The sequence below is a fragment of the Dongia sp. genome (genome assembly GCF_041918875.1).
GTDB lineage: Bacteria > Pseudomonadota > Alphaproteobacteria > Dongiales > Dongiaceae > Dongia.
Genome location: NZ_JAYRUV010000019.1, coordinates 1 through 57,671 on the forward strand (window position 1 = coordinate 1; position 57,671 = coordinate 57,671).

45 protein-coding genes and 1 tRNA gene (1 of these 46 running past the window's edge) are annotated in these 57,671 nt (G+C 63.8%); 26 read left to right on the top strand and 20 right to left on the bottom strand.

All coding sequences use genetic code 11. The features are described from left to right. Nucleotides 1–207: 207 nt before the first annotated feature. The 3 genes from ACE3TY_RS17895 to ACE3TY_RS17905 form a co-directional block, all read right to left on the bottom strand. The gene (locus tag ACE3TY_RS17895) at nt 208–1,629 is read right to left on the bottom strand and encodes an FAD-binding oxidoreductase (protein WP_374655485.1); all 1,422 of its coding nucleotides are present in this window, start codon (nt 1,627–1,629) and stop codon (nt 208–210) included. A 198-nt stretch (nt 1,630–1,827) separates the two neighbouring features. After that, complete coding sequence (locus ACE3TY_RS17900; RefSeq protein WP_374655487.1) at nt 1,828–5,439, bottom strand: hydantoinase B/oxoprolinase family protein; 3,612 nt, start codon at nt 5,437–5,439, stop codon at nt 1,828–1,830. Between the two features lie 61 nt (nt 5,440–5,500). Beyond that, entirely contained in the window at nt 5,501–6,652 is a 1,152-nt protein-coding gene (locus tag ACE3TY_RS17905) for a M24 family metallopeptidase (protein WP_374655489.1), read from the bottom strand. Between the two features lie 103 nt (nt 6,653–6,755). Between ACE3TY_RS17905 and ACE3TY_RS17910 the strand changes: the two genes are divergently transcribed. Continuing rightward, nucleotides 6,756–7,514 (top strand): IclR family transcriptional regulator, encoded by a 759-nt coding sequence (locus tag ACE3TY_RS17910; protein WP_374655491.1) that lies wholly within the window; start codon nt 6,756–6,758, stop codon nt 7,512–7,514. A gap of 90 nt (nt 7,515–7,604) precedes the next feature. Here ACE3TY_RS17910 and ACE3TY_RS17915 read toward each other — a convergent pair whose 3' ends face one another. The 3 genes from ACE3TY_RS17915 to ACE3TY_RS17925 form a co-directional block, all read right to left on the bottom strand. Beyond that, the gene (locus tag ACE3TY_RS17915) at nt 7,605–8,513 is read right to left on the bottom strand and encodes an NAD(P)-dependent oxidoreductase (RefSeq protein WP_374655493.1); all 909 of its coding nucleotides are present in this window, start codon (nt 8,511–8,513) and stop codon (nt 7,605–7,607) included. Nucleotides 8,514–8,653: 140 nt separating this feature from the next. Then, nucleotides 8,654–9,847 carry a mandelate racemase/muconate lactonizing enzyme family protein gene (locus ACE3TY_RS17920; RefSeq protein WP_374655495.1) on the bottom strand — a complete coding sequence of 398 codons (1,194 nt, stop codon included), beginning with the start codon at nt 9,845–9,847 and terminating at the stop codon, nt 8,654–8,656. A gap of 75 nt (nt 9,848–9,922) precedes the next feature. Beyond that, on the bottom strand, nt 9,923–11,506 hold the full coding sequence (locus tag ACE3TY_RS17925) for an ABC transporter substrate-binding protein (protein ID WP_374655497.1): 1,584 nt from the start codon (nt 11,504–11,506) through the stop codon (nt 9,923–9,925). A 176-nt stretch (nt 11,507–11,682) separates the two neighbouring features. Between ACE3TY_RS17925 and ACE3TY_RS17930 the strand changes: the two genes are divergently transcribed. The 11 genes from ACE3TY_RS17930 to ACE3TY_RS17980 all read left to right on the top strand — a co-directional run bounded on the left by ACE3TY_RS17930 (nt 11,683) and on the right by ACE3TY_RS17980 (nt 24,634). Then, nucleotides 11,683–12,648: a LysR substrate-binding domain-containing protein gene (locus ACE3TY_RS17930; RefSeq protein ID WP_374655499.1), complete on the top strand. Its 966-nt coding sequence runs from the start codon at nt 11,683–11,685 to the stop codon at nt 12,646–12,648. Next, nucleotides 12,638–14,263, top strand: a complete 1,626-nt coding sequence (locus tag ACE3TY_RS17935; protein ID WP_374655501.1) for a GMC family oxidoreductase — start codon at nt 12,638–12,640, stop codon at nt 14,261–14,263. Before ACE3TY_RS17930 ends, ACE3TY_RS17935 begins: the two co-directional genes overlap by 11 nt. A gap of 126 nt (nt 14,264–14,389) precedes the next feature. Beyond that, nucleotides 14,390–15,136 carry a TerB family tellurite resistance protein gene (locus ACE3TY_RS17940; RefSeq protein ID WP_374655503.1) on the top strand — a complete coding sequence of 249 codons (747 nt, stop codon included), beginning with the start codon at nt 14,390–14,392 and terminating at the stop codon, nt 15,134–15,136. 41 nt (nt 15,137–15,177) lie between these two features. Continuing rightward, nucleotides 15,178–16,992, top strand: coding sequence for an ABC-F family ATP-binding cassette domain-containing protein (locus ACE3TY_RS17945; RefSeq protein ID WP_374655505.1), 1,815 nt, complete (start codon nt 15,178–15,180; stop codon nt 16,990–16,992). A gap of 3 nt (nt 16,993–16,995) precedes the next feature. Next, a complete protein-coding gene (locus ACE3TY_RS17950) occupies nt 16,996–18,282 on the top strand; it encodes an NAD(P)/FAD-dependent oxidoreductase (protein WP_374655507.1) in 1,287 nt (428 codons plus the stop codon). A gap of 131 nt (nt 18,283–18,413) precedes the next feature. Next, on the top strand, nt 18,414–18,932 hold the full coding sequence (locus ACE3TY_RS17955; RefSeq protein WP_374655509.1) for an RNA polymerase sigma factor: 519 nt from the start codon (nt 18,414–18,416) through the stop codon (nt 18,930–18,932). A 109-nt stretch (nt 18,933–19,041) separates the two neighbouring features. Then, nucleotides 19,042–20,001, top strand: coding sequence for a FecR domain-containing protein (locus tag ACE3TY_RS17960; protein WP_374655511.1), 960 nt, complete (start codon nt 19,042–19,044; stop codon nt 19,999–20,001). A gap of 124 nt (nt 20,002–20,125) precedes the next feature. Continuing rightward, complete coding sequence (locus ACE3TY_RS17965; protein ID WP_374655513.1) at nt 20,126–22,585, top strand: TonB-dependent siderophore receptor; 2,460 nt, start codon at nt 20,126–20,128, stop codon at nt 22,583–22,585. Next, the gene (locus ACE3TY_RS17970; protein ID WP_374655515.1) at nt 22,582–22,845 is read left to right on the top strand and encodes a DUF3649 domain-containing protein; all 264 of its coding nucleotides are present in this window, start codon (nt 22,582–22,584) and stop codon (nt 22,843–22,845) included. The genes ACE3TY_RS17965 and ACE3TY_RS17970 overlap by 4 nt, the downstream gene beginning before the upstream one ends. Beyond that, nucleotides 22,842–24,347 (top strand): PepSY-associated TM helix domain-containing protein, encoded by a 1,506-nt coding sequence (locus tag ACE3TY_RS17975; protein WP_374655517.1) that lies wholly within the window; start codon nt 22,842–22,844, stop codon nt 24,345–24,347. The genes ACE3TY_RS17970 and ACE3TY_RS17975 overlap by 4 nt, the downstream gene beginning before the upstream one ends. Then, complete coding sequence (locus tag ACE3TY_RS17980) at nt 24,344–24,634, top strand: DUF3325 domain-containing protein (protein WP_374655616.1); 291 nt, start codon at nt 24,344–24,346, stop codon at nt 24,632–24,634. The genes ACE3TY_RS17975 and ACE3TY_RS17980 overlap by 4 nt, the downstream gene beginning before the upstream one ends. 37 nt (nt 24,635–24,671) lie before the next feature. On the opposite strand, the gene ACE3TY_RS17985 is transcribed toward ACE3TY_RS17980, so the two are convergent. Beyond that, entirely contained in the window at nt 24,672–25,022 is a 351-nt protein-coding gene (locus tag ACE3TY_RS17985; RefSeq protein ID WP_374655519.1) for a RidA family protein, read from the bottom strand. 204 nt (nt 25,023–25,226) lie between these two features. Between ACE3TY_RS17985 and ACE3TY_RS17990 the strand changes: the two genes are divergently transcribed. Next, nucleotides 25,227–25,302 (top strand) — tRNA-Glu (locus ACE3TY_RS17990). Nucleotides 25,303–25,374: 72 nt separating this feature from the next. Here the strand turns inward: ACE3TY_RS17990 and ACE3TY_RS17995 are convergent. The 4 genes from ACE3TY_RS17995 to ACE3TY_RS18010 are packed head-to-tail and all read right to left on the bottom strand — an operon-like array spanning nt 25,375 to nt 29,875. Then, a complete protein-coding gene (locus tag ACE3TY_RS17995; protein ID WP_374655521.1) occupies nt 25,375–25,773 on the bottom strand; it encodes a TadE/TadG family type IV pilus assembly protein in 399 nt (132 codons plus the stop codon). After that, on the bottom strand, nt 25,770–26,249 hold the full coding sequence (locus ACE3TY_RS18000; RefSeq protein ID WP_374655523.1) for a TadE/TadG family type IV pilus assembly protein: 480 nt from the start codon (nt 26,247–26,249) through the stop codon (nt 25,770–25,772). Before ACE3TY_RS18000 ends, ACE3TY_RS17995 begins: the two co-directional genes overlap by 4 nt. A 3-nt stretch (nt 26,250–26,252) precedes the next feature. Next, nucleotides 26,253–27,605: a pilus assembly protein TadG-related protein gene (locus tag ACE3TY_RS18005; protein WP_374655525.1), complete on the bottom strand. Its 1,353-nt coding sequence runs from the start codon at nt 27,603–27,605 to the stop codon at nt 26,253–26,255. Nucleotides 27,606–27,658: 53 nt separating this feature from the next. Next, nucleotides 27,659–29,875: a CHASE2 domain-containing protein gene (locus tag ACE3TY_RS18010; RefSeq protein WP_374655527.1), complete on the bottom strand. Its 2,217-nt coding sequence runs from the start codon at nt 29,873–29,875 to the stop codon at nt 27,659–27,661. A gap of 207 nt (nt 29,876–30,082) precedes the next feature. On the opposite strand from ACE3TY_RS18010, the gene ACE3TY_RS18015 reads away from it, so the two are divergent. Further along, on the top strand, nt 30,083–31,006 hold the full coding sequence (locus ACE3TY_RS18015) for a FecR domain-containing protein (protein WP_374655529.1): 924 nt from the start codon (nt 30,083–30,085) through the stop codon (nt 31,004–31,006). A 147-nt stretch (nt 31,007–31,153) separates the two neighbouring features. Then, nucleotides 31,154–31,933, top strand: a complete 780-nt coding sequence (locus ACE3TY_RS18020) for a hypothetical protein (protein ID WP_374655531.1) — start codon at nt 31,154–31,156, stop codon at nt 31,931–31,933. An 80-nt stretch (nt 31,934–32,013) separates the two neighbouring features. Here ACE3TY_RS18020 and ACE3TY_RS18025 read toward each other — a convergent pair whose 3' ends face one another. From ACE3TY_RS18025 to ACE3TY_RS18035, 3 genes are read right to left on the bottom strand one after another with little or no spacing between them, the layout of a single operon-like run. Further along, complete coding sequence (locus ACE3TY_RS18025) at nt 32,014–33,456, bottom strand: S8 family serine peptidase (protein ID WP_374655533.1); 1,443 nt, start codon at nt 33,454–33,456, stop codon at nt 32,014–32,016. A gap of 35 nt (nt 33,457–33,491) precedes the next feature. Beyond that, entirely contained in the window at nt 33,492–34,172 is a 681-nt protein-coding gene (locus tag ACE3TY_RS18030; protein ID WP_374655535.1) for a hypothetical protein, read from the bottom strand. Nucleotides 34,173–34,200: 28 nt separating this feature from the next. After that, nucleotides 34,201–34,710, bottom strand: coding sequence for an RNA polymerase sigma factor (locus ACE3TY_RS18035; RefSeq protein ID WP_374655537.1), 510 nt, complete (start codon nt 34,708–34,710; stop codon nt 34,201–34,203). Nucleotides 34,711–35,046: 336 nt separating this feature from the next. Between ACE3TY_RS18035 and ACE3TY_RS18040 the strand changes: the two genes are divergently transcribed. Both ACE3TY_RS18040 and ACE3TY_RS18045 read left to right on the top strand, forming a co-directional pair. After that, a complete protein-coding gene (locus tag ACE3TY_RS18040; protein ID WP_374655539.1) occupies nt 35,047–41,592 on the top strand; it encodes an Ig-like domain-containing protein in 6,546 nt (2,181 codons plus the stop codon). Between the two features lie 240 nt (nt 41,593–41,832). Beyond that, nucleotides 41,833–42,336: a hypothetical protein gene (locus tag ACE3TY_RS18045; RefSeq protein ID WP_374655541.1), complete on the top strand. Its 504-nt coding sequence runs from the start codon at nt 41,833–41,835 to the stop codon at nt 42,334–42,336. A 27-nt stretch (nt 42,337–42,363) separates the two neighbouring features. On the opposite strand, the gene ACE3TY_RS18050 is transcribed toward ACE3TY_RS18045, so the two are convergent. Both ACE3TY_RS18050 and ACE3TY_RS18055 read right to left on the bottom strand, forming a co-directional pair. Next, nucleotides 42,364–44,229 (bottom strand): ferrous iron transporter B, encoded by a 1,866-nt coding sequence (locus ACE3TY_RS18050; RefSeq protein ID WP_374655543.1) that lies wholly within the window; start codon nt 44,227–44,229, stop codon nt 42,364–42,366. Between the two features lie 4 nt (nt 44,230–44,233). After that, the gene (locus ACE3TY_RS18055; protein WP_374655545.1) at nt 44,234–44,530 is read right to left on the bottom strand and encodes a ferrous iron transport protein A; all 297 of its coding nucleotides are present in this window, start codon (nt 44,528–44,530) and stop codon (nt 44,234–44,236) included. Nucleotides 44,531–44,927: 397 nt separating this feature from the next. Here ACE3TY_RS18055 and ACE3TY_RS18060 point away from each other — a divergent pair, with 397 nt between their 5' ends. From ACE3TY_RS18060 to ACE3TY_RS18100, 9 genes are read left to right on the top strand one after another with little or no spacing between them, the layout of a single operon-like run. Further along, nucleotides 44,928–46,337 carry a nucleotide sugar dehydrogenase gene (locus ACE3TY_RS18060; RefSeq protein ID WP_374655547.1) on the top strand — a complete coding sequence of 470 codons (1,410 nt, stop codon included), beginning with the start codon at nt 44,928–44,930 and terminating at the stop codon, nt 46,335–46,337. Between the two features lie 29 nt (nt 46,338–46,366). Further along, entirely contained in the window at nt 46,367–46,993 is a 627-nt protein-coding gene (locus ACE3TY_RS18065) for an SCP2 domain-containing protein (RefSeq protein WP_374655549.1), read from the top strand. Beyond that, nucleotides 46,990–47,982, top strand: coding sequence for a peptidase U32 family protein (locus ACE3TY_RS18070; protein WP_374655551.1), 993 nt, complete (start codon nt 46,990–46,992; stop codon nt 47,980–47,982). The genes ACE3TY_RS18065 and ACE3TY_RS18070 overlap by 4 nt, the downstream gene beginning before the upstream one ends. An 8-nt stretch (nt 47,983–47,990) precedes the next feature. Continuing rightward, nucleotides 47,991–48,911, top strand: coding sequence for a U32 family peptidase (locus ACE3TY_RS18075; RefSeq protein ID WP_374655553.1), 921 nt, complete (start codon nt 47,991–47,993; stop codon nt 48,909–48,911). A gap of 1 nt (nt 48,912) precedes the next feature. Next, nucleotides 48,913–49,944, top strand: coding sequence for an N-acetylneuraminate synthase family protein (locus ACE3TY_RS18080; RefSeq protein WP_374655555.1), 1,032 nt, complete (start codon nt 48,913–48,915; stop codon nt 49,942–49,944). Nucleotides 49,945–49,947: 3 nt separating this feature from the next. Further along, on the top strand, nt 49,948–51,102 hold the full coding sequence (neuC, locus tag ACE3TY_RS18085; RefSeq protein WP_374655557.1) for a UDP-N-acetylglucosamine 2-epimerase: 1,155 nt from the start codon (nt 49,948–49,950) through the stop codon (nt 51,100–51,102). 16 nt (nt 51,103–51,118) lie between these two features. Further along, nucleotides 51,119–52,465, top strand: a complete 1,347-nt coding sequence (locus ACE3TY_RS18090; RefSeq protein WP_374655559.1) for a surface carbohydrate biosynthesis protein — start codon at nt 51,119–51,121, stop codon at nt 52,463–52,465. Further along, nucleotides 52,462–53,844 (top strand): surface carbohydrate biosynthesis protein, encoded by a 1,383-nt coding sequence (locus ACE3TY_RS18095; protein ID WP_374655561.1) that lies wholly within the window; start codon nt 52,462–52,464, stop codon nt 53,842–53,844. Before ACE3TY_RS18090 ends, ACE3TY_RS18095 begins: the two co-directional genes overlap by 4 nt. Next, nucleotides 53,841–54,551, top strand: a complete 711-nt coding sequence (locus ACE3TY_RS18100) for a cytidylyltransferase domain-containing protein (RefSeq protein ID WP_374655563.1) — start codon at nt 53,841–53,843, stop codon at nt 54,549–54,551. Before ACE3TY_RS18095 ends, ACE3TY_RS18100 begins: the two co-directional genes overlap by 4 nt. Before the next feature lie 44 nt (nt 54,552–54,595). On the opposite strand, the gene ACE3TY_RS18105 is transcribed toward ACE3TY_RS18100, so the two are convergent. The 4 genes from ACE3TY_RS18105 to tcuB form a co-directional block, all read right to left on the bottom strand. Continuing rightward, nucleotides 54,596–55,846: an ELM1/GtrOC1 family putative glycosyltransferase gene (locus ACE3TY_RS18105; protein WP_374655565.1), complete on the bottom strand. Its 1,251-nt coding sequence runs from the start codon at nt 55,844–55,846 to the stop codon at nt 54,596–54,598. Between the two features lie 104 nt (nt 55,847–55,950). Further along, complete coding sequence (gene mog, locus ACE3TY_RS18110) at nt 55,951–56,478, bottom strand: molybdopterin adenylyltransferase (protein ID WP_374655567.1); 528 nt, start codon at nt 56,476–56,478, stop codon at nt 55,951–55,953. Between the two features lie 23 nt (nt 56,479–56,501). Beyond that, nucleotides 56,502–56,894 (bottom strand): putative zinc-binding protein, encoded by a 393-nt coding sequence (locus ACE3TY_RS18115; RefSeq protein ID WP_374655569.1) that lies wholly within the window; start codon nt 56,892–56,894, stop codon nt 56,502–56,504. 19 nt (nt 56,895–56,913) lie between these two features. Further along, a protein-coding gene (gene tcuB, locus ACE3TY_RS18120; RefSeq protein WP_374655571.1) for a tricarballylate utilization 4Fe-4S protein TcuB crosses the window boundary here: on the bottom strand, nt 56,914–57,671 show its 3' portion. It continues 331 nt past the right edge of the window; 758 of the gene's 1,089 nt are visible here — the last part of the coding sequence; its start codon lies beyond the right edge, outside the window — the gene reads right to left on this strand; it ends in the stop codon at nt 56,914–56,916.

A 57,671-nucleotide genomic window follows, 5' to 3' on the forward strand; every position in this document is an offset into this window, starting at 1 on the left:
AAACTCTCCTAGGCTCAGTTCCATCACCTTCTCCCATAGCCGAAGCACCGCTATAGAGAGTCAGCTTCCGAGCCAATCCGCAAGTCCCACGAGATGTGTGAACATCGTAGCCCGCGAGGGGAGAGGGAGATGAGATCGCCTTGGCGCAGCCTTCTCGATACTTCCAAATGAAACACATCCCCTGCCCTCAAGAGGGAGGTGAAGTCGTCACGCCCGGAAAATCTTCCCCGGATTCATCCGGTTGTCGGGATCGAGCGTCGCCTTGAGCTGCCGCATCACCGCGACCGCCGAACCATGCTCGGCCTCCAGGAACCCGATCTTGCCGAAGCCGATGCCGTGCTCGCCCGTGCAGGTGCCGCCCATCGCAATCGCGCGATGGGCGAGGCGGTCGGTCAAGGCCTGCGCGCGCGCGGCTTCTTCGGCGTCATCCGGGTTGAGAATGATGCAGAGGTGGAAATTACCGTCGCCGACATGCCCGACCAAGGGCGTGAGCAGGCCGGAGGCCGCCACATCCGCCTTGGTCTCCAGGATGCAATCGGCGAGCTTTGAGATCGGCACGCAGACATCGGTCGGCCAGCCCTTGGCGCCGGGGCGAAGGGCGAGGCCCGCATAGAAGGCGTCATGCCGCGCCTGCCACATCTTCGTGCGGTCTTCCGGCTTCGCGGTCCAGGAAAAATCGCTCATGCCGAATTCGGCGCCGATCTCACCCACCAGCGCCGATTGCTCGGCCACACCCGTCTCCGTCCCATGGAACTCGAAAAACAAGGTCGGCCGCACGGCGAAGTCGAGCTTGGAATATTTGTTGATGGCGTCGATCTGCACTTCATCCAGGAGTTCGATGCGCGCTACCGGGACACCCGCCTGGATGGTGCGGATGACCGTGTTCACCGCTGACCCGATATCGGGAAAGTTCGCCACCGCCGCCGCCATCGCTTCCGGGACACCGTAGAGGCGCAGGCGGATTTCGGTGATGATGCCGAGCGTCCCTTCCGACCCGACGAAGAGCCGCGTGAGGTCATAGCCCGCCGCCGATTTCCGCGACCGCCCGCCGGTCTTGATGATGCGCCCGTCCGCCAGCACCACGGTCAAGCCCAGCACATTCTCGCGCATGGTGCCATAGCGCACGGCATTGGTGCCGGAGGCCCGCGTCGCCGTCATGCCGCCGATCGTGGCATCTGCACCGGGATCGATCGGGAAGAACAATCCCTGGTCCCTGATATAGGCGTTGAGCGCCTTCCGCGTCACACCGGCCTCGACCTTCACGTCGAGATCGTCGGCATTCACCTCCAGAACCTTGTTCATGCGGCCCATGTCGATGCTGATGCCGCCATCGAGCGCCGCCACATGACCCTCGAGCGACGTGCCGACACCGAACGGGATGATCGGCGATCCAAACTGCGCCGCCACCTTGGCGATGGCCGACACTTCCTCGGTCGTCTCCGGAAACACCACGACATCGGGCGCGTGGGATTCATGGTAGGATTCGTCATGTCCGTGCCGGTCGCGGATGCCGGCATTGGTGCTGACCTGGTCAGGTTTCAGAATATTCTGCAGGGCCTCGACGAGGCCGGGGACGTTCAGATTGCGTTGTGGGCGGCCAGTTGAACCTTGGGCGGGTAGGGCGGTCATGAGAGTCGTCCTTGTCGAAATTCGGTCTTGCTGAGAAGACCCCCACCCTAACCCTCCCCCTGAAGGGAGAGGGAATTGGAGCCAGCTTCGCACCAGCGGCGCAGCGCACTCGGTGAAGTCCCCTCTCCCTTCAGGGGGAGGGTTAGGGTGGGGGTGCGCGAAGCGACGAACAAGGACCGAAAGATTCCGTGACCGCCGCTAACCCCTACCATACCCCCCGCCGCCCGGCGTCTCCACCAGGAACACATCGCCGGGCTGCATTTCCGCGCCATCCGTGCCGCCCAGAATCTCCACGCTTCCGTCGCGGCGAATGACGGAGTTCTTGCCCAATTGTCCAGGCCCGCCGCCGTCCAGCCCATAGGGCGCCACGCGCCGATGGCCGGAGAGTATGCCGGCGGTCATCCGTTCCAGGAAGCGCACGCGCCGCACGACGCCGTCGCCACCCTTATGCTTGCCCGTGCCACCGCTCCCTCGGCGGATATGGAAATCCTCCAGCAGCACGGGAAAGCGGAACTCCAATACTTCCGGGTCGGTGAGGCGCGAATTGGTCATATGGGTCTGCACGGCATCGGTGCCGTCGAAATCCGGCCCGGCACCCGAGCCGCCGGCAATGGTCTCGTAATATTGATGGCGCGTATTGCCGAAGGTGAAATTGTTCATCGTCCCCTGCGCCGCCGCCATGACACCCATGGCGCCGTAAAGCGCGTCGGTGATGCATTGCGAGGTCTCGACATTCCCCGCCACCACTGCCGCCGGATATGTCGGCCGCAGCATGGAGCCTTCGGGGATGACGATGTCGAGCGGATCGAGGCAACCCTGGTTCATCGGGATGTCGTCATCGATCAACGTCCGGAAGACATAGAGCACGGCGGCCTTGGCCACCGCCGCCGGCGCGTTGAAATTGGTCCCGAGCTGCGCCGAGGTGCCGGTGAAATCGACCTTGGCGCGGCGCGCCGCATGATCGACCGTGACCGCGACCCTGATGACGGCGCCATCGTCCATCTCATAGGCGAAGCTGCCATCCTTCAGCCGGTCGAGCACGCGCCTGACCTGCTCGGCGGCATTGGCCTTCACATGATTCATATAGGCTTCGACCACGGGCAGGGTGAACTGCCCCACCATGCGGTGAAGCTCCTGGACGCCTTTCTCATTGGCGGCTACTTGCGCTCCCAGATCGGCGATGTTCTGGTCCGGGTTGCGCGCCGGATATCTGCCGCCGCTCAGCAGTTTGCGCATCTCCGCTTCCAGCATGACGCCGCGATCGACCAGCTTCACATTGTCGATGAGGATTCCTTCCTCCTCGACAGTCTTGCTGTAGGGCGGCATGGAGCCTGGCGTCAGCCCACCGATATCGGCATGATGTCCTCGGCTGGCGACATAGAAGAGGATACTCTTGCCGCTCGCGTCGAACACCGGCGTCACCACCGTGATGTCGGGGAGATGCGTGCCGCCATTGTAGGGCGCGTTCAGCACATAGACATCGCCCGGCCGCATATCGGTGCCGCCGGCCTCGGTCCGATGCTGGCGGATGACGCTCTCGACACTCTCCCCCATCGAGCCCAGATGCACCGGCATATGCGGCGCGTTGGCGATGAGATGACCGTGGGAATCAAAAAGGGCGCAGGAAAAATCCAGCCGCTCCTTGATGTTCACCGAATGGCTGGTCTTCTCCAGGGTCGAGCCCATCTGTTCGGCGATGGACATGAAGAGATTGTTGAAAATCTCCAGCATCACCGGATCGACATCTGTCCCCACCGCATGGCGGCGCACCGCTGCGATGTAGCGGTCCATCACCAGATGGCCGCGATCGTTCAGGGTAGCCCGCCAGCCCGGCTCCACCACATTGGTCGAAATCGGCTCCAGGACAATGGCCGGCCCGTCGATGCGCTGGCCGGGACGCAGATCGGTGCGGGTGTAGACCGGCGCCTGCAGCATCTCGCCATGCGCCCAGAACGGCACCTGCGCCAATGGCACGGCATCCTGCGCACGCGCCGGCAGCAGCGGGTCGGCCACCTCGTCCGTCCTGCCGATGGCCTCGACCGAAATCGAATCGACGATCAGCGCCTTATGCGGCACGGTGAAGCCGTAACGCTGGCGGTGCGCTTCCTCGAAGCCCGCCTGGATCTCATGGGCGCTGCCGAAATCGGTGACGAGCGGCGCGTCGGTCCCGGCATATTTGACATGCACCTGGCGGCGGATGTCGATCCGGTCCGCGTCGATGCCTTGGGTCGCGATCTCGGCGCGCGCCGCTTCCGCCATCTTATCGAGCTCGATGGCAAGGCCGGACGCCAGATGCTGGTCGAGCGCCGCTTCCACCGTCTTGTGGCGGATGGCGCGCATGTCGGCGAGACCCATGCCATAGGCCGAGAGCACGCCAGCCAGCGGATGCAGGAAGATCCGGGTCATGCCTAGCGCGTCGGCGACACGGGCAGCATGCTGGCCGCCGGCACCCCCGAAACAGGCCAGCGTATACTTGCTCACGTCATAGCCGCGCTGGATCGAGATTTCCTTGATCGCATTGGCCATGTTGGCGACCGCGATATTGAGGAACCCTTCCGCCACATTCTCAGGCTTCGCCTCTTTGCCCGTGGCCTTGGCGATCTCCCGCGCCAGCGCCGTGAATTTCTTCACCACCACATCACGGTCGAGCGGCTGGTCGCCATTGGGGCCGAAGACCATGGGGAAGAAATCGGGGTTGAGCCGCCCCATCATCACATTGCAATCGGTGACGGTGAGCGGCCCGCCCCGCCGATAGCTTGCCGGGCCCGGATTGGCGCCGGCGGAATCCGGCCCGACGCGGAAGCGGGACCCATCGAAATGCAGGATCGAGCCGCCGCCCGCCGCTACCGTGTGAATCAGCATCATGGGTGCCCGCATGCGCACACCGGCCACCTGCGCCTCATAGGTGCGTTCGAATTCGCCGTCGAAATGCGACACATCGGTCGAGGTGCCGCCCATGTCGAAGCCGATGATCTCCTTGAAGCCGGCCTGTTTCGCCGTCTCCACCGCGCCGACAATGCCGCCGGCGGGGCCGGAAAGGATGCTGTCCTTGCCCTGGAACTTCGCCGCGTCCGTCAAGCCGCCATTCGACTGCATGAACATGAGCCGCGTCGTCTTGTTGCCGATCTCGCTAGCGACCTGATCGACATAGCGGCGCAGGATGGGCGAAAGATAGGCATCGACCACCGTCGTGTCGCCCCGGCTCACCAGCTTCATCAGCGGCGAGACTTCATGGCTCACTGAAATCTGCGTGAAGCCGATTTCCTCGGCGATGATCTTCAGCGCCGCCTCATGGGCGTGATAGCGGAAGCCGTGCATCAGCAGGATGGCGATGGCGCGGTAGCCCTTCGCGTAGGCCGCCTTGAATTCCGCCCGCGCCTTGGCAAGATCCAATCCCTTCAGGACATTGCCATTTGCATCGACTCGCTCCTCGATCTCGATCACGTCCCGGTGCAGCAGCTCGGGGAGCTCGATCTTGCGCGCGAAAATCTTCGGCCGGTTCTGATAGGCGATGCGCAGCGCGTCCTTGAACCCCTTCGTCACCGCCAGCACCACCGCTTCGCCCTTGCGCTCCAGCAACGCATTGGTCGCAACAGTGGTGCCCATCTTGATGGCGCCAACGTTCGCGGGCAGCGGCGCATCCGCATCGAGCTGCAGGATCGACCGGATGCCCGCCATCGCCGCATCGCGATAGCGCTCCGGATTCTCGGAGAGCAGCTTATGCGTGACGAGCTTGCCGTCCGGCGCCTTCGCCACGATATCGGTAAAGGTCCCGCCGCGATCGATCCAGAACTGCCAGGTGTTTGTCACGCGCTGTATCCATCCTATCCTATAATGTCATCCCCCGCCTTCGCGGGCCATGACAAGAAAACTATCGTGTTACAAGGTCGGTCGATCGCTTCGACAGCACGCGGCAGCCGGTTTCCGTCACCAGCACCGTCTGCCCCGAGGTCATGGCGAGATTCCGCTCGCTGTCGAAAATAATGAGATGGATGAAGAACACCTGGTTGGGTGCCGCCAGTTCCGCGTTGCCGTGATAGAACATCGGATAATCCATCCAGTTCGGCGCGAAAGTGGTGCCGAGGCTGTAGCCCGTGGCATTCATGCGATAGGCCTGATAGCCGGCGGCATCCAGCACGCGCGAATGGGCATCGAACACCTCGCCGATCGGCCGGCCCGGAATGAGGGCCGCCTTGCACGCCTCCAGCGCATCGACCGCGACCTTGTGCATCTCGACCTGCCGCGCTGGCACCTTGCCCACCGGAATCGTGCGCATCAGGGCCGCGTGGTAATGCCGGAAAACGCCAGCGAATTCGAGGGTCAGCTGATCATCCTTGTCGAGCACGCGGCGCCCGGAATGATAGCGGCAGAGCAGCGCTTCCGGCCCCGAGCCGATGATGAATTCATTGGCCGGATCGTCACCGTCGTTGCGGATGATGATGCTCTGCATCGCCGCCAGAATCTCGGCTTCCGAAACGCCCGGGCCGGTGAGCCGGTGCGCTTCATCCAAGGCGAGGTCCGCGAGATGCGCCGCTTTCTCGACATAGGCGATCTCGCTTGCCGACTTCACCAGGCGCTGTTTGGAAACGATGTCGCTCGCATCTACCAATGTCGCAAAGCCGTCGAAGGCTGCCTGCAGCCGCATGCCGTTCCGGGCGGTGAGGCCATAGGCATCCCATTCGATTCCGAGCTTCCTGCCCGACAAACCCCATGATTTCAGCATGTTCTTGAGTTCGAGTGCCGGATTGGCCTCGGGCCCGTCGACCCAGATGCGGATATCGGCGATGTCGGAGGTGAGCTGCGCCTGCCGGAGATCCGGCGCCCGGGTCAGCAGGAACTGGCGGCCGTCGGCGCCTAAATAGTAGCACTGAAAGAAGACATAGCCGAACGTGTCGTAGCCGGAGAGGTAGTACATGCTCTCCTGCCGGAACATGAGCAGGCCGTCGAGGCCGCGTGTGGTCAGGACCTTGAGGGTCGCCTGGCGGCGGGCGGCGAATTCTTCCCGGGTAAAATGGAGGGGCATGGATCGTCTCCGGTCAAAAGGTGAGGTGGCCGGAGCAGAGCATGGCCCCCTGCCGCCGCCAAAGGCGAAGTGACATTTGTTCTACATTGTAGAATATGAGGGGATGAAAAAGGTCAAGATACAGTCCCTGGAGCGTGCCGATTCGATCCTGGAAGTGCTCTTCAGGGGGCCGATCGAGGGGTGGCGCCTGCAGGACGTGGTCGAGCGGACCGGGTTGAAGCCGGTGACCGCCCTCAGCCTGCTCCAGAGCCTCGTCGCCCTGCGCCTGGCCGAACAGGTCGGCCCCCGCGGCCGCTACCGCCTCGGCCCCCGCTTGCTGCAACTGGGCCGCAAGGTCGAAGCCCGGCTCGACATCATCACGCTCGCCCGGCCGGCGCTGGTGCGCCTCTGCCAGCAATCGGGCGAGATGGTCAACCTGCTGGTCCCCTCGCTCACCTCGATGGTCGTGGTGGAGAGCCTGGAGGGCAAGGTGTTCCTCAAAACGACGCCGCTCAAAGGCCGCGACCTGCCCATGCATGGGACGGCGTCAGGCAAATGCTTCCTTGCATATTCGAGCTACGACGTGCGCGCCGCGATCCTGGAGACGCTGACCTTCACCAGGATGACGCAGAAGACGATCGGCGATGTGAAGCGGCTGCAGCGGCAATTGGCGCGCATCAGAAAACTGGGCTATGCGACGGAGGAGGATGAATATGCCGCCGACACGGTGGCGATCGCCGTCCCCATCATCGACCAGGGGAGCCATATCCGCGCCACGCTGAGCCTGCATGGTCCGACCGCGCGCTTCGGTCAGGCGCGGCGATCTCAGCTATTGGAGATGCTGCAAACGGAAGCGCAGCGGATCGGCCGGCTGCTGTTGTGATGCGAGAGCCGTCACTTGGCGGCCCCCCTCCCGACCTCCCCCCTGAAGGTGGGAGGGCTTTGGATCGAGGGGGGCTGGAAGCGGGGAATGCTAGAGTAATTTCGCCGGAAACCCCGGCGCGCGCAGCTCGGTCTTCAGCGCGTCTTCGAGCAGCTTCACGATCATCGGCGATTCCGCCTTGCCGCCATAGACGGCCTTGGCTTCGACATAGGTCTGGTTGGTGATCGAGGCCAGCTCCAGCGGCACGCCGAATTCGCGGCCGAAGCCCAGGGCGAAACCGAGATCCTTCAGGGCAAGATCCATGGAAAAGCCGATATCGTAGGAGCCGTTCAAGATGAGCTGGCCTTCCGTCTCGTGAACGAAGCTGTTGCCGGAACTGGCGGCGATCGCCCGATAGGCTTGCGCCAAATCGAGGCCGCCGCGCTTGGCCAGCATCAGGGCTTCGCCCACGGCCTTCAAATGAATGAAGGCCAGCATGTTGGTGATGACCTTGATCACAGCGGCCGACCCCAGCGGTCCCATGTGGAAGATCTGGCTGCCCATGGTCTTCAAGGCCGGGAGATGCATGTCGAACATGTCCTTGTCGCCGCCGGCCAGCACCGTGATATCGCCCTGGGCCGCGAGATGCACGCCACCCGTCACGGGCGATTCCATGGTGCGGACGCCATGCTGCCTGGCCATGTCGGCAAAGCGCAGAATCTCGTCGCGGCCCAGCGTGCCCATTTCGATCCAATGACCGCCTTCCTCGAGACCGGCGAGGACGCCGTCCTTGTCGGCCAGCACTTCCTGCGTGGCGCCGGGCGAGGGCAGGCAGGTGATGACGGTATCGACCTGCTCGGCGAGGCTGCGGGGGCATTCGGCCCATGTTGCGCCGAGGTCGAGCAGCGGCTGCGCGGCTTCCTTGCGCAAATCGTGGACGATGAGGGGATAGCCCTTGCGTTGCAGGCTGGATGCGAGATAGCGGCCGATATGGCCGAGACCGATGAACCCGTAACGCATGGTGGTTCTCCTCCCCTTATCCTCTCCCTTGTCATCCCCCGCGAAGGCGGGGGATCCACGAGTTACTTTTCTTCAGTCGCCTTGAAACTCGTGGATGGCCCGCCTTCGCGGGCCATGACAACTAAATTCGGCATTCTTCGCTACGTAATCACCCGGTTCGTCATCTCCAGATGCAGATTCCTGCCCGTATAGGGATGGGCCCTGGCCACGTCCTCGTCGAGCTCGATGCCCAAACCGGGCTCGGTCGGCGGGATGACATGGCCTTCTTCCCAGCGCACGGGCTGCTTGATGATCCTGCCATGGAAGCCGCCCCAGGTCTCGATGCTCTCGAGGATGAGGAAATTGGGACTGGCGGCGGCGAGATGCACGTTGGCCATGCCGATGACCGGGCCAGCGTAGAGATGCGGCGCTACTTGCGCGTAGTAGGCCTCGGCCATCGCGGTGATTTTCTTGGCCTCCAAGAGGCCGCCGACGCGGCCGACCTGCATCTGCAGGATCGAGGCGGCGCGGCATTCCAGCACGCGGGCGAATTCATACTTCGTCACCAGCCTTTCGCCGGTGGCGATGGGGATCGAGGTGCCGCGGGCGACCAGGGCCATTTCCTCGGGCTTTTCCGGCGGGGTCGGTTCCTCGAACCAGAGCGGCTGATATTTCTCCAAACGCTGGGCGAAGCGGATGGCGCCCGATGTGGTGAACTGGCCATGGGTCCCGAAGAGGAGATCGGCCTTCGAGCCCACCGCTTCGCGGATCAATTTGCAGAACTTCTCGCAGAGATCCATGGATTCCAGCGAGGGCTGGCGTGGATCGAAGGGCGAATAGGGGGCGGCCGGATCGAACTTGATGCCGGTGAAGCCCATCTTCACATAATGCGCGGCGCGTTCGGCCGAGGCTTCGGCGTTCCAATAGATCGAACTGTCCTGGCCCTTGGCCACATCGGGATAGATATAGGTGTAGGCGCGCAGGCGCTCATGCACCCTGCCGCCCAGCAATTCATAGACGGGCTTGCCGGTAGCCTTGCCCTTGATGTCCCAGAGGGCAATCTCGATGGCGGAGAGCACGCTCATCGCGGTGACGTCGGGGCGCAGCGTGTAGCCGGAGCCATAGGCGAGGCGCCACAATTTTTCGATATGGAAGGGGTCCATCCCTTCGACATAGCGCTGATACATGTCCTCGATGGCGGCGACCATGGTCTTCGGGCCAAAAGCGGTGCCATAGACCTCGCCCACGCCCTCGATCCCGTCATCGGTGACGAGCTTGACGAAGATGAAATATTGACCGCCGAAGGAGGGCGGCGGATTGCCGACGACGAACGTCTTGAGACCGGCGATTTTCATGGGAGATTTCTTCGCGCGAAATGGGCGGTTGCGGGCCGCACAACCGATCGGCCCGCAACCGGTCATTCGGGTCGCCTAGGCAAACCACCAGCGCTGGGTGATCTTCATGCCGTCGACATCCCAGTTTGGAGCGACGACATCGCCATGTGCAACGGTTTTAGCGAATGCATTCATGTAATTATAGAACATCAGGACCATGACGCCGCCATCGTCGGCGACGATATCCTGCATTTCGGCGTACATTGCCGTGCGCTTGTTCTGGTCGAGTTCCGCCCTTGCCGCCACCAGCAGTTCGTTGAAGCGGTCGTTCTTCCAGAAGGTGTCGTTCCAGGCGGCGTCGGCCGCATAGGCCGTGGTGAACATCAGATCCGGCGTCGGGCGGCCCGACCAATATGAGAGGCACCAGCCCTTCTTCATCCAGACCGCATCCCAATAGGCGTCCTCCGCCTCGCGGATGACGTTGATGTCGATGCCGCATTTGGCAGCCGATTCCTTCATCAGCTGGGCGGCGTCGATGGCGCCGGAGAAGGCGGCATCCGAGGCGGAAAGATCGACCTTGAGCGAGCTGAGCCCCGCCTTCTTCAGATGGAATTTGGCCTTTTCCGGATCGTAAGCGTGCTTCGTGGCGGGATCGTGGGAGAAAGGGACACCGGCCGCGATCGGGTTGTCATTGCCGACCGAGCCATGGCCGCGCAGCACCTTCTTGACGATCTCCTCGCGGTCGATCGCGTATTTGAGGGCGAGGCGGACATCCTTATTGTCGAAGGGCGCCATGGTGCAGATCATCGGCGCCACGTAATGGGCAAAGCCGCTGACCTCGGAAATGGCGATATTGCCGCCGCCCGCCATGCGGTCGACAGTCTTCAGATCGACGCGGTCGATATAATCGACCTCGCCGGTGGTAAGCGCGTTGCTGCGCGCCGCCACATCGCCGATGGCGCGAATCTCGATCTCGTCGAACCAGGTTTCGCGGTGGTAGTTGGCAAAGCGCTTGGCCGTGGCCTTCACCCCTGGCTCGAAAGCTGTCATGGCATAGGGACCGGTGCCGTCGCCCGATTGCCAGTCAGCCACACCGTCCTTGGCCGGCATCATCGGCAGATGATAGTCCGAGACGACGTAAGGAAAGTCGGCATTGCCGTCGCTCAAGGTTATGACGGCCTTGTCCTTGCCGTCGGCCTTGACGTCCTTGACGGTGGCGAGCAGCGATTTCGCCGCCGATTTCGAGGCTTCGGACCGGTGATGGTTGATCGAGGCCACGACATCGTCGGCGGTCAGCGACTTGCCGGAATGGAACTCGACGCCCTTGCGGAGCGAAAAGACCCAGGTCTTGGCGTCCTTGCTGGCTTCGAAGCTTTCCGCAGCATCGCCGACGATCTCGCCCTTGGCGGAGACTTCGGTGAGGCTGGAGCGGAGTGAGCCCCAGCCGAAAACGCCGTTGAACGTGTCCGGGAAGGTGGCGGGGTCGAGCGTGTCGGTGGTGGAGCCGCTGCCCAAGGCCATGCGGAAGAGGCCGCCTTTCCTGGGTTCGGCGCGGGCGGCCTTGGCGAACATGGTTTGCGCGGCGGCGGCGCTGATGCCGGCGCCGATGGCCAGTTGCACGAAATCGCGGCGCGACATCCTGCCCGTCGCGGCCAGCCGGGTCATCGACTTGATATCCATGGAGCTTTTCTCCCCTGAGAGTGCAGTTTCCGCATTGGCGCAGCCCCGCCAAGCGACCTTATGAATGTCGTCTTGCGGCTGGGCGGCTGCGGCCATTCCGCGCTTGACAGAAGATAAAATCAAACGATGTATTATTGGCCTAAGGCCTAAATTCATTTGTCGATCAAGGTTCGTCAATGTCCTACCATCTGCCGCCCTTGCCCTGGTTGCGCGCCTTCGAGGCGGCGGCGCGGCGGGGCTCGTTTGCCGCCGCCGCCAGCGAATTGGGCCTCACCTCGGCGGCGGTCAGCTATCAGATGCGCTCGCTGGAGCAGATGCTGGGCTATCCTCTGTTCGAGCGTCTGCCGCGCGGGCTTCGCCTCACCGATCTCGGCAAGGCCTATCTGGTGCCGGTGCGCCAGGCCTTCAGCGAGCTTTCCATCGCGACCCTCAGCATCTTCGGCCCCGAAGGGGAGACGACGCTCAACATCCGGGTGCCGGTCTCCTTCGCCGTGCTGTGGCTGACGCCGCGCCTCAGCGGATTTGCGCGCGCCCATCCCGGCATCCGCCTGCGGCTCTTCTCGGCGATCTGGGCCGATGCGCTGCCGGCCGACAAGACCGATGTCGATATCCGCTTCGGCCATGGCAACTGGCCGGGTTCGGCCGCGCAATTGCTGGTCAACGACCCGATCGTGCTGGTGACGGCGCCGAACTCGCCCATCGGATCGGTGCGCGATATCGACAGCGCCGGGATGATCCAGATCATGGGGGTGGAAAGCGACTGGCTGCATCTCTTCGAGGCAGCCGGCATGGCTCTCCCCAAGGGTGGCGCCGGCATCACGGTCGATACCAGCCTCGCCGCACTCGAAATCGTGGCGTCGGGCCATGGCGCGGCGCTGGTGCTGTCGCGCTTCGCGGCGGCCTTCGAAGCCAGCGGCCGCGTGCGCCGCGTGCCTGGCATCGAGCTGCCGCACGATCAGTCGCACTACCTGCTGACCCCGCAGGATTTCGAGGCGCCGCGCGCCGAGGCCCTGCTGTTCAGCGATTGGCTGGCCCGGGAACTGGCGCAGGAAGCAAAATCGGAATCACCCTTGAAGAAGCCGGCGCCCGCGGAAAATGGCGACATATCCAGACGGCGCCAACGGAGAACCCATGACAAGTGACATGAACAGCGCCGATTTCGTGATCGTCGGCGGCGGTTCGGCCGGCTGCGTGCTGGCCGCGCGATTGAGCGAAAACGGGCGGCACAAGGTACTGCTGATAGAGGCCGGCCCCAGCGACCGCCGCGTCGATATCGATGTGCCGATCGGCTATGCGCACAGCTATCGTGATCCCAAGGTCAATTGGATGTTCGACAGCGCGCCGGTGCCGGCACTCGGCAACCGGGTGGTCTATTATCCGCGCGGCAAGGTGCTGGGCGGATCCGGCTCGATCAACGCCATGGTGTTCGCGCGCGGCCAGCCACAGGATTACGAGGATTGGGAAGCGGCCGGCAATCGCGGCTGGGGCTGGCGGGACGTGCTGCCCTTCTATCGCGGGATGGAAAGCCATGATTTGGGTGCCAGCGACCTCCATGGCGGCGATGGGCCGATGCAGGTGACGCAGATGGGCCGCGATACGCATCCGATCTGCGAGAATTTCTTCCGCGCCGCGCAGGAACTGGGTTTCCGGCATCTCCGGGATCTCAACGGTGCCGAGACCGAAGGCGTCGGCCATTACCAGGTCAATATCAGGAAAGGCCGACGCCATTCCTCGGCCAGGGCCTATCTGCGGCCGGCGCTGAAGCGCGCCAATCTCAAGGTCGTCACCAACGCCCTGGTCCTGCAATTGATCGTCGAGGACAAGCGCGTCGCGGGATTGCGCTATCGGCAGGACGGGTGCCTGCATGAGGTGCGGGCGCAGCGCGAAGTGGTGCTGGCGGCCGGCGCCATCGGGTCGCCCCAGCTGCTGCAGCTTTCCGGCATCGGGGCGGCGGAAGAGCTGCGGTCGCTCGGCATCGAGGTGAAGCACGACCTGCCGGCGGTGGGCCGCAATCTCATGGACCATATCTGCTACGACCATTATTTCGAAGCGACGGTGCCAACGCTCAATTCCTCGCTCGGCAACTGGCCGGGCCGAATCCTCGCCGGCGCGCGCTATGCGCTGCAGCGGCGTGGGCCTCTTTCCATGAGTCTCAACCAGGCGGGGGGCTTCGTGCGCTCGTCGCCGTTGCGGGAGCGGCCCAACATCCAGCTCTATTTCTGCCCGCTCGCCTATGAAAAGGTCGGGCCGGAAAGCCGCCAGCTCATCATCGTGCGCTCGACGCCGGCCTTTTCGCTCAGCATCTCGCCCTGCCGGCCCAAGAGCCGGGGCCATGTCAGGCTGCGGTCGGCGGAAGCGGGTGTGGCGCCGGAGATTCAGCCCAACCTGCTTTCGCATCCGGACGATCTCACCGAAGCCGTCGAAGGCGCGCGGTTGATGCGGCGCCTGGCCAACACCAAGGCGCTGGGCGGCATCGTCCGCCAGGAGACCAAGCCCGGCGAGGCGGCACGCTCGGATGCCGAGTTCGCGGCCTATATCAAGGAATCCTGCTATTCGATCTTCCATCCGTCCGGCACCTGCCGCATGGGACCGGATGCCACCGACAGCGCCGTCGATGCGCGCCTGCGCGTCCATGGGCTGGACGGGTTGCGGGTGATAGACGCCTCGATCTTCCCGACGATCCCATCGGCCAACACCAACGCGCCGACGATGATGGTGGCGGAGAAGGGTGCCGCGTTCATCCTGGGGGAGGGTTAGGGAGAGGGGGCGGGGCGTTTCAGTCCCGTTCCCTTGCATACCCCTGCGGCGCCGGCTGCACTGGCAATCGTGCGTTTCGCCCGTTATGGTCTTCCCGAGCACATCACGTGGGCGTTTCCGGACAGAATGAGTATCTGGGGCAAGATCATCGGCGGGGCGGCCGGGTTTTTTGCGTTGGGCGGGCCGCTGGGCGCGCTGCTGGGCGCGCTGGCCGGGCATGCCATCGACAAGCAGCTGGAGCAGGAAGCGGAGATCAACATCGCCGACGACCGGCGGGCGACGCGCGAGATCGCCTTCACCATCGCCGTGATCGCGCTGGGCGCCAAGATGGCCAAGGCCGACGGGACGGTGACGCGCTCCGAAGTCGCGGCCTTCAAGCAGGTCTTCAAGATTCCCCCGGACGAGATCAACAATGTGGCCCGCGTCTTCGACCAGGCCAAGCGCGACATCGCGGGTTTCGACGCCTATGCGCGGCAGCTTTCCAACATGTTCGACGAGCGCCACCCGGTGCTGGAGGAACTGATCGACGGCCTCTTTCATATCGCCAAGGCGGATGGCGAGGTGCATGACAGCGAGATCGCCTTCATCCGCGAAGTGGCGCGCATCTTCGGCTTCACGGACGCGGATTTCGCGCGCCTGCGGGAGGTGAATGTGGGCGCCGACCATGCCGACCCCTATACCGTGCTGGGTGTCAGGCGCGAACAGTCGGACGAGGAAATCCGCGCCACCTGGCGCCGCCTGATGCGGGAAAACCATCCCGACAAGCTGATGGCGCAAGGCCTGCCGGCGGAGTTCGTGGAACTGGCCAACGAGAAGGTGGCGACCTTGAACGCCGCTTATGACAGGATTGCCAAGGAGCGCGGCATCAAGTAGGTCAGCCGGCAGGTTCCTCTCTCCCTTTGCCGATTGACCTCATGCCGCCCGCACCGCCCCTCGTAGCCCTTCGCGACGCCGCCATCACCTTCGGCGGCAAGCCGCTCTTTTCCGGTATCACGCTGACGCTGGGCAAGGGCGAGCGGGTGGCGCTGGTGGGTGCCAACGGGTCTGGAAAATCGACCATTCTCAAGACCTTGGCGGGGGCCATCGAACTGGATGGCGGGATCCGCTTCGTGCAGCCGGGGACGCGCATCGGCTATCTGGCGCAGAGCCCGGATCTTTCCGGCGGCGGGTCGGTGGCGAAATTCGTGACCGCCGCCCTCCCCGGCGCCGACGAGGAGGATTACCGCATCGCCCGGGTGCTCGACCATCTCGACCTCGATCCCGCCCGCGACACGGCGACACTCTCGGGCGGCGAGGGGCGGCGGGCGGCCATGGCGCGGGCGCTGGTGGCGGAACCGGAAATCCTGCTGCTCGACGAGCCCACCAACCATCTCGACCTGCCCACCATCGAATGGCTGGAACAGGAACTGGCGGCCTTCAACGGCGGCATCCTGATGATCAGCCACGACCGCGCTTTCCTGAACGCGCTCTCGAAGCGCGTGCTGTGGCTGGATCGCGGGCGCATGTTCGAGATGGATGGCGGCTTTGCCGGCTTCGAGGAATGGTCGGCCAATATCATGGCGCAGGAAGCGGCCGAGGCGCGGCGCCTGGAAAAGAAGATCGAGCAGGAAGAATATTGGATGGCGCGCGGCGTCACCGCCCGGCGCTCGCGCAACGAAGGGCGCCGGCGCGGCCTCCTGGCGCTCCGCAAGCAGCGCGCCGAGGCCTTGCGCGCGATCGGCCGGGCCAAGCTGGAACTGGGCGAGGCGGTCCAGGGCGGGCAGATGGTGGTGGAAGCCGAGAAGATCTCGAAGAGCTTCGCGCGGCCGGACGGTTCGATGCGCCTCATCGCCAAGGATTTCTCGACCCGCATCCAGCGCGGCGACCGTATCGGCATCATCGGCCCCAACGGCGCCGGCAAGACCACGCTCATCAAGATATTGACCGGCGAGATGGCACCCGATGCCGGGAAGCTGAAGCTCGGCACCAATGTGACGCCGCTCTATCTCGATCAAAGGCGCGAGAGTTTCGATCTCGACAAGACCTTGTGGCAGACCCTGGCGTCCGGGGGCGGGGATTCGATCGTCGCGCAAGGTCGCTCGCGCCATGTGGTCGCCTATTTGCGCGATTTCCTGTTCGACGAGAAGCAGGCCACCATGCCGGTCAGGGCCCTGTCGGGCGGCGAGCGGGCGCGGCTGCTGCTGGCCAAGCTCTTCGCGCAGCCGGCCAATCTCATCATCCTCGACGAGCCCACCAACGATCTCGACATGGATACGCTGGATCTGCTGCAGGACGTGCTCTCCGATTTCGACGGGACCGTGATCGTGGTCAGCCACGACCGCGACTTCCTCGACCGCCTCGCCACCTCGATCGTCGCGGTCGAGGGCGAGGGGGTGGTGGAGGAATATCCGGGCGGCTATTCCGACTATCTCGACCAGCGCAAGGCCGCCGAACGCCACGCGGTCGAGGTGAAACCCAAGCCGGCGGCAAGACCCGTGCCGAAATCCGAGGCGGAACGCTGGTCCTCGAAGGACCAGCGCATGCTCGACCAGGTGGCCGACCGCATGACAACCCTGGAAGCCGAGGTGAAGACGATCGAGACGGCGCTGGCCGATCCGAATCTCTATGCGCGCGACCCGGCGAAGTTCGAGAAGGCGGGCGCGCTGCTGGTGGCCAAGAAGAGCGAGCTTGAAGCCGCCGAATCGAAATGGCTGGAGCTCGAGGAGCGGCGCGGCGCGCTGGAGGGGTGAGGCATGGTGGCGGATTATATCGACACCTATTACCGACGCACGCTCGCCGACGATGCGCGCCATAGGCCGCTGGCGCGCGATATCGAGGTCGATGCCTGCATCGTCGGCGGCGGTCTTGCCGGGCTCACCGTGGCGCTGGAACTGGCGCGGGGCGGCGGCAAGGTGGCGCTGGTCGAGCGCCATCGCATCGCCTGGGGTGCTTCGGGGCGCAATGGCGGCTTCGTCACCTCGGGCTACGCGACCGGCCTAGACACCATGCGCAGGCGAACGAGTGCCGCAGATGCCGATGCGCTCCATCGCCTTTCGCTCGAGGGTGTCGAGATCGTGCGCGGGAATATCGGGAAGCTGGGAATAGCCGGCGCCGACGCGACCCCTGGCATCCTGCGAGTCATCCGCTACGACGGCGCCGACGGACTTAAGGCCTATCGCGACGAGATGAACGGCAGGTTCGGGGAGAGGCTGGAGTTTCGCGACCGGGCGGCGGTGCGGGCCGAGCTTTCCAGCCCCAGCTATCACCAGGGCCTCTTCGACCCGGACGGATTCCATTTCCACCCGCTCAACTACGCGCGCGGCCTTGCCGGCGAGATCCTGCGGCTCGGCGGCGAGATCTTCGAGGAGACGCCGGCTCTTGAGGTCGGCCCGCATGCCGGCGGCCATGAAGTGGCGACCGCGGGCGGAAAGATCGCGGCGCGGCATGTGGTCTTCTGCGGCGGCGGCTATGCCGACGGGATCGAGAGGCGCCTGACGCGGAGCTTCCTTCCCATCGCCACCTATGTGCTGCTGACCGAACCCTTGGGCGATCTGCTGCGGGAGACCATTCGCACGGAAGCCGCCATCGCCGACGACCGGCGGGCGGGCGATTATTACCGCGTCGTGGGCGACGGGCGCATCCTGTGGGGCGGGCGCATCACCACGCGGGTGGCCGATCCCGCCGATCTGGCGCGGGTCCTGCGGCGGCAGATGGTCGGCACCTATCCGCAGCTCGGCGGTGTGAAGGTGGAACTCGCCTGGTCCGGGCTCATGTCCTATGCGCGGCACCTCATGCCCCAGATCGGGCGGCTGGAGGATGGACTGTGGCATTGCACCGGTTTCGGCGGGCACGGCATGAACGCGACCGCCATCGGCGGCAAGGTGGTTGCCGAAGCCATTCTAGGTGTGGGCGACCGCTATCGCCTGTTCGCACCCTTCGGCCTCGATTGGGCGGGCGGACCCTTCGGCCGCGCCGCGGCGCAGCTGACCTATTGGGGCTACCAGGCCATGGATGCCTGGCGCGAGCGGCATAACGGATAGATGAAATGAACCGGGCCAGCCCTGCTGCCGGGCTGGGATGGATTGATAGTTGCGACTAATTCTTAATTGCGATATAGCCCTGCAAGGAATCGCTTGGGGACCGCAAGGTCCGGGGAAGAGCCGGAAGGGTCATGCGCGTCGAGGATTTCAACGCCCTGTTTCGGCGCTATGCCAAGGATCTGACGCGTTTCCTGCAACGCCGCGTCGCCAGTCCCGAACTTGCCGCCGACCTCGCCCAGGAGGCCTTCCTGAAGGTCATGCAGGCCAGGCCCAGGGCGCCCATTCTGGATAGCAGGGCCTATCTTTTCCGCACCGCCGCCAATCTTGCCATCAACCAGCAGCGGCACCAGCGGATCCTGCCGATGGCGGCCGATTCGGAAGCTGAACTGGCGCAGCTGGCCGACCGGGCGCCGCTGCCCGACCGCATCCTGGGCGGCCGCGCCGACCTCGCGGCGCTGACCAGGGCCATTGCCGCCCTGCCGCCGCGCCAGCGCGAGGTGTTCCGTCACTATGCGCTTGGCCATCTCGATCCGGCCGAGATCGCCGAACGGCTCGGCATCACCAGAAACATGGTCGAGCGTCATTTGCGCAATGCCATCGCGCAATGCCTGGAATGGATGCCGGAGCTGGGCCGGGACGGTACGCCGTGACGCCGCCGGGAACCTGCCGGGGGTGCTGGACGTCCTCAAAAGAGACGCCCGCTTGTCTTTGGGATAGAAGCTGCGGCCGGAACCGGCAGCGGAGTATCGGGGAACAGCCGTGCGAGCACGCGCCAGCGCGACGGATATGAAGCAGGTGAACGCCGAAGCCGCCGACTGGCTGGTGCGCATGCGCGCGCCCGATTTCTCGGCCGAGGATGAGAGGCGCCTTGGCACCTGGCTGGCGGCCGATGCGCGGCGGGGGGCTGCCCTCAAGCGCGCGGAATCGCTGCTGACGCTGGCGCCCGGCGCCTTTGCAGCGCTCGACCGGGCACCGGTGCGGCCCAGCCGGCGCCTCGCCTGGCTGCCGGCCGGCATCGCCGTCGCCGCCTCGCTGGCATTGTTCATCCTGTTCGACGGACCCATGCGCCTTGAGGCCGATCTCATGGCCGGGCACGCGATATCGCCGGTATCGGCGCTGGAAGACGGCTCGCTGGTTCAGCTCAATGCCGGTTCCGCCATCGCCCTGTCGTTCGACGGCAGGCAGCGCAAAGTGCATCTGCTGCGCGGCGAAGCCTATTTCACCGTCGCCAAGGATGCGGCGCGACCCTTTGTCGTGGCGGCAGCCGGCGGCACGGTCACGGCACTGGGTACACAGTTCGACGTGCGGCTGATGGAAGAGGCGGCGGGTGCCGAAGTGACGGTGCTGGAGCATGCCGTCCGCATCGCCGCCGGTTCCGGCGCGCATGCCATCCTGCATGCGGGCGAGCGCTTGCGCTACGACCAGGCCGGGACGTTGAGCGCCGGCCCCGCCGTGGATACGGCCGCGCCCGACTGGCGCCTTGGCAAGCTGGTCGTCGAGGATGAAAGCCTGGAAACGGTGATCGCGCGCCTGCAGCGGCATACGGGAACGCAGATACTGATCCTCGGCGACGCGCTCAAGGCACGGCGCATCGGCGGCACCTTCGACACGGCCGATCCGATTGCAACGATCGAAATGCTGTGCCGCAGCCTCGGCATCGAGGTCTCGGGCATCGAGGTTTCAGGCATCGGCTCCCTGCTGCTGGTGCTGCACGGCTAGATGCGGCGGATCTTTTTTTCACGACCGACGTCCTCGAAACCCAGCCCCGCTTGTCTTGCTTTCTAGGGGAGGGCGCGCGGATCTTCGCGACGGCAATCGACCCCGAAGCCAATTGGGGGATGGAATGCCAAGAAGAAACCTGCGCGTCCTGCTGGTATCGTCATGCCTGCTGCTGGCAGCCGGGCCGCATGCCGCCTGGGCACAGAATGCGGCGCCCTCGCTCACGCAGCCTCAGGCGATCGCGATTCCGGCGGGGCCGCTGGCGCCGGCACTCAATCAGCTGGCGGCACAGACCGGTCTGCAGATCGTCTATGACGCGACCCGGATCGGTGGGTTGACGAGCAATGGCGCCAGCGGAACGCTCAGCGTCGATGCCGCCTTGCGCGCCTTGCTGGCGGGGACGGGCTTCACCTACCGCATGACCGGCGACAATGCGGTGACGCTCGACGCGCTGCCGGCAGGCGAGAATTCGGAGCTGGCACCCCTCAATGTCGAGGACAGCGCGACGGAGGAAACGGCCTGGAGCCCGGTCGAGGGTTATGTCGCCAAGCAAAGCGCCACCGGCACCAAGACCGACACGCCGCTCATCGAGACGCCGCAATCCATTTCCGTGGTGACGCGCGACGAGATGGAGACGCGCAACGTCACCGACATGTCGCAGGCGCTGGCCTATACATCGGGCCTCGTCAGCGGCGGCCACGGCACATCGGGCGCCATCGGCGGCGATACGGTAGCCATTCGCGGTTTCGGCGGCGACGGCACCGCCGGCCCTTCCTACAATGAATATATCGACGGGTTGAAGCTTGCCGGCACGGGCTATGTGTCCTCGGCCTACGATCCTTATTTCTTCGAACGCGTCGAAGTGCTGAAAGGGCCCGCTTCCGTCCTCTACGGACAGGCGACGCCCGGAGGCATCTTCAACATGGTGAGCAAGCGCCCGACCGAGGATTTCCAGGGCGAAATCGGGTTCCAGGCGGGCAACAACGATCTCTTCCAGGGCATCTTCGACATCAGCGGCGCCATGGATGCGGATAAGGAATTCCTCTACCGCCTCAGCGCCACCGGCTGGGACAACGATACCGAAGTCGATTTTTCGGACCGGCGGCGCTATGCCGTGGCGCCGTCCTTCACCTGGCAGCCGAACGAGGATACCTCGGTCACGCTGCTGGCGCGTCTGCAGAAGGACGATTTCAATTCCTCGCCGCTCAACTGGCTGCCGACCTATGGCACGGTGCTGGACAATCCCAACGGCGAGCTGCCGCGCGATCTCTATACCGGCGACACCAACTATCAGGAATGGGACCGCGATTCCTATGCCATCGGCTATCTGGCCGAGCATTCCCTCGACGAGACGTTCACGGTGCGGCAGAACTTCCGCTACAATTACAACGAACTCGACTTCAAGGGCGTCTATATCCAGAACCTGCGGGCCGACCTGGTCAACGGCCGGCGCTTCGCCTTCGGCATGGTCGAGCATTCCAACGATTGGACGCTCGACAACCAGCTGCAGGCGAAGTTCGAAACAGGCCCGGTCGAGCATACCTTCCTGCTGGGCGTCGATGGACAGATTCTCGACAACGATACGACCCGCGAGCTCGGCGCCTGGAGCGATCTCGATATCTTCGATCCGGACAATGACAATTCCGTCGATGCGGTATCGCCCTGGCGCAGCCAGGCCCAGCTCAGCAAGCAACTGGGCCTCTATGCGCAGGAACAGTTCAAATGGGACAATCTCATCCTGATGCTGGGCGGGCGGCAGGATTGGACGTCGAGCGAACTCACCGACCGGATGGAGGACGAAACCACGCGGCAGACCGACGATGCCTTCACCTGGCGCGGCGGCCTGCTCTACGCCTTCGACAGCGGCTTCTCGCCTTATTTCAGCTATTCGGAATCCTTCGCGCCGGAGGTCGGCACGGACAGCGAGGGCTCGCCGTTCAAGCCGACCACGGGCCTGCAATATGAAGTGGGCATCAAGTACCAGCCGCCCGGCTATGACAGCTTCGTCACCTTGTCGGCCTTCAACATCACGCGCCAGAATGTGGTGACGGCCGACCCCGACAATCCGACCCTGTCAACGCAAACCGGCGAGGTCCGGTCACGCGGCATCGAGGTCGAGGCCAAGGCAAGCCTTTCCGACGGCCTCGATGCGACCCTGGCCTATACCTATCTCGATACCGAAATCACCAAGAGTGGCGACAGCAGAACGGGGATCGACGGCGAGAGTCACGAATTGCAGGGCAAGGACAAGGCGGCGATCCCAGCGCATGCCGCTTCTCTCTGGGTCAATTACACGTTCCAGGAGGGCGATTTCGCCGGGCTGGGCCTGGGGGCCGGCGCACGCTATGTCGGCGAGACCTATGGCGACGATGCCAACAGCTACAAAGTGCCGGACTATGTGCTGTTCGATGCGGCGATGCGCTACGATTTCGGCATGCTGAGCCCCTCGCTCGACGGCTGGATCGCCCAGGTCAATGCCAGCAACATCGCCGACGACAAATATGTGGCTTCCTGCATCGGCATCGACCGCTGCTTCTATGGCGCCGGCCGCACGATCATCGGCACCGTGAAATATACCTGGTGAGCGCGGGCCTCCGCATAGCCGCGCGCATTCTGGCGGCGGGTGCCGGCGGGTACGGCCTGGCGGCAGCGGCCGCGCTGGGCCTGCCTGCCGTTCTGCCGCTACCGCGCGCGGAAGCGGTGCTGACGGCGGCGATGCTGAGCTTCCCGCTTTGCTGCGGGGCCGTCATCTGGGCCTTCGCCGCCCGCTCGGTCAGCCGCGCCTGGCTGGGGATCATGCCGCCGGCGCTGCTGCTGGCCTGCCTTGCCCTGACATCGTCATGAGGTCCGGTTTCCGCGCGGCCATGGCATGGCTGCACGATTGGGCGGGGCTCGTCTTCGGCTGGCTGCTTTTTGCCATCTTCCTCACGGGCGCCGTCAGCTATTTCAGGCAGGAGATTTCGCTGTGGATGCGCCCCGAACTGCCGGCCGTCCGCCCCGTCTCCACCGGAGATGCCATCGATGCGGCCCTGGGCCGGCTGCGGCGGATCGGGCCGGGGGCGGAACGCTGGATGATCGAATTGCCCGATGCCCGGGATCCGGCGGCGCATATCTATGTCTGGCAGGACCGGGCGCCCGCCTTCCAGCGCGAGATGATCGATCCGCAGAGCGGCGCGCCGTTCGCGCCGCGGGCCACCCATGGCGGGGACTTTCTCTACTACTTTCATTTCGATCTGCAGATGCCTGGTGTCTGGGGGCGGCTGCTGGTGGGTATCGCCGCGATGGCGATGCTGGTGGCGATCGTCAGTGGAATCATCACGCATCGGCGCATCTTCGCCGACTTCTTCACCTTCCGCCCCTGGGTGCTGGCGCCGCGCGCCTGGCTCGACGGGCACAATATGCTGGGCGTCCTGGCCCTGCCCTATCACCTGACGATCACCTATTCGGGCCTGGTGATCTTCATGTTCCTCTATCTGCCCTGGGGGATCGAGCGCTATTATGGCGGCGATTTCGATGCATTCGAAGCCGAGGCGCTGGGCGATCCGCCCGCCGCGACAGGGCCGACCCATCCGGCGCCGCTCGCCGATCTCGCGCCGCTGGCGAACGCGGTCGAGCGAAGCTGGCGGGATGGCGCGTACCGGCCGCGGATCGGCCGCATCGAAATCGCGCATCCGGGACGAAGCGATGCGCGGATCGTCCTCATCGCCGGCGACAGCCATCATGTGTCGCACGCGCGCGGGCGCGTGGTTATCGATGGCGTGGGTGGACATATCCTGCACCGCGACGACGCGCTCGACAATGCGGCATCGACCTTCCATGCCTTCTATGGCCTTCATCTCGCGCGCTTTGCCGATCCGTGGCTGCGCTGGATCTTTTTTCTCTCCGGCCTTGGCGGCAGCGGCATGATCGCCACCGGTCTGGTGCTGTGGGTGAGCAAGCGGCGCGGCCGGATGCCGGCGGCCCAGGGCCTGCGGCTGGTCGAGGGATTGAATGTCGGCACCATTGCCGGATTGATCATCGCCATCGGCGCATTCCTTGCCGCCAACCGGCTGCTGCCGCTGGCCATTAATGGACGTGCCGATGCCGAGGCCGGCATCTTCTTCGGTGCCTGGGCGCTGGCGTTCGCCCATGCCTTCCTGCGCCGCTGCCGGTCCGCCTGGCGCGCGCAATTGGGGGTGGCTGGCGCCCTTTATTGCGCTCTGCCGGCGATCAATGCGCTCACCACGCAGCGCGGTCTCCAGGCCAGTCTCGCGGCAGCGGATTGGCCCATGGCGGGTGTCGACCTGGCGGCGTTGGCGACGGGGCTTTGCCTGCTGGCGCTGGCGAGGATCGCGGGGTGCCGATGAACCTGCTGGCCCTGGCCCTGGCCGCCGCCGGCTTCCTCGCCCTGGCGCTGGCCATGCGGCGACATGCCGGGCAGGTCTTCGGCACCCATCCGGCACCCGCCCGGGACCGGGCGATGCGGGTGCTTGGGATTTTCCTACTCAGTCTGTCGCTGGCGGGCTGCCTCGCCGCCTGGCCCATGAAGATCGCGCTTGCGGCCTGGCTCGGCATCCTGACGCCAGCGGCGCTCGCGGCAATCCTCGTCCTTAGCCACCTCATCCGCCGGCAAAGGAAACGCCCGCGCCGGTGATCGGCGCGGGCGTCGGTGGATCGGCGGCAGCGGACGTTTAGATCGCGGCCGTCATCATGATCTCGACCTTCCATTTCGGGTCGGCGAGCTTGGCTTCGACCGTGGCGCGGGCCGGGGCTTCGCCTTTCACGACCCATTCCTTCCAGGCCTTGTTCATGTCCTGGAAGGTGGAGATGTCGGAGAGCCAGATGTTGGTCTTGATGATCTTGGTCTTGTCGGTGCCGGCCTGTTTCAGCAGGGCATCGATCTGGCCGAGAATGTTCCTGGTCTGCTCGTAGACCGAGGCGGAAACCGGGTCCTCCGCCACCTGACCGGCCAGATAGACGATGTTGTTGTGAATGACGGCGTCGGAGATGACCGACGGATCGCCCAGGCGCTTCAGTGACATGTAGACCTCTAAGATATTGGAAAGTTGAAGAAATCCAGGCCACAACCGCGCCCTTCCGGAATTTCGCGGGGGCGGGCGGGCGGCGCATTATGCCGATGGGGCGGAGTCTCCGGAAGGGGCATCGGAGAATAGGGCCGGCCGGGCCCATTCCCCCGTTGCAATCCGCCCCTCCAGCAGCTAAAAGGCCCCCGCACAGCCCAAGACGTCCCCATCGTCTAGGGGCCTAGGACATCACCCTTTCACGGTGAAGACACGGGTTCGAATCCCGTTGGGGACGCCACTTCTGCATTTCTCGACGGCGGCCGATTTCCTTACATGGCCATCCGGCCCGAGGGGTTGGCGTACTCTCCGGCTACATCTTGGCGCGGGCGGCGATGGTGAGCTTCGGGAGAGGCGTCACCCAGCCGGTCATGAATTCAAATTCCATGTTCGCGGTCACCTCGACGGTATTGGTGTCGGCGTCGATGGTCGCCGTGACGTTGGCGGGGGTGAGGCCGGTCATCTGCGACTTGGCGTAGTCCTCGATCGCATCGGCCGTACCGGTGATGTGGAACACGCCCCAGCGCGCCGCCTGGGCGCAGCCGAATTGCAGCGTGTTGTAGGCGTACATGTACCGCCCCCATTCGAAAATGCCGACCATGAACAGGATGAGGACGGGTGCGATGAAGGCGAATTCGATGGCCGCGACGCCGGTATCGCCGGCGGGCCACAGGCGGCGCATGCCCGATCCGGCTTCATGGCCCCGCTTCATGGTTGGGCCCGCGCCGTGGCGGAACTGGCAATGTTCAGCTCGCTCGGGAAGAGATAATAATCGAGCAGCATCTCATGCCGTTCGGAGACATCCACGGTGAGATAGAAATCCGGATAACCGCCGCCGCCGCAGGTCGTCGATTTGGTGCAATCGTCGCCGCTGGCCGTGAGAACGCCGTCGCAATAGCAGCTGGCCGAAGAGTCGACGGTGAGCGATTCCTGGATGCCGGCATCGGTCGAGACCGCATTCTTCGCGGCGGCGGCGATCGCCTCGGCGTCCCACATGTTGCCGAAGCCCTTCTGCAACCCCGCCCGCGCGGCGCCCTCGATCTGGGATTTGGCCCGGACGGCGAGCCCGAAATCGATGAGGCCGCATGCCAGCAGCATCAGCATGGGCGCCAGCAGCGCGAATTCGACAACCGGACTCCCGCTGTCGCAGCGCCGCCACCGGCCGAGCCATGCCAACGCGCCGCGCATGGCCTACTCCACCAGCACCGGCACGGATTTGGCGACGAGGTCGGTGCCGGCGATCGGCTTGGGGCAATTGGCGCCGCTCGGCTGCAGGTAAGCGCCCGTATCGCCGGTGAAGACGATGTTCTTGCCAATGAGGCGGGTGCATTTGGCGCCGCCCGTGCTGGTGCCGCGATAGTCGATTTCCTGATTCGGAAAATAGAGGATACCCTCGATCGCGGTGTTCCCCGTGCCGGAGAACGAGCTCTTGGTGTTCGAGGTGGCGGACGCATTGTAGAAGGCGATGCCGCCATAGCGTGGGCTGGGGCTGGCATCGGCGCTGGGCGCCGTCACCCGCACGTCGGCATTGCCGTTGATGGTGACGAAGGAGTCGGCATCCATCATGACGAAGGTACAGGTGCAATTCACCTTGGCGCCGGCGTTGATCTTCAGTTCGCCCTTCACATAGACCTCGCGCACGGAGCTCGGGATCGTGATATCCGCCTGACTGCCCAGAGTGAGGCCGTTCGTGAAGTAGGGCGCGTTGGCCGACCCGATACTGTCCGCCCAGGTATCGCCGCTCCCGAACCTGGGATCGGCGTGGTTGGCGCCCGGCAGAGGCAGGGGCACCTTGTCCTTCAGCGGATCCTGCATCGGCGCCTGGCCCGTCAGGGGCGGCTCGGTGTCGAGGATCGGATCGGCGCTGCCGCTGGCCTTGTAGCCGCCGACCATGGAGAAGAAGTCGGCTATCACCTGCAGCTGCGCGCCGCCGGCCGTGGTCATCGAGGTGCTGGAGGTCGCGTTGGAGAACATGCCGCATCCGTCCAGGTTCATATTGGCGCTGCCCGACAGCTGGATACCGATGGGCGCGGTGGGCGAAAGGGAGAGGACGCAGACCTCGCCCAGGATCTTGACCTCCGCGACCGCGCGCACGGCCAGGTTGACGATGTTGCCGAAGAGCGATGAAAAGAGCAGGTCGGGCTGCTCGACGATGGTAACCTCGACGGCGCTGGACTTGCCGATGTAGCCACCGCTTGCCGGCGGGGTGACCGCGGCGATGGTTATGCGGTCATTCGGTTCTATGCCGTTGCGGGCGGCGTCGGCCTCGGCCATTTCCTGGACCAGCGAGGCATTGCCGGTCACATACATGTTGTAGGCGGCGCCCAGCGCGGCGGCATCCGCGGCTGTCTGGTTGTGCCGCTTGGCGGCATACCAGGCGCCGACCTCGACGCCGAAACCCACCATGCCGATGAGGAGCGAAAGCGAGATCGCGACCACCACCGCGGCGGCACCGCCTTCCGCCCGTCCGAAAGATGCCGCCGGCCCGGCCATGCCCGGGCGTCGGCCGGTCGAGGAGGATCTGGAATCCGGATTTCTGGCCATGCTCTCGCAAACACTCGCAATTGCGCTGTCTGGAAAACGATCCGGGGCGATATCTATTCCGTGACCTGGGTCATCTTGCCGTAGCGGGCGATCGAGGCGTCCATATGTTCGATGAGGGCGCGGATATCGGCGCTCATGGGCAGGGCACGGCAGCGTAGAATGCAGTTCAGCGCCCGGCGGTAGTCGCCCGTTCCGACCGCCGCCATCGCTTCGGCGAGGATGGGCTCGATATCCGCGAAATTGCCGCTTTCGGCGGTTGCCGGATCGCCGACCAGTGCCAGCACTTCCGCGCTTTCCAACTTTCCCTTAACCATGACATCGCCCAGCGGGATCAGCGCGAAGCCTTGCAGCAGGCGGTGCGTGGCGCTGCCGATGAGGATATCGACGCCGTAATTCTTGGACAGGCCCTCGATGCGCGAGGCGAGGTTGACGTCGTCGCCGATGACCGAATAGTTGAAGCGCTGCTGCGAACCGAGATTGCCGACGAGGCAGGCGCCGGAATTGATCCCGATGCCCATGCGCAGCGGCCGGTGGCTGCGTCCCATCGCCTCGGCTTCCAGTTCCAGCTGGATATTGAGGTCGACCAGCCGCCGGCGCATTTCGAGGGCGGCGAGGCAGGCATTGCGCGCGTGGCTGTCATCGTCGAGCGGTGCGTTCCAGAATGCCATGATGCTATCGCCGATATATTTGTCGATCGTGCCGCCATGGCGCAGCACCGCGTCGGTCATGGGCGTCAGGAAACGGTTGAGGAGCTGTGTCAGGTCTTCCGGAGAAGTATGTTCCGAAATGCTGGTAAAATCGCGGATGTCGCAAAAGAGGATGGTGACCGGCCGCATCTCGCCGCCCAGGCGCAACCGCTCCGGTTCGGCGGCGAGCTGCTCCACCATCTCAGGCGCCAGATAGTGGCTGAAGGCCGCGCGGATAGAGCGCCGCTCGATATCGGAGCGGAAGTAGGACGACATCGCGCCGGCGATGAAGACCAGCAGCACGGCGAGGCTCGGATAGACCGGATCGAAAAGCTGGCCGCGTTCGGTGAAGGCGTACCAGGCGGCGCCGTTGGCGATGAGCATCGCGCAGGCACCCAGGAATGCGCAGCCGATCGGCCCGACGCGCGGCAGAAGGGCAATCATGGCGCTGCCCAGCACGATCAGGAAACCGAGCTCGGGAAGGATCGTCCAATAGGGCCGGTTGAGCGAGATGCCGGTAAGGATCTGCTCGGCGATCTGGGCGTGGATTTCGACCCCGGGCGTCACCGCGCTGGATGGGGTCGCGCGCAGATCGACAAGGCCGGGCGCGCTCGTGCCGACGAACAGGATCGTGCCCGACAGGTCGGGCGCCGTGCCGGAGAGGACCTGCCAGGCTGGAACGATGCGTCCGGCAACGCGTCCGCTGTCATAGAGCCAGATCTGCCCGCTCTCGTCGGTGAGCGGTGTGAGTGCGCCGATCTTGACCTCGGCGATACCCTCGGCGGATGTCAGCCGGCCGGCAAGTTCCTGCCACCAGGCCTGGTAGCCGGCGGCGCCGGAGGATTTGACGACGATGGTCGAAGCCTTCTGCGCCACGCGCAGGGCCTCGCTGACCAGGCTGGGATAGAGCGTGTCGCGCCCGGCCAGCAGCAGGGGCAGGCGCCGCACCATCGCGCCGCCTTCGACGATCACATTGATGCTGCCTTGTCCCTTGGCCACGGCCTGCAATGCCGGCAGGCTGGCAATGGCGCCGCCGAAGCGGGGGACGAAATCGCGCGGGCCATGATTGGCGGTGGCGCCGACGACCGCCATGCCGCCCTTACGCTTGGGCAGGGCTCCGCCTGCCTTGTCATGCGTCAGGACGAAGCCGAGAACCACGGGCGATGCCTTGATAGACTGCGCCAGGACGGTGTCCGGATCCGGCACACGCGCGACGATCGATCGTGTCAGCGGGTCGCCCTCCGCCAGGCCCCAATCCGACGTGGCCTTGCGCGGCGAGGTCCGGTCCGGTTCGGCAAAAACGATATCGAGGGCGATGACCCTGGCGCCGGCCTTGGCCAGCTTGCCGACCAGCTCGCCGGTCAGGCTGCGCGGCCAGGGCCATTGGCCGTAACGCTGCAGCGTCGCATCGTCGATATCGATGACGCGCACGGGTGTGTCGATATAGGTGCGCGGCTCGATCTGCTGAAAAATATCGAAGGTGCGCTGGCGGATCTCGGACAGGAAGACAGGGTCGTGGACGCGCAGCAGAAGGGCGCCAAGCAGCACCAAGGCGGGGAGCCCACGTTGAAGGAGGTACATCATGTGCGGCGCAACGTCATGGCAAGCGCCGATGCTGGGGGTCGGCCATCTTCCTATCAAAGCATGCCCGAACAAAATTGCTGCACTGCATTTTTGAATCGGAATAAGGCTTAATCCCAATCGTATTCAGGTCGAGGCGGTTTGGGCGCGGGGGTATGTTGCGCCGCAATATCGCCACGGGACGGGTCGAGCGCTTGATAGGGGTAGGACATGAAAAATCTGATCGCCCCGGGGCTGGGGCTGGCTGCACTCATTTCGATCTCCGCCGTGGCGATCGCGTCAACCGAGGCTGTGCCGATCGCCGACGTCGTCGATGTCGTCAAGAGCGCGTTCCACACGCCGCCGGGCGGTGACGAGGCGCCGGCCAATATCGGCGACAAGCTGCTGGCCAATGAGGCGATCCGCACCGAGAGCGATTCGGCCATCGAGATGAGTTTCCCGGACGGAGCCACCTTGCGTCTGGAAGGCGACAGCGACCTGATCCTCGATTCCTATGTGTTCGATCCGAGCGCACTCAAATCGGCGGCTGCGATCGGTCTCAATTCCGGCATCATGCGCTATACGACGGGAGAGGTCAGCACGGACGATACCGGCGTCGTGTTCGCGACACCCGTGGCGACCGTCGGCATCCGCGGCACCGATATCGTGGTCACCGTCGGGGCCAATGGCGCGACGATCGTCGATGTTCTTTCCGGGTCGGTTTCAGCCAAGCCCAAGGAGCATGAGCAGAAGGTCGAGGCCCAGGAAGGACAGAGCGTGCTGATCGAAAGTCCCAATCAGCCGCCGAAAGTGGGCGAGATCGGCGATTTTGCGACGGCCGCGGGAGCGCCCGCGGATGCGCCGGCGATCGACCCGGATGCCCGCAAGGAAAGCACCGGCCGCGGGTCGGGCACGCCGGACGCCAAGGATTCGTCGGCCGGAGACGCCGCCGGTGGAGATTCCGGTGGAGATTCCGGCAGTGGCAGTTCCGGGGGCGATGGCGGCGGCAATCAGGATGGTGGCGCCGATGGCGACGGCAATTCCGGCCACGGCGACAATGGCGACAAGCACGACCCAGACAATCCCGGCGGCGGGAAAGACAAGGACGGGGGCAATGGGGGTGGGGGTGGCAAGGGTGGCGGCAAGGATCGCTGACGCGAACAGAAATGTTCGCGCGGAGGACAAATCTGTGACCCATTGATGTACTTGGTATTTAGCCGGAATAAGCCGATTTGGTGCGCCGTTAGCGGGGGTGGGTGCCGCGTGTCGTTCGCGGCATCGAACAATCCAAGGAGCACCGTGATGACAATCAAGATGAAAGACCGATCCCTTCTCCATGTTCTGTTGCTGGGCGGGGCGCTGGTCTTCACCTCGGCGGCCGTGATAGCCCTGCCGCTCGACAATAGCGCCATTGCCAAGAATGGTGGCGGGAATGGTGGCGGCAACGGCGGTGGCAATGGCCGCAATTCCGATCATGGTGGCGGCAAATCGGGCGATCATGGAAATTCGGGCGAGCACGGCAAATCCGGCTCGCCGGGCGGGAAAGCAGCCGATGCGGACGCCGATCCGGCCGACGATGAAGGCGACACCGAAATCGCGGCCAGCAGCCTCGGCAAGCTGAACGGCTTTTTCCATGCTTCGCCGACCGCGCTTGCAAATGCTTCGCCCAACTCGGCCCCCGGCAGCATCAGCCAGACTTTCCGCGACCTGCTGAACGACTATGCCGATCAGCAGGAAGACACGGCGGAGGAAGGCGACGGGACGGCTGACGAGATTGGCGAGGAAGAAGTCGATCTCGACGATCTGGCCGAGGTCCTGGCCGATGCCAGCAACAAGCCGATGTCTCCCGGTATCGTCGACAAGATTCTGGAACGCCTGGCGGACGTCTATGGCGATGATTATTCTGGCCTGACGGACGACGAAGAGGCGGCGGAAGACCCCGATGCCGGCGAGACGCCGGACGAGGGCACACCGGAAGAGAATACCGAGGAACAGAGCTTCTCCGAAGAACTGTCCGAGCGCGTGAATGAAATCAACGGTTACGATATGCCGGACGCGGAGGACGATCAGGATCAGTCCTGATCCAGGTTTCCGAAGCGGCCGATCGAGGAGAGCGTCTTTCTATCCGGAAAGGCGCTCTTTCCTTGTTCCGATTGCCGATGTCAGTTGAAATTTGCCGGGCAGGTATTCGAGGCCTGAACGAGCCCATAGCCGAAATCGCTGTCGCGGCCCTCGATACCCAGATCGATCGCGGCCCGTGTCAGGCTGTCGAGGTCGTTTCCATTGGCCGCCAAGGCGGCCGTGACGAAGGGGGCGGCGAAAGACGTGCCGCTGACATAGCTGCCGCCGGTCTGCGCCTGACCGGATCCCGGCACCCAGAGATCGACGCCGGGGGCCGCGAAAGAAACGAACGCGCCCTTGTTGGCCTGCGCGAAGCGTTGCCGGTCCATGTCGACGGCGGTAACACCGATGACGCCGGGGAAGGCGGCCGGATAGCGCTCGACCTCGTCGAGCCCGTCGTTCCCGACAGCGGCGACGATGCGAATGCCGCGTGCATTGGCTGCACTCACGGCCAGTTCCATCAGCTTGTTGTAGGGACCGCTGAGGCTGGTATTGATCGTCCCGATACCTTGCCCAGCCAGCCAGTCGAGACCGGCTGCAAAAGCGGTAGCGCTGGCAATCGGCGTGCCGTCTTCGTCGGTCGTGAAGATGCCGGCGATCGAAAGGGCCGCCTGTGGCAACAGGCCGAAGCTCTGCTGGCCCGCGAGAAGCGCCGCGACGGCCGTACCGTGATCGGCATTCGCGAGCAGCCCGTCCGGCGTATCGAGAAAGGCCTGCTGGGTAATGGCGGCCTTGGCGAGGACCGGTGCTTCGACCGCGACCAGCGTATCGAGCATGCCGAGTTTCACGGCCGCGGCACTGCATTGCGCGGCCGGTCCCCCCCAGCCGATGAGCCGGCGGGCCGAATCGGGTGCCGGCAATGTCATGTTGGCTTGCGGCGCGTAGACGTGGTTGAAATCAATCGATGCGCCGGGAAAAGCCTTGGCGAGGCTGGCACTCGCCTCCGAGAGCGACATGGTTGCCGGCGGCGACAGTCGCGCCACCGAAATGCCCAGCGTGCTCAACGATTGCTGCGACAGGATGCCAAAGCCATTGTTGGCGGCGAATTCCGTCAGGGCATCTCCGGCATTGGCCACGATGATTTCGTGTGCCATCGCCTTCAGCTTGCCGTCTCCGGCTACAGGCCCGCCCGCGGCCGAAGGAACGTCGACAGTTTGGGCCGCGATCGAGCCGCCGCCGGACTTCTTGCCGTTATCGCCCTTTTCGCTGGCGTTGGCGTTGGCGTTCGGGTTGTTGCCGTGCGCATTGGCACTGCCGCCGCCATTGCCGCCACCGTTGCCACCGCCATTTCCGCCACCGTTGCCGCCGCCGTTGCCACCGCCATTTCCACCACCATTCCCCCCGCCGTTACCACCGCCATTTCCATTTCCGTTCTTGGCCCAGGCATGATCGGCGTCGAATGGCGACGGCGCGAAACCGCCCAGCTGCAACGCAGCGGCGAATGCAAAGACGAGGACTGCCGTCAGGAGGCGGCGGTGGTTCATATCGAGTCAGTCTCCGAACAAGCCGGCGACAGCGATCAGCGGCTCGCGTGGGGCAAGGCGATCACGTCCCAACCGCCATCTTCGCGGCGGCAGGCGATGCCGCTGCCCGTGGCTGCTTCGTCCTCAACGTACTGGAACTCCGCGCAGGACGTACCGGCAGCAAGCTCAAACCATCTTATCACCGATAGCTCTCCGCCGCCCGTCGATTGATCGGCAATCTTGAAGCTCCGGGTGTGCGCTTGGGGGCCGGCATTGAGCGCCATGAAAAGTGTGCTGCGGAAGGCGGTGCTGCTCATCGCCCCGTCGGCCGAGGTATCGGTTCCCACGTTCTTGGTGCCGGCCAGACGCAGGCCTTCATCCTGCCGACCGGCAGACCAGATTCCCAATATCCCCGCACCCAATATCGCACCGATCAACGCCGCGGCGACCTGGCGGCGCAAAGCCGGTGCCGGCGATGTCGATCTCGCTTCAGGGCGCGATGCAGATGCGACCGTCCGGGCCAGGGCAAGCGGAATCGGCTGATCGCCGAACACGGCCATCGTGTCGCGCGCGGCCCTGGCGCTGGCCGCAAAGTCGTTGGCAAGCTCCTGCAGCGCCGGATCGGCCGCGATCTCGCGAGCCATGGCTTCGGCCTCAGACGCATCAAGGGCACCGTCGCAATACTGCATCACGCGAATAATCATTTCTTCACCAATCGATTGCCGAGATTCCGTCATCGAATTACCTAACGAGTGAAGCGGTTTTCTATTCCGAAGGGTTGTCGTCGCGTATCAGTCTGGCCAGGGCGATTCTGGCGCGGGCCAGGCGGCTCATGACTGTACCGATTGGGATTTCCAGCATGTCAGCGGCTTCCTGGTATCCGAAACCTTCGACCGTCACCAACAAAAGAACCTGGCGCTGTTCCTCGGGCAGTTGCTTGATAGCCTGCCAGGTGCGCTTCAGATCCTGCCGGGCTTCAAGCTCGGCGACGAGCGGCGCTCCAGGAATCTGCTCCCAGAGGCCCTCGCCAGGCAGCGACAGGCGATGCTCGGCGGATCGGCGCCGGTCGATCCAGATGTTCATGATGATCTTATAAACCCAGCTGTCGAGCCGGGAATCCGCCTGCCATTGGCTGTACCGCTCGAGCGCCTTCAGACAGGCCGCCTGAACCAGGTCGTCCCCTTCATCCGTCGAGCCGCTGAGGCCGATGGCAAAGCGTCGCAGCCGCGGCAGCAGGCTGATCAGGCCGAGTTCTATGTCCTTGCGCTTTGTCAATGGATCAACCTGGCTAAGCCATTCCGGAATTTGAAGAAAGAACCAGGTGCGGCAGAAAGAGGCACATGGCGGGATCTTGGCGGGGCACCGCCGGGATAAGCGCCACAGACAAACACCATCAGAGGCGGCAGGTCGGTCAAGCAGATAAAAGAAAACCCTTGCACACGATTATGTGCGTGACGGGCGATATTCGCCTCAAATTTGCGGAATATCGGGGCCATCCGTTCCGTTTTCTCGCCAGTGCACGATCCCGTATCGGCGGCCGATGCCGCGCTGACGGAAGTCGTGCGTGGAAGAGAAACCCGCTGAATTTCAGCGCGACCCTGGGAGCGTTTCATGGCTACCGACACCACCCAAATTTCGATCGAGTCCAATGCTGCCGGTACTGTTGTTCGCGAAAGCGATATCGAGCAAGGCCATTTGACACAGTCCGGTGGCGCGCCGGTCGCCGTCCAGATCCCCCAGGGCGAGAACATCGTGCGCGTCCAGGTGACGCCGGGTGAAATCATCCAGCTGCCTTTCCCCGCCGACGGGCTGGTGGCGCGGCTTGGTGACAATGGCAATCTCGCCGTGAGAGTGGGCGATGTGACCGTCATCCTCATCGGCTATGCCGATGCGGCCGGCCAGGGCGAGGTCGCCATCATCGGGTCCGATGGCAACCCCATCGACATCGCAGCCGTACTCGCCGCGACCGATCCCAATCTCGATATCCAGACGGCGGCCGGTCCCGCCGCCGGCGATGCCGGCACGGGTGTCGACAATAATGGCGGTTTGTTCACGCCCTTCGATCCGGCCGACGGGCTCGGCGGCCTCAATGCGGTCGGCGGCCTCGATCCGACGGCGCTCAACTACAATCTCATCCAGCGCGATTTCGTCGAGTTCATTGAGGAGGAACCCACCGAGACCGATCCGGTCCCGGTCGTCATCGAAACGATCGGCGGCATCGTCAACGAAGACGACCTCACCGGCAATTACGGCAACGTCCTTGACGGCGGGTCGTTCAACGATTCCCTGGCCGCGATCGACGCGCCGCAAGCCCTGGTGCAGGACATCATCAGCCAGTTCTGCTGGAATCCGGTCAACGGCAATGATCGTTTCGACGATGCCGATTACGACGATGAGGATACAAGATCGGGTACGCCGTTCGGTGACGCGATCGTCGGCTACGACCCGAATGGCGGCGATACCGCGCCTTACGATTTCGACCGCGAACCGCTGGTGTTCAACGGCACCGCGACGGTCGATTTCGGCGCCGATGCACCCGGGACGCTGGTCTTCAATGCCGAGACGCTGACCCAGCTTGCCGCCTTGGGGCTGAAGAGCGGCGGTTTCGACCTGCAATATCAGCAGATCGATGACACCCATATCCAGGGTTATATCTTCGACGGCGAGTGCTACATCCTCGTCTTCACCGTCGCCATCGGCGACAGCTATCCGAATCCGACCGGCCCCGGCACGACCTTCGACATCTACTTCATCCTCAGCGACAATCTCGATCATCCGTTGCCGGTGGGCGTCGATGCGGATGAGACCAACCTGCTCGTTCCCGTCTTCTTCCAGGCCATCGACAATAGCGGCTCGACCGCCGGCGGCCAGATCACTTTCGGCGTGCGCGATGATATCCCCGTGCTCGAAAACGAGAATCTCGATCGATCCTCGGGCCTGCTGCATCCGGCGCTCTATCTCGACGATGACGATCTCCCGGGCGGCAATGCCGCTGGCATCGGCGACGATGCAAGCTCCAGCACGTTCGATCTGTCGGGTTATCTCGGCGTGCATTACGGCGCCGACGGTCCGGGGTCGCTCCTTCTGAGCGAACCGTCGCTGCCGGAAGGTTTCACTTCCAGCCTCAGCCCCGACGGCCTCACGCTGCTGATCAAGCAGAACGGTGTCGATGTCCTGAAGGTCTCCTTGAGCGATTCGACGAGCGGACACCTGACGGTCGAGCAATTGGCGGCGATCGACCATCCCGCTGGCGAAGATGAGAACAACCTGCAATTCACCATCAATTTCGAAGCAACGGACTTCGACGGCGACAAGGTCGGCGGCTCGATCGAAATCGATGTCGACGACGATACGCCGGTCGTCGGCTGGAATTGCACTGTCCGGCTTGACGATGACGTGCTGGGCGCCGGCAATCCCAGCGGCATCGGCGATGACGTCGATTCGCTGCATGCAACTGGCATTCTGGCGCATGGCTACGGCGCCGACGGTGCCGGCACCCTTCTGCTGACCGGCGCTACCCTGCCGGCCGGCTTCACGCAGGTGGTTTCGCCCGACGGGTTGACACTGACTATCTCGCAGAACGGCATGCCGGTGCTGCAGGTGACGCTCAGCAACAATACCGACGGGTCCTATACCGTCACCCAGCTGGCGCCGATCGAACACGGGCCGGGCAGTGACGAAAACAATGTGCAGTTTGCCATCGACTATGAGGTAACCGACGGCGATGGCGATCCGGTGAGTGGTTCGCTGACCATCGATGTCGATGACGACACGCCGACCGTATCGGCCAACAATCTGGTGCAACTGGATGACGATGCCTTGCCGTTCGGCAATGCCGGCGGTGTCGGCGACGATGATAATTCGGTCAACGCGACGGGCTTCCTGGCCCATAATTACGGTGCCGACGGCGCCGGCACGACATTGCTGACGGCGGCGACCTTGCCGGCCGGCTTCACGCAACTCGTATCGCCCGACGGGTTGACACTGACCATCTCGCAGAACGGCACGCCGGTGCTGCTGGTTGTTCTGAGTAACGCCACTGACGGTTCCTACACCGTGACGCAGCTGGCGCCGATCAGCCACGCGGCTGGTCTGGATGAGAACAACATCCAGTTCACTGTGAACTACCAGGTCACCGACAAGGACGGCGACACGGCCAACGGCTCGATCATCGTCGATGTCGATGACGATACGCCGACCGTATCGGCCAACAATCTGGTGCAACTGGACGACGATGCCTTGCCGTCCGGCAATGCCGGCGGTACGGGCGACGATGACGATTCGGTCAACGCGACGGGCTTCCTGGCTCACAATTACGGTGCCGACGGTGCCGGCACCCTTCTGCTGACCGGCGCCACCCTGCCGGCCGGCTTCACGCAGGTGGTTTCGCCCGACGGGTTGACGCTGACCATCTCGCAGAACGGCACGCCGGTGCTGCTGGTGACACTCAGTAACACATCCGACGGGTCCTATACCGTGACGCAGCTGGCGCCGATCAGTCATGCGACTGGTCTGGATGAGAACAACCTGCAGTTCCTCATCAACTACCAGGTCACCGACAAGGATGGCGACACCGCCAACGGCTCGATGATCGTCGATATCGACGACGATACGCCGACCGTATCGACCAACAATCTTGTGCAATTGGATGACGATGCCTTGCCGTTCGGCAATGCTGGCGGTACGGGCGACGATGACAATTCAGTCAACGCGATGGGCTTCCTGGCCCATAATTATGGTGCCGATGGGGCGGGATCAATCGCGTTCCTGACCACGGGCGCCCCGATGGGTTTCACCTATTTGCCGGCAGGACCGGGTTTGCTCGTTCTTCAGGGTGTGACACCTGTGATGCTGGTAACGCTGATCGATCCGATCAATGGTCTCTATAGCGTTACTCAGCTGGCTCCCATTTCGCACCTGGCAGGTGCGGACGAAAACAATATCCAGCTGACCTTCGACTACCGTGTCACCGATCGAGACGGCGACACGGTTGACGGAACGCTGACCGTCGATGTCGATGACGATACACCGACCGTATCGGCCAACAATCTGGTGCAGCTGGATGACGATTCCTTGCCGTTCGGCAATGCCGGCGGTACGGGCGACGATGATAATTCGGTCAACGCGACGGGCTTCCTGGCCCATAATTACGGCGCCGATGGCGCCGGCACGACATTGCTGACGGCGGCGACCTTGCCGGCCGGCTTCACGCAACTCGTGTCGCCCGACGGGTTGACACTGACCATCTCGCAGAACGGCACGCCAGTGCTGCAGGTGGCGCTGACTGACGCGACCACTGGCGCCTACACCGTGACGCAGCTGGCGCCGATTTCCCATCCTGAAGGTCTGGATGAGAATAACCTGCAGTTCACGGTGAACTACCAGGTCACCGACAAGGACGACGACACGGCCAACGGCTCGATGATCGTCGATATCGATGACGATACGCCGACCGTCTCCGGCAATGCCCTGGTGCAACTGGACGACGATGCCTTGCCGTTCGGCAATGCCGGCGGTGTCGGCGACGATGATAATTCGGTCAACGCGACGGGCTTCCTGGCTCACAATTACGGTGCCGACGGTGCCGGCACGACATTGCTGACGGCGGCGACCTTGCCGGCCGGCTTCACGCAGATTGTGTCGCCCGACGGGTTGACGCTGACCATCTCGCAGAACGGCACGCCGGTGCTGCAGGTTGTTCTGAGTAACGCCACTGACGGTTCCTACACCGTGACGCAGCTGGCGCCGATCAGCCACGCGGCTGGTCTGGACGAGAACAACATCCAGTTCACGGTGAACTACCAGGTCACCGACAAGGACGGCGACACGGCCAACGGCTCGATGATCGTCGATGTCGATGACGATACGCCGACTGCCAGCAACGACAATGGCGGCACTGTGGATACCGGTGCCACAGTTTCGGCTGCGACCGTTCTCGCTGGCGTTGCCGGCAATGACAGCTTCGGTGCCGATGGTGCCAAAGCAGGCGGCGGCGTCGTTGGCGTGATCGCCGGCAACGGCGGCACCCAGTCCAACACGGGCATCAACTCGCAGATCGTGACGGCCTTGGGTACTCTGACGCTGCAGGCGAACGGCACCTATACATACACCGCCAAGTCGAATGTCAGCGGCACGGACTATTTCACCTACACGATCGAGGATGCCGACGGCGACCGCACGACCGCCATTCTCAGCTTCGACGTGGCAGACCAGGCGCAAGGCACGATCAGCGGGTCGGCCATTGTCTATGAGGACGGGATGCCGAACCAGAATACCGGCAACCTGACGACGCAGAGCTCGGCCTTGGGTGTCAGCTTCACGCCGGCGGATAATGAAGTCGTGACCAGCCTGACACTGAAAAATCTGCCCGCGGGATGGCAGATATTCGACGGCAACACGCTGCTGGGAACCGGAAACGGTTCGGACTTCATGATCGATACCACGCTTCACACCCTGGCGAACCTGAAGATCCTGCCGCCGGTCGACAATGCGGATGCCGATCTCACATTGCAAATCTCCGCCACGATCCAGGATCCGAATGGTGGTCTGACCAGTACGGTCAACGGCCAGTTGGCCATTACCCGCGATGCGGTGGCGGATAAGCCGACGGCCGTATCCGTTACAGTCACGGATGCCGGCGCCAATGGCTTGTTCAGCGTTGGCGAAGCGGGGACGGTCAACATCAAGGCGACCTTCGGCGATGCGGCCGATGCATCCGAAACGCATACGCTGGTCTTCAAGACGCCGGCGGGGTTCAATCTCAGCGATTGGAACAGCGGGACGCAGATCTGGTCGGGTGTTCTTCCCGCCGGCGTCACGGTGATCAGCGTGACAGGCTCGGCCGCCGCCGGATGGACGGTGACTTTCGGTGTCGCCGACAATACGACCAGCGTCGATCTCAACGTCAGTATAACGAACACCGCGCCGGTCGCAGCCGGTGCGCAATTCACGGTCGATGCGAAATCGTTGGACGAGGCGACGGTGGCCGGTCCGAACGGCAATGGCAGCGGCGCCGAAACGACCGATGCCAACAATACCGCCATCACTTCCGCCTCGACCCCGGTCGTATCGGCCCGCATCCTCAATGGCGAACTCGTCACCAACACGCCAAGCCAGCAGCAGGGCGACCAGGCGATGATCCTGACCTTCGTGCTCGATGGCAATCCGCTCAACGCATATTCGCAGGTCGTTGTCCGTGATACCCAGGGCCAGCAAGGCGCGGTCCTGGCGGATTCAGGCTTCAACATCGATCCGAGCAAGGACTTCAACGTCGCGCTCGAGAATCCGCTGGAGGGTCACAAGATCATCGTGACCGACTTCAACCTCGAAGGCGTGACGCTGGACGTGTCGGGCGGCAATATCCAGATCGAGCATGAAGACTCTTCCGGCAAGCCGATGGCCGTATACGCCCAGATGAGTCCGAACGACGGCGGCACCGTCATCGTCGATGAGTCGAACGATGGCGGATCCGGCAACGATACCAAGAACGGCACCGGCGGCCAGGACTATCTGTTCGGCGGATCGGGCAACGATACGCTGAATGGCGGTGCCGAGGATGACGTTCTGAACGGCGGCATCGGCAACGACACGCTGAATGGCGATGCCGGCAACGACGTCCTGGTGTGGAACGGCGGCCTGCAGACAGATGCAGTCATCAATCCCGCGTCCGGCGATCACTACCACGGCGGCGACGGTTTCGATCTGCTGCGCATCGATCAGGGCGCACTCTACAACTCGACCGTCGGCAACAAGTCGAGCATCGACTACTTCCCCGACCTGGCGGCAGATGCGACGGTCGATCTGCGCGGGGCGCATGTCGATGGGATCGAAGGGATCCTCCTTACCGAGGAAGCCGTGATCAGCGGTTCGACGCAATCCGGCAGCGACGCCCTGGGCACCAGGATCCTGCTGAATGCCAGCGATGTCCTCGGTTTCTCCGAGACCGATACGCTCTACGTCATCGGCTCCAAGGGTGACACGGTTGACATCGACAATCTGACCGGCACCAACACCGGCGGCGCCAGCTGGGTTGCCGGCGGCGATGTCACGCCGATCGTGGGAGGCGTTACCTTCACGCAGTATACGGGCACTTTCTCGGACGCGAACGGCAGCCATACCGTGACGCTCTTCGTGGACAAGGATGTGACCGTGGTCTGATCGGTTGAGTTGTGGTTTCACGTGCGGCGCCCGCCCGGTTCATCGGTTTCGGACGGGTGCCGACAAGGAAGATGCGGCCGGTGCCGCCCCAAGAACCGGACCGCATCGATCGCCGCACTGCGGAACGATCCGCAGTGCGGCGCCATTTTTCATAAGCAAAGACGATCACGCGATCGCGACTTGAGCGAAGTCGCGCGGCACCTAAATTGACTTTCCGGGGACAGCGACGAAGGGCCTGCTATGCGCATCATGATTCTACTGGCGATCGCTGCGGCATTGGCGATACCGCCGATCTCCACCGTATCCGCCGACAACGGGCCGGAGCCCGGCGCCAGCCCGCCGGCGAGCGCCGAACAGAGCGTCGGCGATATTGTGATCGGCGCGATCGAGCGCCGGATCCTGCGCGACTATTATCATCGCCACCTGGAAGATTGGGAACAGGAGCAGGGTGGTAACAAGAACAAGAACAAGAAGAAAGGAAATGGCAACGGCAAGGAATTGCCGCCGGGACTTGCCAAACGCGGCGAACTGCCGCCCGGTCTTGCCAAGCAGTTGGTGCGGAACGGACATCTGCCGCCGGGGCTCGAGGGCCGCGATCTGCCTCCCGACCTGCTGGCGCGCCTGCCGCAACTCGACCCGGCCTATCGTTATGTCATTGCGGACGACAAGGTCATGCTGGTGCGCCGCGCCACCAACGTGATTCTGGATATTCTGACCGTTGCGGCCGTCGACCTGCTGGACTGACCGGGCTTCCTCCCGGTGCCGCCGGTATCACGATGAAATGAGAGAGCTGATCCGGAATGTCGCATATGCCGCCGCATAGGCCAGGAACATCATGTAGACGAACATGACCGCCGGCCAGAACCAGTTCATGGTCTCGCGCTTGACGACGGCCAATGTCGACAGGCATTGCGGAGCGAAGACATACCAGGCCAGCAGTGAAAGGCCGGTCGGCAGCGACCATCTGCCGGCAAGGATCGCCTGCAGCGCCGTGTCGGCCCCGCCATCGGGAGCGCCGACGGCATAGACGGTGGCCAGGGCACCGACAGCAACTTCCCGCGCCGCAAGGCCCGGGATCAAGGCCACGACGATTTCCCAATTGAAGCCGATCGGCGCGAAAATATCTGCCAGGGCATGACCTACGATTCCGGCCAAAGAGTAGTTGATGGCGGGTTGGCCGGCACCGATCGGCGCCTGCGGGAAGCTGCAGGCGAACCACATGAGGATGGAAAGCCCCAGAATGATCGTACCCGCTCGCCGTAGAAAGGCGGTCGCGCGCAATCTGAGGCCGAGCAGGATATTGTCCAGACGAGGGCGCTTGTAGCCGGGCAGCTCCATCAGGAACGGCTCTGCCGCCTGGCGCCATACAATGCGCTTCATGAAAGCGGCCACCGATAGCGCCGAGAGGATGCCGGTGGCATAGAGCCCGAACATGACCAGCCCTTGGAGACCGATCCCGGCCGCGAGCGAGCGGTCGGGAATGAATGCGGAAACGAGCAGGGTATAGACGGGGATGCGCGCCGAGCAGGTCATCAGGGGAGCCACCAGAATGGTGGCAAGCCGATCGCGCCGATTTTCGATGACGCGCGTTGCCATGATACCGGGAATGGCGCAGGCGAAGCTCGACAGCAGCGGCAGAAACGCCCGGCCATGCAGGCCGGCGCCGCCCATCAGCCGGTCCATGAGAAAAGCGGCGCGGGCCATGTAGCCCGAATCCTCCAGCAGAATTATGAAAAAGAAGAGGATCAGGATCTGAGGCAGGAAGATGATGACGCTGCCGACACCGGCGATTAGGCCGTCCGCGATAAAACTCCGCAACAGGCCTGGCGGTACAATCTGCTGCACCCAGCCGGCAAGCAGATCGAACAGCAGGCCGATCCCATCCATGGCCGGTGCTGCCCAGGCGAACACCGCCTGGAATATGAGGAAGAGCAGCGCCAGCAATATGAACAGACCCCATGCCGGATGCAGGCACACGCGATCGATCCGTGCGGACAGACGCTGATCCCCCGCCCTGAACGAGCAGCAACGCAGGATTCGATCCGCTTCGCGATGAGTTGCGCGCAAATCCCGGGCGCTTGGCGGACGCCAATTGGAGGCATCGTGGCGCAGTACCGGGAAATCGTCATCGATAGCGCGCAACAGGGCATCGATACCGCCCCTGCGTACGGCAACCGTCGGGATGACCGGCACGCCGAGTTCCCGGGACAAACGCGCAATGTCGATCTCGCAACCCTGGCGCTTGGCGATGTCCGCCATGTTGAGGGCGAGAATCATGGGGTAGTTGAGCTGCTTGATCTCCAGAAACAGCCTGAGGAACAGACGGAGATTGGTGGCATCGGCGACGCAGATGAGTACATCCGGCAATGCTTCGCCTGGACGCCGCCCCAGCATCACATCACGAGCCACCGCTTCATCCGGGCTGTGGCCGCGCAGCGAATAGGTGCCGGGGAGGTCGAGAATGCGGACTCGCCTCCCGCCGGGTGTCGACAGTCTGCCTTCCTTTCGCTCGACGGTGACGCCGGCATAGTTGGCCACCTTCTGTCGACTGCCCGTAAGGGCATTGAACAAGGCCGTCTTGCCGCTATTGGGGCACCCGACCAACGCGAAGCCGGGAGCGGCGGTGTGCGCGTTCACCCGCTCAGGCCTCCGCCTTGACCAGAATTACAGCTGCGTCGCGACGCCGCACGGCGATCAACGTATTGTCGATGAGCACCGCCATGGGGTCGCGGCCAAGGGGGCCTTCATGCCGTACTTCGACACGAGCGCCCTCGACAAATCCCATTTCCAGCAAGCGCCGCTCCAGCTCCGTTCCGGCATAATGCGGATGCGCGGGAACGGCCAGCTCCACGATCGTGCCGCACCAGCCCGGCCTGCATCGGTCGAGACTGAACTCGGCCGCGGGCGGTTCGACTCCTTCATTCAAGCGCGCGTTCACGAGTCTGCCTTCGGATGCGATACGAAACCGGTCGAATGCTGCCGATAGTGATATTCATTTTCAAGTTCGTAATGGTCTCGGTCGCCACATAGTCGGGCCGGCCGACAGATCGCGATTTGTCGAAGCGCCATCGTAGGTTCGCCACTACATTGTTTCGTTTCAAAACACGCAGGGTGAACGTGTGCGTCCATTTGTCGCCAGCCATGACGGCACCGGCGACGGAGCGCGGCCGGGCGGGGTGCCGCCGGCGGTTTCAGACCCTGGCAAATCGCGCCCAAGTCGGTGCGTCAGAACGTCATCTATAACTTTTCGCTCATTTGTAGATGCTGCGCGACAAGGCTGCGACAACCCTCTGTTGCCGCACATCGCCGGTATCCAATCAGGAGCAACGGATTTCATGAGCGTCTTAAAGCCGGCTATTGGCATGCCGCCAAATACATCGACGGGCAGTGACGCTCCGGAATATGTGACTGCGCGGGTGCACCGCCACAAGCTGATGGATAAGATCGGACGCCTCGAAGCGCGTGTCGGCATCGTCGGTCTTGGCTATGTGGGCCTGCCGCTGGCCTGTCTCTTCGCCGAGAAGTGCTTTCCCGTCATCGGCGTCGACAATGACGAGTCGAAGACGGCGGAGCTCAATTGCGGCAGATCCTATATCGAGCATATTGCGCATGAACGGATTGCCCAGCTGCGCAGCGCGCGCGGCTTCGAAGCCAGTACCGATATGGCTCGCCTGGCGGATGCCGACATCGTCATCATCTGCGTGCCGACACCGTTGACGCGCCATCGTGAGCCGGATCTTCAATATATCGAACAGACCGGGCGCGCCATATCTCGGAGCCTGCGGCCCGGCCAGATGATCATTCTGGAATCGAGCACCTATCCCGGTACGACGCGGGAGGTTCTGAAGCCGCTGCTGGAAGCCAGCGGACTTCGTTCCGGCATCGACTTCTTCCTCGCCTACTCGCCGGAGCGCGAGGATCCCGGCAATGCCGCCTTCGGTACGGCGCGAATTCCAAAGATCGTGGGCGGTGACGGCGCGGCGGCGCGCGAAATCGCCACTCGTCTCTACGACCAGATCGTCGCTGGCGCAGTGCCCGTCAGCAGCCCGGAGACGGCGGAGTTCGTCAAGCTGTCGGAAAACATTTTCCGCGCCGTCAACATCGCCTTGGCCAATGAACTGAAGACAATCTGCATGGCGATGGGCGTCGATGTCTGGGAGGTCATCGACGCCGCGGCGACGAAGCCGTTCGGCTTCATGCCCTTCTATCCGGGGCCGGGGCTGGGTGGTCATTGCATTCCCGTCGATCCGTTCTATCTGACGTGGAAGGCCAGGGAATTCGGCATCAATACCAAGTTCATCGAGCTTGCCGGCGAAGTGAACGCGGCCATGCCTGGCTTCGTCGTGACTGAGCTGACGCGCCAGTTGAGTGCACAGCAGGGGCAGGCATTGCGTGGCGCCAGAATCCTTCTCCTCGGCATCGCCTACAAGAAGAATGTCGACGATCTGCGGGAAAGCCCGGCTCTGATCATCTACGAAATGTTGCTGAAGAGCGGTGCGATGGTGACCTACCATGACCCGCACATTCCGACCATCAAGCCGACGCGCGAGCATTCCGGTCTTTCCGGTCTGCGGTCCGTGGCGCTCAATGCCGAAACGATCGGTGCAGCGGATGCGGTTCTCATCGTGACCGATCACGACAAGGTCGATTACGGGCTGGTCGCGGCCCATGCCAGACTGATTGTCGATACGCGCAACGCCATGACGCGTGCCGGCATATCGGTGGAACATCTGGTCAAAGCCTGACCAAGACCGAAATGACTCGATCGATTCCCATGTCCCAGCCATCCGGTTTCCGGGAATCTGGAAAGCGCGATGGTGCTCCGGTTTCCGCGCTCTCCCTGTTGGCGCCGATCCTCGAAACATTGCCGCTGGCGCCGCTGCAGCAGGGCGCCAGCTTCATCCTGCGCAGCCTGTCGCGGCGGCATGCCGACCTGTTCCTGCGCCTGCAGAAGCTCCAGGACGTCCGCATTCTGATAGATCCGACCGATCTGCCGGTATTGTTCATCGTCGCGCCTGGATGCGCGGCACCCTGGATCAAGGTGACGCGCCGCTCCTCCGGCGCGGTGGATGCAGCCGCAACCATTCGGGGCAGGCTGACGCATTTGCTGGCGCTGTTGCAGGGCACGGTGGATGGGGATTCCCTTTTCTTCTCCCGCGATCTGACGATCGAAGGAGACACGGCGGCAATATTGCATGTACGCAATGCGCTCGATGGCGCGGAGATCGACCTGGCACGGGAAATCGCCGCTGGTTTTGGCATCGCGGCTGGCCTGGCCTATCCGGCCATACGCGCGCATCAGAGGGTTTTCACCGCAGCCGGACGGACCTTGCTCAATCTTCACGCCGCGCTGTTGGCGACGCGCGGGAACAATTGCAGCCGCGGGGCTCGCGAACCATGATGCCGCCGCCACTCGAACTGGTATGTCCGGCGGGAACGCCGGCCGCGCTCCGGGCGGCTGTCGCCGCTGGCGCCGATGCGATCTATTGCGGCTTCGACAACGCAACCAACGCGCGGAATTTTCCAGGCCTCAATTTCAGCGTGGACGAAATGCGCACGGCGATCGCCTACGCCCATGGCCAGAATGTAAAGGTCTTGATTGCCATCAACACCTATCCGCAGGCGGGGCAGGTCGACCTTTGGCGGCAGGCCGTGGACCGGGCGGCAGAACTGCGTGCCGATGCCGTCATCATCGCCGATATCGGCCTCCTCGATTATGCCGCAACCCGGCACCCCGCATTAAGGCGTCATCTTTCAGTGCAGGCGTCCGCCAGCAACGCAGAATCGATCAACTTCTTCGCGCGGGCGTACGATGTGAAGCGGGTGGTCCTGCCGCGTGTCCTGACGATTGCCGAAATCGCGGCGCTCAATGCGCAGATAGATGTCGAGACGGAGGTGTTCGTCTTTGGCGGCCTGTGCGTGATGGCGGAAGGGCGCTGCTCCCTATCGTCCTACATTACCGGCCAGTCGCCCAATATGAACGGCGTGTGTTCGCCGGCTTGCGCTGTGAAATTCGAGCGGCGCGGCGATGAGATGATGTCGCGTCTTGGCGACTACACGATCGATATCTTCCCGCCGGACACGCCGGCTGGCTATCCGACGATCTGCAAGGGAAGGTTCCTCGTGCGCGGCGAGCCGCAATATCTGTTCGAGGAGCCGACAAGCCTCAATGCAATGGGTATCCTGGCTCATCTTCAGAAAGCCGGTGTGCGCGCACTTAAGATCGAAGGCCGGCAGCGTGGCAAGGCCTATATTGCCGAAGTCGTCGGCGGCTTTCGGCGCGCGGTCGATGCACTCGGCCAGGGCCAGTCGGCGACGGCGGGTTCGCTGCTGCATCTGACCGAAGGCGGTCGCACGACGGGTGGCGCCTATCATAAGGCGTGGCGATAGGCATATCGATGGATCGAACACCGGAGAAAAACGGCATGGCGACGAACGGCCTCATCACCATGGGGCCCGTCATGTTCAACTGGGCGCCTGAGACGTGGCGGGATTTTTATTTCCGCCTGGCCGACGAGGCGCCGGTCGATATCGTCTATGTCGGCGAGGTTGTCTGCACCAAACGGCAGCCCTTCCTGGCGCCCGTGCTGCCCGATGTGATCAACCGGCTGCAACAGGCGGGCAAGGCGGTCGTTCTTTCCACGCTGGCATTGTGCATGAGCCGGCGAGAGATCGAGCAGGTCCGGGAAATCGCGGCGGGTGCGTTTCCGGTCGAAGCCAACGATATGTCGGCGATAGCCATGTTGGCCGGAAGCGCTCATATCGTCGGCCCATATATCAATAGTTATAACGAAGGAACCCTCGACGTCTTTCGTCGTAACGGGGCTATTCGCGTCGTTCTTCCGGCGGAACTGCCCGGTGAGGCAATCGGCATCCTGGCCGGTACGGGCGTGCCTCTCGAGGTGCAGGTATTCGGCCGGGCGCCACTGGCGATATCGGCGCGGTGCTATCACGCCCGCGCGGAAAATCTGCATAAGGATGGATGCCGCTTCGTTTGCGAGAAGGATCCGGATGGCCTGCCGGTCGAGACGCTGGATGGCGCGCCGTTCCTGGCCGTCAACGGCTTGCAAACATTGTCGCATGGCTGCCTCGATCTTGCCGGCCACATCGCCGGCCTCCGCGCGATGGGTGTTCGCCATTTCCGGCTGTCACCGCACACCGTCGACATGATTGCCGTCGCGAAACTCTACCGCGCGCTGCTCGACGGGGGGATGAGTGCGGCTGATGTCGCCGCTTCCCTGCCGCACCTCCCCGGCGGTGCCGCGTTTGTCGACGGGTTCTTCCGCGGCAGGCCCGGCGTTGCAGAAGTCGGGGTGTGACATGCATTGGCTATCGGCTCCCGGTCCAGGCGCACCCTGCGCCATCGTGGCGGAAGTGGCGCAGGCCCACGATGGCAGCCTTGGCACGGCCCACGCTTTCATCGATTCAGTCGCCAAGACCGGCGTTGCCGCGATCAAGTTCCAGACTCATATCGCCGCCGCCGAGAGCACGCCGGCGGAACCGTGGCGCCGGAAATTCAGCTATCAGGACGCGACGCGTTACGAATACTGGCGGCGCATGGAGTTCACGCCCGAGCAATGGCACGGCCTCAAGGCCCATGCGGATGCGGCCGGCCTCATCTTCCTGAGTTCGCCATTTTCCCTCGAGGCCGTCGAATTGCTGGCCGGGCTGGATATGAAGGCTTGGAAGATAGCTTCGGGGGAGACGTCGAACACCAGGCTGTTGGATGCAGTCGCCGCGACCGGCCGGCCGGTCATGATTTCGTCGGGTATGAGCCCACTTGCGGAAATCGATGCGGCTGTCGAGCGCGTGACGAGGGCCGGATGCCCCGTGGCCGTCATGCAATGCAGCTCCACCTATCCCTGTCCGGCGGAGAAGATCGGTCTCAATGCCCTCGGCCAGTTCCGCGATCGCTATCGCCAGGCCGTCGGCTTGTCCGACCATTCCGGTACGGTCTTCCCCGGCCTCGCAGCGGCGACGCTGGGGATCGAGCTGCTTGAGGTGCATGTGACGCTGAGCCGCGAGATGTTCGGGCCGGACGTCAGCTCCTCCTTGACGACAGCGGAATTGAAGCTTCTGGCGGATGGCGTCGATTTCATTCAACGCATGCGCGCCAACCCCGTCGATCGCACCGTTCTGGCGCCGGAACTCGACGATCTGCGCGGAACCTTCACCAAAAGCGTCGTCGCAGCACGGGATCTGCCGGCCGGCATCCAGCTCGCCGACGCGATGCTGGCTCTGAAAAAACCAGGTGGCGGCATTCCCCCGGCAACCTTGCCGGAAGTGGTCGGCCGGCGCCTGCGCAGGGCGATAGCGCGCGATCAGCAAATCGCCCTTGAAGATCTGGAGTAGAATATGAGCCGGAAGGTCTGTGTCGTCATTACGGCGCGTCCAAGTTATTCGCGCATCAAGACCGCGTTGGCGGCCATACAGGCGCATCCCGATCTGGAGCTGCAGCTGGTTGTCGCCGCTTCGGCATTGCTCGACCGGTACGGCGCCGCCGACAAGGTGATCGAGTCGGAAGGGTTCAAGATCGACCGGCGTGTCTACATGATCGTCGAAGGTGAGAACCTCGTCACCTCGGCCAAATCGACCGGCTTCGGGCTTTCGGAGCTCGCCACGGTACTGGACGATCTGCGGCCGGACATGGTCATTTCCATCGCCGATCGTTTCGAGACCATCGCCACGGCTATCGCTGCCGCATATCTGCATGTTCCCCTCGTCCATGTGCAGGGTGGCGAGATTACGGGCTCGATCGACGAGAAGGTCCGCCATGCGGTCACCAAGCTGGCGGACATTCATCTCGTTGCGTCGCAATCGGCTGCAAATCGGGTGATCCGGATGGGCGAACGGCCGGAGCGGGTCTATGTAACAGGCTGCCCATCGATCGACGTGGCGCGCGCTGCCGTCGATGCGCCGATGGCAGCGTCCGATCTCTTTGCCGCCTATGGCGGTGTGGGCCCCCGGCTCGATCTCGGCAACGGCTATATCGTCGTCATGCAACATCCGGTGACGCAGGAGCACGACGCGGCGCGCTGGCAGGTCGAACAGACGTTGGCGGCGATCCGGGCGCTGGGCATGCCTACCTTGTGGCTGTGGCCCAATGTCGATGCCGGTTCGGCGCTGACGGCGCGCGGGCTGCGGGCCGGACGCGAACGGGGCGACCTGGACCATATTCATTTCTTCAAGAATCTGCCGCCGGAGGAGTTTCTCCGCGTCCTCAAGGGAAGTGCTTGCATCGTCGGCAATTCCAGCGTCGGCATTCGCGAATGCGCCTATCTCGGCATTCCGGCGGTCAATATCGGCACGCGCCAGTCCGGCCGCGATCGCGGCGCCAATGTGGTGGATGTGGATCACGATAAGGACGCCATACTCGGCGCCATCCGTTCCCATCTGGCGCGCGGACACGTCGCGTCCGATTCCCTATATGGCGACGGATATGCCGGCGCGCGCATGGCCGATGTGCTGGCCATAGCACCGCTCGAAACCGCCAAGCGCCTCGCCTATTGAGGTGGCGGAGCGCCAAATGAGCAGGCGAGAATTGCTGATCATTCCGTCGGAAAACAGGTATCGGGAGTTCGATGCCAAGCTTCTGCTGGCATGTGTCGCCGTGGAGTCCGGATACCGGGTCGTCGTCGGCAGCCGGCACGACATCCATGCCTGCATCGCCGATTTCCCGCAGGCGACCTATCTTGCCAAGGATGTGCGGGCGAGCAGCGCGCGCATGACGCGCATCCTGGCGCGGCTTGGACATCGCATTGCCGCCTGGGATGAAGAGGCGCTCGTCTATCATACGCCGGCCCAGTATCTCGCGGCACGCGTCGATCCCGCAGTGATGCAGGCGACCGGCCTGCTCTTCGCATGGGGCAATGACAATGCGCGAATCTGGCGGGAGGCCGCCTGCTATCACGGCGCTCCGATCCACGCCGTCGGCAATGCCAGGCTCGACCTGCTGCGGCCCGAACTGCGCCTGCTGCATGAACGGCACAGGCGGCTGCTCAAGATCGATTATGGCGATTTCATCCTCATCAACAGCAATTTCGGGACCGTCAATCATATTCTGCCGGATGCGAAGGAGACGGCGATCGAGCGCTTTTCGGATGCCGCGGCCGCCCGCCGGCACCTGGATCTCCTCAGCTACCGAACCGACATGTTCGGTCATTTCATGATCGCCGCGGAGACGTTGGCGCGTGCCTTTCCAGCCACCGCGATCGTCGTCAGGCCCCATCCGTCGGAGAATCCGGAGCCCTGGCAGGAGCTGGCGCGCAACTACCGGAACCTCCATGTGCGCCATGAAGGCGGCATCGTGCCGTGGCTGCTCGGCGCCAAGGCTATCGTGCACAATGGCTGCACCACGGCGATCGAGGCGGTCCTGCTGGGACACAGGGCGATCGCCTACCAGCCGATCCGCGACCCGAGATTCGATATCGACCTGCCCAATCATGTAAGCTGGACGGCCGAGGGCACGGACGAACTGATCGCCGCTGTGGCCGTTGCCGACGGGCCGGCGGCCCGTCCGGTTTCGATGCCGGCCCTGCTCGACGACTATCTGGCGCATAATGGGCAACCTTTGTCCTGCGACCGCATCGTGGGTCATCTGCGGGATTTCACGCACGCTCCACGCACTGCCGCGTCGCACTGGAAACGCTGCTACGGCCGGATCGAGGCTGCCTGGCGGCAACGGCGAAAAGCAGCCTTCCAGGACACCTCCAATCACAAGAACAGCGCGAGCTATAATGCGCACCGCTTCCCGCCGATCGGTGCCGCGGAGGTACGGGACACGGTGTCGATATATCGCCAGTGCCTCGGCCGGTTCGGGCGGGTCGGCGTGAAGGAGCTGGGCGCCAGCATGTTCGAACTCGGAGCGGCATGATGCCGAAAGCCTCCGTGGAACGGTCGGCGCCGATCATCATCCCGGTCGAGGTCGCCTCGCGCGAGCTTGACGCCAAGCTTCTGCTCGCTTGTCTCGCCGCGGCGCGCGGCCGGCCGGCCATTCTCGGCTGCCGGTTCGATCTCGACCTGCGGGCGGATCAGGTGCCGCGGGGAATCAGACTCGAAAAAGGCATCACCGACGCCAGCTACAAGATGTTCCGCAACCTGCGCGACCTCGGCTACGTTTTGGCTGCCTGGGACGAGGAGGCGCTCGTCTACTATAGCGACCACGCCTATGCCGAGACGCGGCTGTCGAAGCGAAGCATGGCGCTGCTGCACCTGCTTCTGGCCTGGGGCGAAGACAATCGGCGGCTTTGGCGGGAAGCCAGGCAATATTCGGGAACGCCGATCGTGGTGACCGGAAACGCGCGGGTCGATCTATTGCGGCCGGAATTTCGTGCCCTCCACGAAAGGAGCGCCGCCGAAATCCGCGATGCCTTCGGCGATTTCATCCTGATCAATTCCAACTTCGGAAGTGTCAATTTCTACGACCAGAAGCGGGAAACAAAATTCGACCGCTACGTCGCCAAGCACACCGCGACGGCTTTGAAATCCCACCGCATCGGCTTGTTTCAGGCGTTCCTCGATATCCTGCCGGTGATCGCCAAGGCCTTCCCGGATCACAAGATCGTGGTGCGGCCGCATCCGGCGGAGGATCATCGGCCCTGGATTGCCGCCGGACGGGACCTACCGAATGTGCTGGTGGTGCAAAGCGGGCCGGTCCATCCGTGGCTGGCTGCGACGGCCGCTTTGATACACAATGGCTGTACCACGGCCATCGAGGCGCTCTTGCTCGGGGTGCCGGCCATTGCATACCGGCCGCTGATATCGGCCGAATGCGACATCAGGCTGCCGAACGATGTCAGCCATGTGGCCCACGACGAAGCCGAGTTGCTGGCCTTGTTGCGGGCCCGGCTTTCCGGCCGGCTCGATGACCAGGCGATCGTCGCCGGCAGCGAGGCGACCCTTTCAAATTCCATCTCTTCCTATCGCGGTCCGCTGGCCTGTCAGCGCATCCTCGATGCTGTCGAAGGATTGCCGCTGCCATCCCTGTCGAGCATGCCGTTGCAGATGCGGCGGCAGTTGCGCCAGCTGAAAATGCGTCGGCGCCGGCGGCGCAAGCTCAAGCACCTGTCGCGGAAGATCGGGAGCCGGCTGAACGCCTTCCGGCAGCGCAGTTTTCCGGACCTCACGGTGGCGGATATTTCCGACCGCATCGGGGCGCTGCGGAAGGCTTGGCCGGCCCTGCCGGAGGTCACCGTCGCCGAAATGCACAAGAACATCTTTTCCCTGACTGCCGCCAAAGGGAGGCGCCGTTGAGCAGAAACGGTCTGTCGGTGCTTGCCGTCGTTCCGGCGCGCGGTGGGAGCAAGGGTATTCCCCGCAAGAATCTCTGCAAGGTCGCCGGGAAATCGCTGGTCGAACGTGCCGCCCTGGTGGCGCGGGCGCTGACATGGCTCGATGCCAGCGTTCTTTCGACGGACGATCCCGAAATCGCCGCCGAAGGCCGGCGCTGCGGCCTGGCCGTGCCCTTTCTGCGTCCGGCGGAGTATGCGAGTGACCAGGCGACCGGTGTCGCCGCCTGGCGGCATGCATGGCTGGAGAGCGAGGCGTCTTTCGGGCGCAGATTCGACTGCTCGGTTCTTTTGCAGCCAACCACACCTCTGCGCCGCCCGGAGGATGTCGCGCGGACGCTCGACGCCATGATGCAAGGCCGGCACCTCGCCGCGGCGACGGTGAGCCCGGTGCCAGGTCATTTCGCTCCGCAGAAGATCCTGCGGCTCCGTGATGGGTTGCTGGAATTCCTGCACTCGGACGGCGCGCGCCACAGCAACAGGCAGAGTATTCCCACCTATTATTCCCGCAACGGGCTGTGCTACGCCGCCATGCGGGAGGCCGTCGTCGACCGCATGGAGATCGTGGAATCGGATTGCGTCGGCGTCGTCACGGAAGGCCATGTGGCCAATATCGACGAACCGATAGACCTGGCCTTCGCGGAATTCCTGGCGCAGAAGGGCATGGCCTGACGTTTCCGGTATCGCCCGGCGGGGCGACGCGGCTTCCGGTCCATCTATCTGCTTCGGACGGCGTCCAGGGGAATGACGCGGGCGGTTTCGGCGGCATATCCCACGCCGTGCGGCCGTGGCAGGTTTTCAAGCGTCACGCCGCGTCTGGCCGCCAGCAGCTTCCGGATGCGATTGACGATGGCATTCCGTTCGCCGGCCATGGTCATGGCGGCCATTGGCAAGCCGGCCGGGCTGCGATCGAACTGCTTGACGGCCCCTATCCGCGCCAGCCGGGTGAAAACGATGGGAATGTTGCGCGGCGGGCGAATGATGCCGGCATTGGCCAGGCGCCGGTAGCAGCGGTCGAGCAGCGTCGCCGGCACGCCGGATTCCTGGCGCGACGCCTGCCAGTTGGAGAAGCGGCGGATGAGCGGTCGAAGCAGCTTGGGTTTCTTGAGACTCGTCTTGGGCGGCAGTGAATAGACAGAGAGGGGTTTCGCCATGGCCGCCGCGTCCGCCGCCATTGAAACGGTATCGTTGGTGACGATCACCTGGTCGGCGCCAGCGAGCATGGCCAGATATGGATTTGCTATGCCCGGCGCCCACTGGAAGAGGAAGCATGGTATCTGCTTCCATTGCTGCGCCATGATCTTCTGCAGATGCGGGCCGATGCTTCGCGGCGTGCGCGGGCTGGTGGTTACCAGGATCGACCCGCCGAATTTCGCGTGATAGGCGGCCATGTCGGCCGCCAGATCCTCCATCACCGCCCGGTCCAGGCGCAGGCGCCGATTTTTTCCGCCCAGCAGGATCACCGTCCAGGGATGCGGCAGGTGGCTGAACTGCTGTTGCCACTGCCGGCTTGCCTCCTGTGCCTCGTCAGGCTCGATCAGGGTGAGCGGCAGGGTCAGCAGGATGCTCGTCGCCGTCTTCGCCAGCCCGTATTGCAGGGTCGAGATGACCAGATCGAAGTGCCGCAAGCTTGTCCGCGGCCGGCCCAGGCGGATATTGAGAGTGCGATTGCCGGACTGCGCCTTGATCCAGCGGGACACCGATGCCGAGCGCCGGCCGATGCCGATGACGATATCCGGCCAAGGTGCGCAAAGCGGCGCGCTGCGGGCAAGGTCGATACCGTCGCGGGTGGCACCGCGCTTGTGATAGGATGTCGGCCACTGCTCGTCGTAATAGAGCTGTTTGACGTCGGTCCGCCAGCCCAGCGACCGGCCCAGTGCCATGACCTGGGCATTGTCGCCCCGCTTGTCGCCGAGCAGCAGCCAGACCACGGGGTCTGTGGCGCGGCTGTCAGGCAGATTTACCATCGTATCGTCCCATCGGAAATCCGCCCGAGTTCGCGGCAGAAATGCCTACCTTCAATAGGTCAAATCGCTGCCGATTGAACCACGACCAGATGTCGCAACCGGATTCAGGAGGCTTTCGGCCGAAATGTCTTCACTATGGCTGGATCTGTCTCCAGCCGCGGGCCGCCGATGAGATCGATGCAATAGGGAATTGCCGGAAAGACGGCCAGGAGGCAGTCGCGGATGGCGGCGGGCTTGCCCGGCAGATTGACGATGAGCGAGCTTCCGCGGATGCCGGCTGTCTGGCGCGACAGGATGGCCGTTGGAACCTGTTGCAGACTGACCGAGCGCATCATTTCGCCGAAGCCGGGGAGGAGCTTCGTACAGGCCGCCACGGTCGCCTCCGGCGTCACATCGCGCAACGCCGGACCGGTCCCGCCGGTCGTCACGATGAGGGCGCATGCCTCCTGGTCGGCAAGCCTGCACAGCGTCTGCGCGATCACCTGTTGCTCGTCCGGGACGAGCTGCATCGACGCCGTCCAGGGAACCGTGAGGATTTCCTGCAGCACATCCTTGATAGCGGGGCCGCCAAGATCCTTATAGATGCCGGCATGTGCCCGATCCGAAACTGTAACGATGCCAATTCTCACCATTGCCGACATATCTTCCCGCCCGCTCATCGCGAGTCGTCATTTTCTTTGGACATTGCAGCGATCTGGTTCGTCAGGCGGGTGGCGATCCGCTCGGACTCGGCTGTATCGAAATCCATGTGGAATCGCTTCTTGACGCCGAGATTGCTGAGAACGACGTGAATATCCGGCGCTACCGCATGGCGGCAAAGCGTGTTGCGAACGCAAAGCAGTGGACAGCCGTCGACGGCGATTACCGGGCGTTTCGATTGCGCGAGCTTGACGAGACTCTTCACGTCGCCGCCCAGACCGGCGATGCAGGACATTTCGGCGATGCCGCGGCGGTCGAGCGTCACGGCGATGTGATTGGCCATCTGCGCCGCACTGGAACAGCCGGAGCACGAGTAGATGAGCGGGAGCTTCACGCTGGGTGTGGCCATGACGCCTCCTTTGCAAACGTCAATGCGGTTTGGAACTTTGCAATTCGCGGGCCGCCCGCAGCAAGGCTAAAAAACGAAATGGCCCATGTACAAACTGCCCATAGGGCAGGAAGAAGAAGAAAACGCATACCGCGGCAAGGTGAAGCGCCAATGCGGCGTCGCCCCAATATGTCTGGCGCAGCGCAAGCACGAGCATGCCGCTGAGCGCGACGAACAGGAGCATCCGGACGAAGCTGCCATCCTTATGTTTCGTGTCCTTGCGCCGGCAGGATAGCAGAATCGTGCCGCCGCAGCCCAGTACAAGTGCTGCGCCGCCGACGGAACCGAGAATGACCGGCAGGCTGCCATGCGGATACGGCGCTTCAAGGCCTAGAACATGGTGGTAGACCGCCGCAGTGAAGCTGGCCAGGGCGCAGAGCAGGAAGCCAAGCACGATCGAATGGTGCAATGCCTTGCGCAATCCGGCCGGTCCGCCGACGGTTCGCGAGCAACTGTCATTTCCCGCTCCGTATTGCCGCAGCGACAATGCGTAGGCGAGTACGCGCCCCGCGGATACGCCGTTCCTGCGGTCGCCAGGCAGGTTGGCAAGCGCCCGCTGGAAAGCAAAGGCAGCGGCCAGGGTAGTGATGCCGCCCCAAAGGAATGGCACGCCGCCGATCAATGCCATGGCGGAAACCGGCAGCGGCTCGAAAAGCGACGGCGAGACCGGGGAAACCGGTTTGGCGTTCAGCAGCAGGACGATAAGGGGCGAGAGAAATATCAAGACGTACGACCATC

Bases quoted from the DNA above. Each gene is read 5' to 3' on its own strand.
- ACE3TY_RS17895 (WP_374655485.1), bottom strand. From the start codon at position 1,629: ATGACCGCCCTACCCGCCCAAGGTTCAACTGGCCGCCCACAACGCAAT.
- ACE3TY_RS17905 (WP_374655489.1), bottom strand. From the start codon at position 6,652: ATGCCCCTCCATTTTACCCGGGAAGAATTCGCCGCCCGCCGCCAGGCG.
- ACE3TY_RS17910 (WP_374655491.1), top strand. From the start codon at position 6,756: ATGAAAAAGGTCAAGATACAGTCCCTGGAGCGTGCCGATTCGATCCTG.
- ACE3TY_RS17915 (WP_374655493.1), bottom strand. From the start codon at position 8,513: ATGCGTTACGGGTTCATCGGTCTCGGCCATATCGGCCGCTATCTCGCA.
- ACE3TY_RS17920 (WP_374655495.1), bottom strand. From the start codon at position 9,847: ATGAAAATCGCCGGTCTCAAGACGTTCGTCGTCGGCAATCCGCCGCCC.
- ACE3TY_RS17925 (WP_374655497.1), bottom strand. From the start codon at position 11,506: ATGGATATCAAGTCGATGACCCGGCTGGCCGCGACGGGCAGGATGTCG.
- ACE3TY_RS17930 (WP_374655499.1), top strand. From the start codon at position 11,683: ATGTCCTACCATCTGCCGCCCTTGCCCTGGTTGCGCGCCTTCGAGGCG.
- ACE3TY_RS17935 (WP_374655501.1), top strand. From the start codon at position 12,638: ATGACAAGTGACATGAACAGCGCCGATTTCGTGATCGTCGGCGGCGGT.
- ACE3TY_RS17940 (WP_374655503.1), top strand. From the start codon at position 14,390: ATGAGTATCTGGGGCAAGATCATCGGCGGGGCGGCCGGGTTTTTTGCG.
- ACE3TY_RS17945 (WP_374655505.1), top strand. From the start codon at position 15,178: ATGCCGCCCGCACCGCCCCTCGTAGCCCTTCGCGACGCCGCCATCACC.
- ACE3TY_RS17950 (WP_374655507.1), top strand. From the start codon at position 16,996: ATGGTGGCGGATTATATCGACACCTATTACCGACGCACGCTCGCCGAC.
- ACE3TY_RS17955 (WP_374655509.1), top strand. From the start codon at position 18,414: ATGCGCGTCGAGGATTTCAACGCCCTGTTTCGGCGCTATGCCAAGGAT.
- ACE3TY_RS17965 (WP_374655513.1), top strand. From the start codon at position 20,126: ATGCCAAGAAGAAACCTGCGCGTCCTGCTGGTATCGTCATGCCTGCTG.
- ACE3TY_RS17975 (WP_374655517.1), top strand. From the start codon at position 22,842: ATGAGGTCCGGTTTCCGCGCGGCCATGGCATGGCTGCACGATTGGGCG.
- ACE3TY_RS17980 (WP_374655616.1), top strand. From the start codon at position 24,344: ATGAACCTGCTGGCCCTGGCCCTGGCCGCCGCCGGCTTCCTCGCCCTG.
- ACE3TY_RS17985 (WP_374655519.1), bottom strand. From the start codon at position 25,022: ATGTCACTGAAGCGCCTGGGCGATCCGTCGGTCATCTCCGACGCCGTC.
- ACE3TY_RS17995 (WP_374655521.1), bottom strand. From the start codon at position 25,773: ATGAAGCGGGGCCATGAAGCCGGATCGGGCATGCGCCGCCTGTGGCCC.
- ACE3TY_RS18000 (WP_374655523.1), bottom strand. From the start codon at position 26,249: ATGCGCGGCGCGTTGGCATGGCTCGGCCGGTGGCGGCGCTGCGACAGC.
- ACE3TY_RS18005 (WP_374655525.1), bottom strand. From the start codon at position 27,605: ATGGCCAGAAATCCGGATTCCAGATCCTCCTCGACCGGCCGACGCCCG.
- ACE3TY_RS18010 (WP_374655527.1), bottom strand. From the start codon at position 29,875: ATGATGTACCTCCTTCAACGTGGGCTCCCCGCCTTGGTGCTGCTTGGC.
- ACE3TY_RS18015 (WP_374655529.1), top strand. From the start codon at position 30,083: ATGAAAAATCTGATCGCCCCGGGGCTGGGGCTGGCTGCACTCATTTCG.
- ACE3TY_RS18020 (WP_374655531.1), top strand. From the start codon at position 31,154: ATGACAATCAAGATGAAAGACCGATCCCTTCTCCATGTTCTGTTGCTG.
- ACE3TY_RS18025 (WP_374655533.1), bottom strand. From the start codon at position 33,456: ATGAACCACCGCCGCCTCCTGACGGCAGTCCTCGTCTTTGCATTCGCC.
- ACE3TY_RS18030 (WP_374655535.1), bottom strand. From the start codon at position 34,172: ATGACGGAATCTCGGCAATCGATTGGTGAAGAAATGATTATTCGCGTG.
- ACE3TY_RS18040 (WP_374655539.1), top strand. From the start codon at position 35,047: ATGGCTACCGACACCACCCAAATTTCGATCGAGTCCAATGCTGCCGGT.
- ACE3TY_RS18045 (WP_374655541.1), top strand. From the start codon at position 41,833: ATGCGCATCATGATTCTACTGGCGATCGCTGCGGCATTGGCGATACCG.
- ACE3TY_RS18060 (WP_374655547.1), top strand. From the start codon at position 44,928: ATGAGCGTCTTAAAGCCGGCTATTGGCATGCCGCCAAATACATCGACG.
- ACE3TY_RS18065 (WP_374655549.1), top strand. From the start codon at position 46,367: ATGTCCCAGCCATCCGGTTTCCGGGAATCTGGAAAGCGCGATGGTGCT.
- ACE3TY_RS18070 (WP_374655551.1), top strand. From the start codon at position 46,990: ATGATGCCGCCGCCACTCGAACTGGTATGTCCGGCGGGAACGCCGGCC.
- ACE3TY_RS18075 (WP_374655553.1), top strand. From the start codon at position 47,991: ATGGATCGAACACCGGAGAAAAACGGCATGGCGACGAACGGCCTCATC.
- ACE3TY_RS18080 (WP_374655555.1), top strand. From the start codon at position 48,913: ATGCATTGGCTATCGGCTCCCGGTCCAGGCGCACCCTGCGCCATCGTG.
- neuC (WP_374655557.1), top strand. From the start codon at position 49,948: ATGAGCCGGAAGGTCTGTGTCGTCATTACGGCGCGTCCAAGTTATTCG.
- ACE3TY_RS18090 (WP_374655559.1), top strand. From the start codon at position 51,119: ATGAGCAGGCGAGAATTGCTGATCATTCCGTCGGAAAACAGGTATCGG.
- ACE3TY_RS18095 (WP_374655561.1), top strand. From the start codon at position 52,462: ATGATGCCGAAAGCCTCCGTGGAACGGTCGGCGCCGATCATCATCCCG.
- ACE3TY_RS18105 (WP_374655565.1), bottom strand. From the start codon at position 55,846: ATGGTAAATCTGCCTGACAGCCGCGCCACAGACCCCGTGGTCTGGCTG.
- mog (WP_374655567.1), bottom strand. From the start codon at position 56,478: ATGGTGAGAATTGGCATCGTTACAGTTTCGGATCGGGCACATGCCGGC.
- ACE3TY_RS18115 (WP_374655569.1), bottom strand. From the start codon at position 56,894: ATGGCCACACCCAGCGTGAAGCTCCCGCTCATCTACTCGTGCTCCGGC.